This is a genomic window from Pseudoduganella sp. UC29_106 (assembly GCF_044055365.1).
Lineage (GTDB): Bacteria > Pseudomonadota > Gammaproteobacteria > Burkholderiales > Burkholderiaceae_D > Rugamonas.
Window position 1 is genome coordinate 5,219,380 of the sequence record NZ_CP171977.1, and the last position, 56,863, is coordinate 5,276,242.

General features: G+C 63.5%; 50 protein-coding genes and 8 pseudogenes (2 of these 58 running past the window's edge). 15 read left to right on the top strand and 43 right to left on the bottom strand.

Annotation, left to right across the window (positions count from 1 at the left end):
• From ACHMW6_RS26180 to ACHMW6_RS26205, 6 genes and pseudogenes are all read right to left on the bottom strand, one after another.
• A protein-coding gene (locus ACHMW6_RS26180; protein ID WP_395401243.1) for a hypothetical protein crosses the window boundary here: on the bottom strand, positions 1–206 show its start. Its footprint begins 442 nt before the window's first position; 206 of the gene's 648 nt are visible here — the first part of the coding sequence; it begins with the start codon at positions 204–206; its stop codon lies beyond the left edge, outside the window.
• Between the two features lie 125 nt (positions 207–331).
• Complete coding sequence (locus tag ACHMW6_RS26185) at positions 332–1,267, bottom strand: adenylate/guanylate cyclase domain-containing protein (RefSeq protein WP_395401245.1); 936 nt, start codon at positions 1,265–1,267, stop codon at positions 332–334.
• Positions 1,246–1,455: a hypothetical protein gene (locus tag ACHMW6_RS26190; RefSeq protein ID WP_395401247.1), complete on the bottom strand. Its 210-nt coding sequence runs from the start codon at positions 1,453–1,455 to the stop codon at positions 1,246–1,248. Before ACHMW6_RS26190 ends, ACHMW6_RS26185 begins: the two co-directional genes overlap by 22 nt.
• Positions 1,456–1,564: 109 nt before the next feature.
• Positions 1,565–1,981 (bottom strand): annotated as a pseudogene (locus tag ACHMW6_RS26195) (hypothetical protein); the annotation flags it as partial.
• Positions 1,878–2,585: pseudogene (locus tag ACHMW6_RS26200) on the bottom strand (CHASE2 domain-containing protein); the annotation flags it as partial. The pseudogenes ACHMW6_RS26200 and ACHMW6_RS26195, both read right to left, overlap by 104 nt.
• Positions 2,585–4,200 (bottom strand): annotated as a pseudogene (locus tag ACHMW6_RS26205) (GAF and HD-GYP domain-containing protein). The pseudogenes ACHMW6_RS26200 and ACHMW6_RS26205, both read right to left, overlap by 1 nt.
• A gap of 173 nt (positions 4,201–4,373) precedes the next feature.
• On the opposite strand from ACHMW6_RS26205, the gene ACHMW6_RS26210 reads away from it, so the two are divergent.
• Positions 4,374–5,267, top strand: coding sequence for an MBL fold metallo-hydrolase (locus ACHMW6_RS26210; RefSeq protein ID WP_395401249.1), 894 nt, complete (start codon positions 4,374–4,376; stop codon positions 5,265–5,267).
• Positions 5,268–5,275: 8 nt separating this feature from the next.
• Positions 5,276–7,627: a GspE/PulE family protein gene (locus tag ACHMW6_RS26215; RefSeq protein ID WP_395401251.1), complete on the top strand. Its 2,352-nt coding sequence runs from the start codon at positions 5,276–5,278 to the stop codon at positions 7,625–7,627.
• Here the strand turns inward: ACHMW6_RS26215 and ACHMW6_RS26220 are convergent.
• Positions 7,620–9,017, bottom strand: a complete 1,398-nt coding sequence (locus ACHMW6_RS26220) for a serine hydrolase (protein WP_395401253.1) — start codon at positions 9,015–9,017, stop codon at positions 7,620–7,622. The genes ACHMW6_RS26215 and ACHMW6_RS26220 overlap by 8 nt on opposite strands.
• A gap of 57 nt (positions 9,018–9,074) precedes the next feature.
• Between ACHMW6_RS26220 and ACHMW6_RS26225 the strand changes: the two genes are divergently transcribed.
• Genes ACHMW6_RS26225 through ACHMW6_RS26235 form a run of 3 tightly spaced genes read left to right on the top strand, consistent with a single transcriptional unit; the run spans position 9,075 to position 10,273 of the window.
• Complete coding sequence (locus ACHMW6_RS26225) at positions 9,075–9,383, top strand: YciI family protein (RefSeq protein ID WP_395401255.1); 309 nt, start codon at positions 9,075–9,077, stop codon at positions 9,381–9,383.
• A gap of 38 nt (positions 9,384–9,421) precedes the next feature.
• On the top strand, positions 9,422–9,868 hold the full coding sequence (locus ACHMW6_RS26230; protein WP_395401257.1) for a hypothetical protein: 447 nt from the start codon (positions 9,422–9,424) through the stop codon (positions 9,866–9,868).
• A gap of 3 nt (positions 9,869–9,871) precedes the next feature.
• Positions 9,872–10,273: a VOC family protein gene (locus ACHMW6_RS26235; protein ID WP_395401259.1), complete on the top strand. Its 402-nt coding sequence runs from the start codon at positions 9,872–9,874 to the stop codon at positions 10,271–10,273.
• 463 nt (positions 10,274–10,736) lie between these two features.
• On the opposite strand, the gene ACHMW6_RS26240 is transcribed toward ACHMW6_RS26235, so the two are convergent.
• The 9 genes and pseudogenes from ACHMW6_RS26240 to rpsF form a co-directional block, all read right to left on the bottom strand.
• Positions 10,737–11,147: a GNAT family N-acetyltransferase gene (locus tag ACHMW6_RS26240; protein WP_395401261.1), complete on the bottom strand. Its 411-nt coding sequence runs from the start codon at positions 11,145–11,147 to the stop codon at positions 10,737–10,739.
• Positions 11,135–11,584 carry a helix-turn-helix domain-containing protein gene (locus ACHMW6_RS26245; protein ID WP_395401263.1) on the bottom strand — a complete coding sequence of 150 codons (450 nt, stop codon included), beginning with the start codon at positions 11,582–11,584 and terminating at the stop codon, positions 11,135–11,137. The genes ACHMW6_RS26240 and ACHMW6_RS26245 overlap by 13 nt, the downstream gene beginning before the upstream one ends.
• A gap of 198 nt (positions 11,585–11,782) precedes the next feature.
• A pseudogene (locus ACHMW6_RS26250) lies at positions 11,783–12,795 on the bottom strand (anion permease).
• A gap of 13 nt (positions 12,796–12,808) precedes the next feature.
• On the bottom strand, positions 12,809–13,435 hold the full coding sequence (locus tag ACHMW6_RS26255) for a DUF47 domain-containing protein (RefSeq protein WP_395401265.1): 627 nt from the start codon (positions 13,433–13,435) through the stop codon (positions 12,809–12,811).
• Positions 13,436–13,507: 72 nt separating this feature from the next.
• On the bottom strand, positions 13,508–14,905 hold the full coding sequence (locus tag ACHMW6_RS26260) for a replicative DNA helicase (protein ID WP_395401267.1): 1,398 nt from the start codon (positions 14,903–14,905) through the stop codon (positions 13,508–13,510).
• Positions 14,906–14,990: 85 nt separating this feature from the next.
• A complete protein-coding gene (gene rplI, locus ACHMW6_RS26265; RefSeq protein ID WP_395401269.1) occupies positions 14,991–15,443 on the bottom strand; it encodes a 50S ribosomal protein L9 in 453 nt (150 codons plus the stop codon).
• 32 nt (positions 15,444–15,475) lie between these two features.
• Positions 15,476–15,766: a 30S ribosomal protein S18 gene (rpsR, locus tag ACHMW6_RS26270; protein ID WP_019922639.1), complete on the bottom strand. Its 291-nt coding sequence runs from the start codon at positions 15,764–15,766 to the stop codon at positions 15,476–15,478.
• Positions 15,767–15,798: 32 nt separating this feature from the next.
• Positions 15,799–16,089: a primosomal replication protein N gene (gene priB / locus ACHMW6_RS26275; protein ID WP_395408717.1), complete on the bottom strand. Its 291-nt coding sequence runs from the start codon at positions 16,087–16,089 to the stop codon at positions 15,799–15,801.
• Between the two features lie 20 nt (positions 16,090–16,109).
• On the bottom strand, positions 16,110–16,490 hold the full coding sequence (gene rpsF, locus ACHMW6_RS26280; RefSeq protein ID WP_130311009.1) for a 30S ribosomal protein S6: 381 nt from the start codon (positions 16,488–16,490) through the stop codon (positions 16,110–16,112).
• A 402-nt stretch (positions 16,491–16,892) separates the two neighbouring features.
• On the opposite strand from rpsF, the gene ACHMW6_RS26285 reads away from it, so the two are divergent.
• The 3 genes from ACHMW6_RS26285 to ACHMW6_RS26295 all read left to right on the top strand — a co-directional run bounded on the left by ACHMW6_RS26285 (position 16,893) and on the right by ACHMW6_RS26295 (position 19,567).
• Positions 16,893–17,804, top strand: coding sequence for a DUF4351 domain-containing protein (locus tag ACHMW6_RS26285; protein WP_395401272.1), 912 nt, complete (start codon positions 16,893–16,895; stop codon positions 17,802–17,804).
• Positions 17,805–18,242: 438 nt separating this feature from the next.
• Positions 18,243–18,944: a transcriptional repressor LexA gene (gene lexA / locus ACHMW6_RS26290; RefSeq protein ID WP_395401274.1), complete on the top strand. Its 702-nt coding sequence runs from the start codon at positions 18,243–18,245 to the stop codon at positions 18,942–18,944.
• Complete coding sequence (locus ACHMW6_RS26295; RefSeq protein ID WP_395401276.1) at positions 18,944–19,567, top strand: glutathione S-transferase family protein; 624 nt, start codon at positions 18,944–18,946, stop codon at positions 19,565–19,567. Before lexA ends, ACHMW6_RS26295 begins: the two co-directional genes overlap by 1 nt.
• 10 nt (positions 19,568–19,577) lie before the next feature.
• Here the strand turns inward: ACHMW6_RS26295 and ACHMW6_RS26300 are convergent, their stop codons facing one another.
• The 18 genes and pseudogenes from ACHMW6_RS26300 to ACHMW6_RS26385 all read right to left on the bottom strand — a co-directional run bounded on the left by ACHMW6_RS26300 (position 19,578) and on the right by ACHMW6_RS26385 (position 40,402).
• Complete coding sequence (locus ACHMW6_RS26300; protein WP_395401278.1) at positions 19,578–20,810, bottom strand: cystathionine gamma-synthase family protein; 1,233 nt, start codon at positions 20,808–20,810, stop codon at positions 19,578–19,580.
• Positions 20,810–22,333: an amidophosphoribosyltransferase gene (purF, locus tag ACHMW6_RS26305; RefSeq protein ID WP_395401280.1), complete on the bottom strand. Its 1,524-nt coding sequence runs from the start codon at positions 22,331–22,333 to the stop codon at positions 20,810–20,812. The genes ACHMW6_RS26300 and purF overlap by 1 nt, the downstream gene beginning before the upstream one ends.
• A 39-nt stretch (positions 22,334–22,372) precedes the next feature.
• Positions 22,373–22,861 carry a CvpA family protein gene (locus tag ACHMW6_RS26310; RefSeq protein WP_395401282.1) on the bottom strand — a complete coding sequence of 163 codons (489 nt, stop codon included), beginning with the start codon at positions 22,859–22,861 and terminating at the stop codon, positions 22,373–22,375.
• Between the two features lie 24 nt (positions 22,862–22,885).
• Positions 22,886–23,848 carry an SPOR domain-containing protein gene (locus tag ACHMW6_RS26315; RefSeq protein WP_395401284.1) on the bottom strand — a complete coding sequence of 321 codons (963 nt, stop codon included), beginning with the start codon at positions 23,846–23,848 and terminating at the stop codon, positions 22,886–22,888.
• Between the two features lie 11 nt (positions 23,849–23,859).
• Positions 23,860–25,149 (bottom strand): bifunctional tetrahydrofolate synthase/dihydrofolate synthase, encoded by a 1,290-nt coding sequence (gene folC / locus ACHMW6_RS26320; RefSeq protein ID WP_395401286.1) that lies wholly within the window; start codon positions 25,147–25,149, stop codon positions 23,860–23,862.
• Positions 25,150–25,255: 106 nt separating this feature from the next.
• Complete coding sequence (gene accD, locus ACHMW6_RS26325; protein ID WP_395401288.1) at positions 25,256–26,128, bottom strand: acetyl-CoA carboxylase, carboxyltransferase subunit beta; 873 nt, start codon at positions 26,126–26,128, stop codon at positions 25,256–25,258.
• Between the two features lie 88 nt (positions 26,129–26,216).
• Positions 26,217–27,020 carry a tryptophan synthase subunit alpha gene (gene trpA, locus ACHMW6_RS26330; RefSeq protein WP_395401290.1) on the bottom strand — a complete coding sequence of 268 codons (804 nt, stop codon included), beginning with the start codon at positions 27,018–27,020 and terminating at the stop codon, positions 26,217–26,219.
• 15 nt (positions 27,021–27,035) lie between these two features.
• Positions 27,036–28,277: a tryptophan synthase subunit beta gene (gene trpB / locus ACHMW6_RS26335; protein ID WP_395401292.1), complete on the bottom strand. Its 1,242-nt coding sequence runs from the start codon at positions 28,275–28,277 to the stop codon at positions 27,036–27,038.
• Positions 28,261–28,947, bottom strand: coding sequence for a phosphoribosylanthranilate isomerase (locus ACHMW6_RS26340; RefSeq protein ID WP_395401294.1), 687 nt, complete (start codon positions 28,945–28,947; stop codon positions 28,261–28,263). The genes trpB and ACHMW6_RS26340 overlap by 17 nt, the downstream gene beginning before the upstream one ends.
• A 7-nt stretch (positions 28,948–28,954) precedes the next feature.
• Positions 28,955–29,758, bottom strand: a complete 804-nt coding sequence (truA, locus tag ACHMW6_RS26345) for a tRNA pseudouridine(38-40) synthase TruA (RefSeq protein WP_395401296.1) — start codon at positions 29,756–29,758, stop codon at positions 28,955–28,957.
• A 36-nt stretch (positions 29,759–29,794) separates the two neighbouring features.
• Entirely contained in the window at positions 29,795–32,467 is a 2,673-nt protein-coding gene (locus ACHMW6_RS26350; RefSeq protein WP_395401298.1) for a FimV/HubP family polar landmark protein, read from the bottom strand.
• Between the two features lie 498 nt (positions 32,468–32,965).
• Positions 32,966–34,093, bottom strand: a complete 1,128-nt coding sequence (gene asd / locus ACHMW6_RS26355) for an aspartate-semialdehyde dehydrogenase (protein WP_395401300.1) — start codon at positions 34,091–34,093, stop codon at positions 32,966–32,968.
• Between the two features lie 144 nt (positions 34,094–34,237).
• Positions 34,238–35,303: pseudogene (gene leuB, locus ACHMW6_RS26360) on the bottom strand (3-isopropylmalate dehydrogenase); the annotation flags it as partial.
• 15 nt (positions 35,304–35,318) lie between these two features.
• A complete protein-coding gene (leuD, locus tag ACHMW6_RS26365) occupies positions 35,319–35,966 on the bottom strand; it encodes a 3-isopropylmalate dehydratase small subunit (protein WP_395401302.1) in 648 nt (215 codons plus the stop codon).
• 52 nt (positions 35,967–36,018) lie between these two features.
• Positions 36,019–36,150, bottom strand: coding sequence for an entericidin A/B family lipoprotein (locus ACHMW6_RS26370; protein WP_395401304.1), 132 nt, complete (start codon positions 36,148–36,150; stop codon positions 36,019–36,021).
• A gap of 14 nt (positions 36,151–36,164) precedes the next feature.
• A pseudogene (gene leuC / locus ACHMW6_RS26375) lies at positions 36,165–37,564 on the bottom strand (3-isopropylmalate dehydratase large subunit).
• A 168-nt stretch (positions 37,565–37,732) separates the two neighbouring features.
• Positions 37,733–39,581, bottom strand: a pseudogene (locus ACHMW6_RS26380) (chemotaxis protein CheA).
• The gene (locus ACHMW6_RS26385; protein WP_395401306.1) at positions 39,581–40,402 is read right to left on the bottom strand and encodes a protein phosphatase CheZ; all 822 of its coding nucleotides are present in this window, start codon (positions 40,400–40,402) and stop codon (positions 39,581–39,583) included. Before ACHMW6_RS26385 ends, ACHMW6_RS26380 begins: the two are co-directional and overlap by 1 nt.
• Before the next feature lie 300 nt (positions 40,403–40,702).
• Between ACHMW6_RS26385 and ACHMW6_RS26390 the strand changes: the two genes are divergently transcribed.
• The 6 genes and pseudogenes from ACHMW6_RS26390 (at position 40,703) to ACHMW6_RS26415 (ending at position 44,837) form a co-directional block, all read left to right on the top strand.
• Positions 40,703–41,173, top strand: a complete 471-nt coding sequence (locus ACHMW6_RS26390) for a universal stress protein (RefSeq protein ID WP_395401307.1) — start codon at positions 40,703–40,705, stop codon at positions 41,171–41,173.
• 73 nt (positions 41,174–41,246) lie between these two features.
• Complete coding sequence (locus tag ACHMW6_RS26395) at positions 41,247–41,891, top strand: response regulator (RefSeq protein WP_395401309.1); 645 nt, start codon at positions 41,247–41,249, stop codon at positions 41,889–41,891.
• Positions 41,892–42,078: 187 nt separating this feature from the next.
• On the top strand, positions 42,079–42,924 hold the full coding sequence (locus ACHMW6_RS26400; protein ID WP_395401311.1) for a Crp/Fnr family transcriptional regulator: 846 nt from the start codon (positions 42,079–42,081) through the stop codon (positions 42,922–42,924).
• Between the two features lie 109 nt (positions 42,925–43,033).
• Positions 43,034–43,228 (top strand): hemin uptake protein HemP, encoded by a 195-nt coding sequence (gene hemP, locus ACHMW6_RS26405; RefSeq protein ID WP_395401313.1) that lies wholly within the window; start codon positions 43,034–43,036, stop codon positions 43,226–43,228.
• A 66-nt stretch (positions 43,229–43,294) separates the two neighbouring features.
• Positions 43,295–43,625, top strand: a pseudogene (locus ACHMW6_RS26410) (hypothetical protein).
• A gap of 111 nt (positions 43,626–43,736) precedes the next feature.
• Entirely contained in the window at positions 43,737–44,837 is a 1,101-nt protein-coding gene (locus ACHMW6_RS26415) for a DUF2325 domain-containing protein (RefSeq protein WP_395408718.1), read from the top strand.
• A 107-nt stretch (positions 44,838–44,944) separates the two neighbouring features.
• On the opposite strand, the gene ACHMW6_RS26420 is transcribed toward ACHMW6_RS26415, so the two are convergent.
• The 6 genes from ACHMW6_RS26420 to ACHMW6_RS26445 all read right to left on the bottom strand — a co-directional run bounded on the left by ACHMW6_RS26420 (position 44,945) and on the right by ACHMW6_RS26445 (position 52,386).
• A complete protein-coding gene (locus ACHMW6_RS26420) occupies positions 44,945–47,710 on the bottom strand; it encodes a TonB-dependent receptor (protein ID WP_395401315.1) in 2,766 nt (921 codons plus the stop codon).
• A gap of 312 nt (positions 47,711–48,022) precedes the next feature.
• Positions 48,023–49,384, bottom strand: coding sequence for a sulfite reductase subunit alpha (locus tag ACHMW6_RS26425; RefSeq protein WP_395401317.1), 1,362 nt, complete (start codon positions 49,382–49,384; stop codon positions 48,023–48,025).
• Positions 49,381–50,298 (bottom strand): FAD:protein FMN transferase, encoded by a 918-nt coding sequence (locus ACHMW6_RS26430; RefSeq protein WP_395401319.1) that lies wholly within the window; start codon positions 50,296–50,298, stop codon positions 49,381–49,383. Before ACHMW6_RS26430 ends, ACHMW6_RS26425 begins: the two co-directional genes overlap by 4 nt.
• An 88-nt stretch (positions 50,299–50,386) precedes the next feature.
• A complete protein-coding gene (locus ACHMW6_RS26435; protein WP_395401321.1) occupies positions 50,387–51,205 on the bottom strand; it encodes a DUF4198 domain-containing protein in 819 nt (272 codons plus the stop codon).
• Positions 51,206–51,214: 9 nt separating this feature from the next.
• Positions 51,215–51,730, bottom strand: coding sequence for a DUF2271 domain-containing protein (locus tag ACHMW6_RS26440; protein ID WP_395401323.1), 516 nt, complete (start codon positions 51,728–51,730; stop codon positions 51,215–51,217).
• A gap of 8 nt (positions 51,731–51,738) precedes the next feature.
• Positions 51,739–52,386, bottom strand: coding sequence for a PepSY-associated TM helix domain-containing protein (locus ACHMW6_RS26445; RefSeq protein WP_395401325.1), 648 nt, complete (start codon positions 52,384–52,386; stop codon positions 51,739–51,741).
• A 198-nt stretch (positions 52,387–52,584) separates the two neighbouring features.
• On the opposite strand from ACHMW6_RS26445, the gene ACHMW6_RS26450 reads away from it, so the two are divergent.
• Positions 52,585–54,795: a catecholate siderophore receptor Fiu gene (locus tag ACHMW6_RS26450; protein WP_395408719.1), complete on the top strand. Its 2,211-nt coding sequence runs from the start codon at positions 52,585–52,587 to the stop codon at positions 54,793–54,795.
• A 315-nt stretch (positions 54,796–55,110) separates the two neighbouring features.
• Here the strand turns inward: ACHMW6_RS26450 and ACHMW6_RS26455 are convergent, their stop codons facing one another.
• The 3 genes from ACHMW6_RS26455 to ACHMW6_RS26465 all read right to left on the bottom strand — a co-directional run.
• The gene (locus ACHMW6_RS26455) at positions 55,111–55,434 is read right to left on the bottom strand and encodes a KGG domain-containing protein (protein WP_395401327.1); all 324 of its coding nucleotides are present in this window, start codon (positions 55,432–55,434) and stop codon (positions 55,111–55,113) included.
• Between the two features lie 171 nt (positions 55,435–55,605).
• Positions 55,606–56,262, bottom strand: a complete 657-nt coding sequence (pdeM, locus tag ACHMW6_RS26460; RefSeq protein ID WP_395401329.1) for a ligase-associated DNA damage response endonuclease PdeM — start codon at positions 56,260–56,262, stop codon at positions 55,606–55,608.
• On the bottom strand, positions 56,259–56,863 hold the 3' portion of the coding sequence (locus tag ACHMW6_RS26465; RefSeq protein WP_395401331.1) for a ligase-associated DNA damage response DEXH box helicase. It continues 1,921 nt past the right edge of the window; only the last 605 of its 2,526 coding nucleotides appear in the window; the start codon falls outside the window, past its right edge; its stop codon occupies positions 56,259–56,261. Before ACHMW6_RS26465 ends, pdeM begins: the two co-directional genes overlap by 4 nt.

The following is a 56,863-nucleotide window of genomic DNA, read 5'->3' on the forward strand; positions in this document are numbered from 1 at the left end:
ATGCGCAGCGTGACGTTGTTGCTGGGGGGGCCGGGCAGGTCGACGAGCCCGCGCTGCAAGGCGGACATATCGAAACTGAGTTGGGGATCGGCGGCGGGATATGCCTGTGCGGCTGCCCCGTCCGTCACGGGCGGACTGGCCGCGACGGTACTGCATGCCGAGGCTAGGGCCATCCCGGCTATATGGCACATGCGAAGCGACTTCATCTCGGCTCTCCCGGCAATGTTCTTCTTGCCTAGATTCAGAGCAATCTTCTTCTGACTCTCCAGCGTGTGCAGATTCGCTGATAGCTTTATTGTACGCTCGTCGCGGGCGCAAAGTTGAGGTGTTTTTACTTCGTTTCGAAGCTTGTGACGCCGTCCCAACGGTCGCCGGGCGGGTTGGCGCGATACCATATCATCCTTGTTACATACAGGGCGTAAAGCGGCCGGTCGTGTCCGGCGCGCAAGGCGTTCAGGGCCGTTTCCGCCTCATCCCAGCGCTGTGCCCGCACATGGGCCAGCGCTTCATCCCAGGCGCGCAGCTCGGCGCGGGTGGCGGCATCGATGTCGCGGTCGAGGCCGACCGGCTCGAAAATCGCCACCGGCTCGTTCTTGCCCTTCACACGCACCAGGTCCAGCTCGCGGTAGGCAAATTCGGGCGCGGCGGCGCGTGTGGCGGCGCCGACGGTGATGCCCACGCCATAGACTTTGGTGATCCCTTCCAGGCGCGAGGCCAGGTTCACGGCGTCGCCCATCACGGTATAGGCGCGGCGGATGCTGGAGCCCATATCGCCCACATGCATGAGGCCGGAATTCAGGCCGATGCCGATCTTCAGCTCCGGCCAGCCGCGCTGCTGGAAATCGGCGTTCAGGCGGGCCGCGCTTTCCTGCATCTTCAGCGCCGTGGCTACGCCGCGGCTGGCGTGGTCCGGGAACGCAACCGGCGCGCCCCAGAAGGCCATCACGGCGTCGCCGATATATTTATCCAGCGTGCCGCGGTGGCTGTCGCGGATGTCTTCGGACATCGCCGTCAAATAAAGATTGATGTACTCGCGCAGCTGCTTTGGCGTGAGCCCTTCCGAAATCGTGGTGAAGCCGCGCACATCGACGAACATCACGGTCAGATCGCGGCTTTCGCCATCCATATTGTACTTTTCCGGGTCTTCGGCCATCTCGGCCACCAGCTCGGGCGCCACATACTCGCCGAAGCGCGACACCAGCGCCCTGCCCCGCCGTACCTCGAAGAAATAACCCCAGGCCAGGTTCAGGATGAACAGGCCCAGCACCAGCAGCAGGATGGTGGCCAGATCAGCACAGCGTCATATTTGCTGTAGAAATGCAGGTTGAGCGCAGCGGCTCCCGCTGCCGCAGCGATCGACAGCAGGATGGACCAGGCCGGCGCCAGTACCGGCAGCGCCAGCGTGAGCGCCACGCCCAGCAGCAGGGCCTGGATTACTTCCAGCGCCGTGGCCACGTCCGGCCGCGACTTGAAACTGTCGTCCAGGATGGACTTGATCAGGTTGGCGGTGGATTTCCACCCCGGGATATTCGGCGCTGACCGGCGTGGCCCGCAAATCGTTGAGGCCCGGCGCCGTGGTGCCGACCAGCACGATCGCGCCCTCCAGCAGCTCGCTCCGGGCGCTGCCCTTCAGCACGTCCACCGCCGGGATGTAACGGAAGGCGCCGCCCTGCGGGCCGCCGCGTCCACGGAACTGCACCGTGGTCGTCAGCCCTTCGCCAACCGGAATGCGGATGCGGCCCTCCGGATGGAACAGCGCGATCCGCATCCAGGCCGCCGCTCTTGCGCTGGGCCTCGTCCAGCGTATCGACCGTGCCTTCCCACAGCGGCGCGATGGCGCGGGCGCGCAGCGCGGTTGCCACGGTAGCCAGGGACAAGGTCGGGTAATAGCCGTCGCCAATGCGCTGCAGCAGCGCGGAAGAGCGCACCACGCCATCGCGGTCCGGCAGCGCGGTGAAGATGCCGGCGCCGTGGGCCGCATCCTGCAGGCGGCCGATATTCGCTTCATAGCCGCTGATGCTGTAGGCGTCCAGCGTGCGGCCGTTGAGCGCGTCCACGGTGAAGGCGGGTTTGGGCAGCTCGCCCTTGCGCTGGCTGCCGGACACGCTATAACCCAGCACCACCGGCTGGCCTTCCATCGCCCGCGCGAACAGGCCGTCGTAATCCATCTGCGGCTGCAGCTGCTGCAGCTGGCGGCCCAGCCCCGGCACATCCTTCAGCTCACGCCGGGACAGGCGTTGCAGCACATCGAAGCCGGAACTGGTGTCCGGCTCGGGAAAGGAAATGTCGAAGCCTATCGCAGCGACCTGATAGTGTTCGGTAAGCTGCTGCACCAGTTGCGCGAGCTTGTCGCGGCTCCAGGGGAAGCGCCCTACTTCGGCCAGGCTGCGCTCATCGATATCGACGATCACCACGCGCGGATCCAGCTCCGGCTTTTCCATGCGCATGCGCAGGCCGGCGAAGAAAGTGTCCATCCTTTCGATGGACTCGGCATGCAGGTAGCCCGCCAGCTGCAAGGCGGCGGCCGCCGTCAGCACGAAGCCGAGCAGCCAGCGCGCGCCGTGGCGGGCGAGCAGCTTGCGCATCAGGGCGTGTAGCCAGGAATGCGCGACTCATCGATGGTGTCGATCTGGCGCGGGTCCATGTGCTTGCGGGCGAATTCCAGATAGACCTTTTTGCGGATAAAGATATCGAACAGGTCCGGATCGATATGGCCGTTCAGGCTGAATTTGCCGAGGATGTCCAGCGATTCGGACAGCGCCTTACCTTTCTTGTATGGGCGGTCGCGCGCCGTCAGCGCCTCGAAGATATCGGCAATCGCCATCACGCGCGCCGGCACGGACATGTCTTCCTTGCGCAGGCCCTTCGGATAACCCTTGCCGTCCATGCGCTCGTGGTGGCCGCCCGCGTATTCCGGCACGTTCTGCAGGTGCTTCGGCCAGGGCAGCGAATCCAGCATGCGCACCGTCATCACGATATGGTTGTTGATGATCTTGCGCTCTTCGTCGGTCAGGGTGCCGAAGCGGATGGTCAGGTTCAGCACTTCATCCGCGCTGAGGAAGGCCTGCTCCACGCCGTCCGGACCGACCCAGCGGCGCGCCGCGATCTGGTGCACGCGCTGCTGGTCTTCCGGCTTCATGCCTTCGCCGCCGATATTCGCGTGGCGCAGGAAGTCGCGCTCGTCGCGCAGCGTGGCCAGTTCCTTTGCAGGCGGTCGCGGATGGCGGCCGCGTCGCCTCCGGCCAGCTCGTTGCGCAGCGCGCGGATCTCCGCATCGCGCATCAGCACTTCATAGCGCGTGTCGATCAGGCCGATGCGGTCATAAATGGTTTGCAGCTTGGTCGCCTTGTCCACCACGTGCACCGGCGTGGTGATCTTGCCGCAGTCGTGCAGCAGGCCGGCCAGCCACAATTCCTTGCGGTCGGCGTCGGACATGCGGAAGGACGACATCGGCCCGTCCTGCGTGTCGTGCACGGCTTCGGCCAGCATCATCGTCAGGATGGGCACGAACTGGCAATGACGGCCCGTGTACGGCGACTTTTCGTCGATGCCGATGTTGATCAGGTTGACCAGGGCTTCCAGCAGTTCTTCCAGCTGGGCGATCAGGCGCTGGTTGGTCAGGGCCACGTCCGCCTGCGCCGCCAGGGCTTCGATGAAGCGCTGGTCAGTGGCGGAGAAGGCGACGATATCGCCGCTGACAGGATTCTTCGCGTTGATCAGTTGCAGGACACCCAGCAACTCGCCCTCATGGTCGTGCATCGGCACGGTGAGGAAGGATTGCGAGTGGTAGCCGAACTGATCGTCAAACTTGCGCATGCCGGAGAAGTTGAACTCCGTGGAGGCATACACGTCCTCGATATTGACGGACTTGATCGCGTGCGCCGACCACGCCGCCACCGATTCCATATTCTTTTCATCGCCGTCCCGGTACAGGGGAACGGGTGGGATATCGACCGCCTTGCCCTTGCTGCCGCCCAGGCGGATGCCCAGGCTGTCGTTCACGCTGATGTGGAAGCACAGGGCCCGGCGGTCTTCGCTCGGACGGTACAAGGTTGCGCCATCGGCGTGGGTCATGCCTTTCGCCACCAGCAGTATGCGTTCCAGCAGCAGATCGATGTCGCGGACATCGCCAAGGGCAACGCTTAATTCGGTCAGCTGCTCAAGGCGCTGCGCAATTTGGGTGGGGGTCAGGTCGTCCATAGCCCGAAAGTGTATCTCCTGAGCAAACGCTTGTATATTGCAACGCCGGGAATTGTGTGAAATCGGTCCGGAAGGTGTGAAAAAACGCTATCATCGCTGGGTGTTGCACTTGCTACATCACTCACCACAATTATCGGCAAGGCAATAAAAGAGCAAACTAGGGACTTTGATCAATGAAATTCAAATTCTGGGGGGTGCGTGGCTCCATCCCCTCGCCCGGCCCGCGCACTGTGCGTTACGGCGGCAACACCACGTGCATCGAAGTGCGCACCGATGATGACACCCTGATCATCATCGATGGCGGCACCGGTATTTTCTGCCTGGCGCAATCCCTGGTCGCCTCCGGCAAACGTCCGATCCACGCCAATATCTTCATCACGCACAGCCACTGGGACCATATCCACGGCCTGCCCTTCTTCTCGCCGCTGTTCATCAAGGGCAGCCGCGTGCGCCTGCATGGCGCCATCGATCCCGATACCGGCAAGGGTGTGGAGCACGTGATGGGCGTGCAGCTGCAGAACAGTTATTTCCCCGTCAGCGAAACGCAGATGGATGCGACCATCGAATACCAGACGCTGACCGTCGGCGTGCCGGTGCAGGTCGGCGACGCGACCGTGTCCAATGTGGTGATGAGCCACCCGGTCACGGACCTCGGTTACCGCATCGATTGCAACGGCAAGTCCATGTTCTTCACGGGCGACCATGAACCGCTGTTCAATATCTACCCGGCGAACCATCCCGAGCACGTAGCTTTCCAGGAGCATGTGGAGCAGCGCACGGCCGCCATCGATGACCTGATCCGCGGCACCGATGTCCTGGTCATCGATTGCTCTTACACGCGGGAGGAGTATCCTTCCAAAGTCGGCTGGGGCCACGGCACTTTCGATAGTGCGCTCGACATGGCCCTGCGCGCCGGCGCTAAAAAGCTTTACTGCACCCATCACGAACCAACCCGCAGCGACGACGAGCTGGAAGCCGTGTTCGCGGAAGTGATGGCGCGCTACGAATCCCAGCTCAACGGACTCCAGGTTTTCCTGGCCTATGAAGGACTGGAAGTAGCACTGTAAAAGCGACCATGAGCGATACCGACTTAGAAACCCCGCAACGCAACGACACCAGCCAGCGCCTGGCTTTCTTCCGCAAGCTGCAGGCTGTTACAACGAAGATTCACGCCACCAGCAATATCGATGAAATCATGCTCGACCTGGGCATGGAATTCTGCGACCTGCTGCACTGCGACCGCTTCACGCTGTATGCGATGGATTTCGAGAAGGATTACATCGTCTCCAAAGTAAAGACCGGGCTGACCACATTCCGCGACCTGAAGCTGGCGGTGGCGCCCAGCAGCATCGCGGGCTATGTCGCCCTCACCCACCAGACGCTGAACATCGCCGACGTCTATGACTCGACGGAACTGAAGCGCATCTCGCCCGACCTGCACTTCCAGAAAGGCGTGGACCAGCGCACCGGCTACCGCACGCGCGAAATGCTGGTGGCGCCGCTGATGGATGAAGGGAAGAACGAGCTGCTGGGCGTGGTCCAGTTCATCAACCATCGCGACGGCGGTCCTTTCCCGCCCATGGCGCTGGATGGCGTGCGCGAACTGTGCAAGACGCTGTCGGTCGCACTGTGCCAGCGCATGAAACCCGCGCCTCAAGTGCGCACGCGCTACGATGGCCTGGTGGCCGATGCCGTGCTGGCCGGTCCGGAACTGGAGCTGGCGGTGCGCTCGGCGCGCAAGAAGGATTTGCGCGTGGAGGATGTGCTGGTGGACGAGTTCCAGGTGCGCCTGCCCGCCATAGGTGCTTCGCTGGCCCGCTACTACCACGTCGCTTACGAGCCATTCAGGGCCGACCGCGTGAAGCCGATGGATCTGCTGAAGAACCTGAAGCGCCAGTATGTGGAGGAGTCGGGCTGGCTGCCGCTGGAAGAGAACAAGGAAGGCCTGACCGTGATGACGGTCGATCCCGAGCGCGTGATGCAGACGCGCATCGTCAACCAGATCTTCCCCCGTTCGAAAGTCGTGTATTGCGTGAGCACGGGGCGCGAGTTTGCGCAGACGGTGGAGCAGTTCTACGGCACGCCGGGCGATACGGCCAGCGTGGGCGAACTGCTGTCCGGCATGGAGGATGCGGACGAGGAACACGACGCCGAAGTGTCGGAAGCGGTCGAGAATGAGCTGGTCAAGCTGGTCAACAAGATCATCGTTGAAGCCTACCGCCAGGGCGTGTCCGATATCCACATCGAGCCCCTGCCCGGCAAGGGCAAGACCGGCATCCGCTTCCGCAAGGATGGCACGCTGGTGCCGTATATCGAGATCCCGGCCGCCTACCGCGCGGCCATGGTGGCGCGCATCAAGATCATGTGCGACCTCGATATCTCCGAGCGCCGCAAGCCGCAGGACGGCAAGATCAAGTTCAGGAAGTATGGCCCGCTGGATATCGAACTGCGTGTCGCCACCATTCCGTCCACCGGCGGCGTGGAAGACGTGGTGATGCGCATCCTGGCGGCCGGCGAACCGATCCCGCTGGACAAGCTGGGCGTGCTGCCCATGAACCTGGACCGCCTGCGCGCCACCGTCGAGAAGCCCTACGGCCTGTTCTTCGTCTGCGGCCCCACCGGTTCCGGCAAGACCACCACGCTGCATTCGGTGCTGAACTACCTGAACACGCCGGAGACCAAGATCTGGACTGCCGAAGATCCGGTCGAGATCACGCAGAAAGGCTTGCGCCAGGTACAGGTCAACCGCAAGGCCGGCCTGGATTTCGCGACCGTGATGCGGGCCTTCCTGCGCGCCGATCCGGATGTGATCATGGTTGGCGAAATGCGCGACAAGGAAACCGTGTCGATGGGCATCGAGGCTTCGCTGACGGGCCACCTGGTGTTCGCCACCCTGCACACCAACAGCGCGCCCGAGTCCATCGTGCGCCTGCTGGACATGGGCATGGACCCGTTCAATTTCGCCGACGCCCTGCTGGGCATCCTGGCGCAGCGCCTGGCCAAGCGGCTGTGCAACAGCTGCAAGGCGCCCTACCATCCGGGCGACGCGGAACTGGAGCTGCTGCTGTCCGAATACAGCGAGGAACTGCACCAGACGGAGGCTTTCATGAAGGACTCTCCCGCCGCCCGCGCCCGCATCGCGGCCGGCTGGCGCGAGCGCTACGCCGATGCGCAGGGAGAGTTCACGCTGTACCGCCCCGTCGGCTGCGACGAGTGCAACAAGGGCTACAAGGGCCGTGTGGGCCTGCACGAGCTGATGGTCGGCACCGACCGCGTGAAGAAGCTGCTGCAGGAGCACGCGCGCGTCGCCCAATTGCTGGCTGCCGCACTGGAAGACGGCATGCTGACGCTGAAGATGGACGGCATCGAGAAAGTCCTGCTCGGCATCACGGACGTGAAGGCGGTGCGCGCGGTCTGCATCAAATAGCCGGGCTCACCACCAGCCGCGGCGCCCCACTTACGTTCAGCCGGAACACATAAGTCGCGCGGTGCGGCACCTCCAGCGTGAGGTTGCCGCCTTTCGCTTCCAGCGGCTTGGCCTCCTCAGCGTGCGTAGCGGCTTCATCGAAACGCGCGCCGAGATCGATGTCATTCCAGTCTTCGGAGCCGATCTTGAAACTGTGCTGGCCCGCGTCCAGCTCCACTCGCGCTTCGAACACGCCGGGGCCGCGCGCCTGCAGGCGATGCTCCAGGCCCCAGCCATTCATGCTGCCGCGCAGGTAGAACGGCACGCTGGCAAAGGCCGCGGCGGGCGGAAGCCGGTGCTGGACAGGCGCCAGCGCCGGGATGTAGCGGCCTGCAATGAGGTCGGCGATATGCGCCGGGTCGGCTTGCGAGCGGTTTGCCAGCACGATGACGGCCAGGCGATCGTCCACATAGCGCGAGATATGCGACGTGAAGCCCTGCCACGCGCCGCTGTGCTGCACGAAGCGGTGCCCCTTGTAGTCGCCCACCATCCAGCCGAAGCCATAGGGCGCTGCGCCGCCGCCGCTCAGGCGCACCGGCGTCCAGCTGGCCTGCTTGATGGCAGCGCTCAGCGGCTTGTCCCCTTCCAGCGCGATCGACCAGCGCGCCAGGTCGCGGGCAGTCAGATACAGGCTGCCGTCCGCCGTCGTGTTCGCGGACGGCGACACCCACTCCTGGTTGCGCAGCACGCCATTCACCCTGTCATAACCGGCCGCGCGGTGCGGCACGATATCGCGCTCGCTGATGATGCGCGCCTGCATGCCGGCCGGGACGAAGATCCGTTCACGCAGCTGGTCGCCATAGAACTTGCCTGCCACGCGCGAGCATAAGACGCCCAGCACCTGATAGCCCAGGTTACTGTAGGCCCATTTCTCGCCGGGCTGCGATTGCAGCGGCACTTTTGCAATGGCGCGCCACAACTCGTCTTCCGTGAAATCCTTGCGCATGTCTTGCGATGGGTCCTCTTCCGCCAGTCCGGCCGTGTGCGTCAGCAAATGGCGCACGGTGATGCCGGACCATGCCGGCGGTGCATCGGGCAGGTAGCTCGCCACGGGCGCGTCCAGCGCCAGTTTGCCATCCTGCACCAGCAGCATCACCAGCGCAGCGGTGAACTGCTTGCCGACGGAGCCAGACTGGAAAATGGTCTGCGGCGTGGCGGCGACCTGGTGTTCGACATTGGCGAGGCCATAGCCGGCCTCCTTGACGATGCGACCTTCGCGCACCACGGCGATGCTCAAGCCCGGAATGTGCTGCCGCGCCATTTCCGCTTTTACCAGCTGGTCCAGCGCATCGGCGCGAACTGCGCCCGTCCACAACATGCCGATTACGGCCACCGCCTGCCAGCGCACCATTGAATCTCCTTATGGTTTCAAATAAGTTAATATTAAAGCGTCAACCAAGGAGGTGTCATGCTCTATTCACTCCTGATCTATGGCTCCGTCGCCGGGTGGACGGAGGAACAGCAGGCGGCAGTGCTGGATCGCCATGCCGCGCTGCGCGAGCGCCTTGCGCGCGAAGGCCGGCTCGGGCCTGTGATGCGTTTCGAAGCCGGCAAGGCGGATGATGATCTGCTGGGGCTTTACGTGGTCGATTGCGGCAACGACGATGAGGCGGCCAGCATCGCGCGCGCCCTGCATTTCGAAGGCGCGAGCTTTGATATCCGTCCCGTCACCGCTTACCTGGCGGGGAATCTGCCGCCCACGAAAACCGCGCGATGAGTTACCATAAGGCTAATAGTATTTAATTCTTAGTCATCATGGAACAGCTTCAGGGAGTGGCCACCGGGGTGCGCCACACCGCCAGTGTCGTCTCGCCCGGCAACGAACAACCAACAAGTACCGTCCATATCGCGCTGTTCCGCATTAACGGGCAAGCCGTGGAGATGCAGACTTCCAAAGCAATCGGCATCAATGAGGGCGACCAGTTGCTGGTGGTTGGCGCATCGCGCAACGGCGTGTTCAAGGCGCTGGCGCACAGGAATTACACGACGGGCGCGAGCCATGCCGAGAACTGGTGGTTCAGCGCGGCGGTGTCCCTGTTCATGTGCGGCGTGGGCGCCAACTTCATGCTCACCGCGGCGGGTGGACATGAAGCGGTGCCGGTCATGCTGTTCGGCGCGGTGGGCGTGGCCGCAGGTCTCTTCTTCCTGCGCCGCAGCTGGCGCACGCGCACGGCGGCGCGCATCGTCAACGCGGCGGGCTAGCTTATGATTTCGCACGTCTTTCTTGGGGTGGACGATTTCGAGCGCGCTTTCCGCTTTCACGCGGCCGTGATGGCGGCGCTGGGCAATGTGCCGCGCTTCCGCGACGATGCGCGTCCGTGGGCAGGGTGGCAGCCTGTTGGCGGCGGACGTCCCCTCTTCCTCATCGGGCGGCCGTTCGACGGCGGTCCTGCCGGCTGCGGCAATGGGCAGATGGTGGCGCTGCTGGCGCCATCGCGCGCGGCGGTCGACGCCGCCTATGCAGCGGCGCTGGCGCATGGAGGCTCGTGCGAAGGGCCGCCCGGCTTGCGGCCCGAATATCACGCCAACTACTACGGCGCCTACTTCCGCGACCCAGACGGCAACAAACTCTGCGTCTGCCACCACGACGCCCCGGCGGATCAATGATCCGCCCTACAGCCCCTTCGGGGCCTGACCGTCATCCGTCGACGGCCGCGGGCCAAACCATGACCCGTCGCGCCGCCGCGGGCCAAACCATGACCCGTCGCGCCGCCGCGGGCCAAACCATGGTCCGTCGTGCCGCCGGGGGGGCACTTCATATCCCGTCGCGCCGCACGGGCCGAACCATGACCCATCGTGCCGCCGCGGGGCCAAACCGGGATCCGTCGTGTCGCCGCGGGACCAAATCGCGATCCGTCGTGCCGCCGTGGTCCAAACCGGAATCCGTCGTGCCGCCGCGAGGGGCCAAACTGTGATCCGTCGGGCGGCGTAGGGCGGATCATTGATCCGCCGTTTATGCGGGCCGCAGCAGCTTGTACATGAACGTGGTCGAACCCAGCGTCCCATCCGGCATGGTCGCGTACTCGGGAATCACGCCACATTCCTGGTAGCCCAGCTTGCGGTACATCACCTACGCGCCATACCCGGTACAGGTATCCAGCACGATCAGCGTCCGCCCCTCCGCGCGCGCAATGGCTTCGGCATGCAGCATCAGCGACTGCGCAATCCCCTGCCTGCGCACGCGCGAATGCACCAGCATCTTCGAGATCTCCGCGCGGTGCCGTCCATTCGGCATGCCGCCCAGCACCAGCTGCACCGTGCCGCAAACAACGCCGGCGTCATCGCGCACGACAAGAAGCCGCCGTTCGCCACGCTCAACCGAGCCAACCAGGCCAAGCCAGAAGGCCCGGACTTCTTCGCGAGGACAAGGCAGCTCGAAGCCCACGCTCGCGCCATGCAGCACGCAGTCACGCAGCACATCGGCCAGTTCATCGGCGTGCGAGCGCAGGCCCGCCGCATCCAGTTCACTTATGGTTCGCATATCGCTATCAGGTAATGGGCCCCATGCGGGCCGGGACAGGAAAAGCGCGTGGCGCCGTACAAATTGAAGCGCAGCATATCGCCCTTGCGCAGGCGGTAGACGACACCGTCCAGCGTGTAATCGAGCTCGCCGGACAGCATCCACAAATGCTGCTCCAGCCCGCGCACCGGCGGCTGCGGATAATCGATCACCGCATGCGCCGGCAGCCGTCCCTCGATCAGCTCCACTGCGTAGCCGCGCGCCGGCGGCGACACCATGCGGCGCAGGAAGCCGGTTTCCGGATCGTGCCAGGTCGGCTGCTCCTCATGGCGGATCAGCTGCGCCGGCTGCACTTCCACTTCCGCAATCAGGCGCGACATCGGCATGCCGTACACCGCGCACAGCTTGCCCAGCAGCGCCGCCGTCGGACTCGATTCGCCGCGCTCCAGGCGCGACAAGGTGGCGCGGCTGATGCCGCTGGCCGCCGCCGAATTCTTCCAGCGACATGCCGCGCTCTTCGCGCAGCGCCGCCAGGCGCTGGATCAATCTGTCTTCAAATGAATTTCCCATATGAGAGAATTTATCTCACATCTGAGAAATTCGCAAGGACGAAAAAAGGGGGCCGCAGGCCCCCTTTCATCGCGCCGCAGCGCAAATCACATGATGTGCGTGCCGATCCACCACGCGATCGCCGCCACGAAGGCCGACGCCGGAATGGTGAAGATCCAGGCCCAGACGATATTGCCCGCCACGCCCCAGCGCACGGCCGACATCTTCTGCGCCGAGCCCACGCCGACGATGGCGCCGGTGATGGTGTGGGGTAGTGGAGACAGGCACGCCCCAGAAGGACGCCATCAGCAGCGTGATCGCGCCGCCGGTCTCCGCGCAGAAGCCGCCGACGGGCTTCAGCTTGGTGATGCGCTGGCCCATGGTCTTGACGATGCGCCAGCCGCCGAACAGCGTGCCGAAGGAGATCGCGCCGTAGCAGGACACGATGACCCACACCGGAGGCGCCGCGTCGCCCGCCGCCACGTGGCCGGAAGCAATCAGCAGCATCCAGATGATGCCCATGGTTTTCTGCGCATCGTTGCCGCCGTGGCCCAGCGAGTAACCGGCCGCGGAAGCCAGCTGCAGGCGGCGGAACCAGCCGTCGACCTTGCGCGGCGGCGTCTTCACGAACACCCAGGACACGATCAGCATGATGAAGGAGCCCAGCACAAAGCCCAGCAGCGGCGCCACGACGATGAAGGTCACGGTCTTGATCAGGCCTCCGGAGATCAGCGCGCCGGTGCCGGACTTGGCGACGGCCGAACCCACCAGGCCGCCGATCAGCGCATGCGAGGACGACGATGGAATGCCGTAATACCAGGTGATCACGTTCCACACGATGGCGCCGCACAGGGCGCCGAAGATCACATAATGGTCGACCACGGCCGGGTCGATGGTGCCCTTGCCGATCGTGGTCGCCACCTTGAGGCCGACCACGAAAATCGCAACGAAGTTGAAGAAGGCGGCCATGGCGACGGCAGTCTGCGGTTTTCAGCACGCCGGTGGACACCACCGTCGCAATTGCATTCGCTGCATCATGGAAGCCATTCATGAAGTCAAACACCAACGCCAGGAAAATCAACAGACCCAGGGCGTAGATGCTGATTTGTAGAGTGTGCATGGATTTCTTTTTCTTATGCGTTTTCGACGATGATGCCTTCGATGATGTTGGCTACATCTTCGCAACGGTCGGTCACGGTCTCCAGGATTTCGTAAATGGCTTTCATCTTGATCAGGTTGCGCACGTCCGGTTCATCGCGGAACAGCTTGGACATCGCGGCGCGCATCACGTGGTCGGCGTCCGACTCCAGGCGGTCGATCTCTTCGCAGATGGTCACGATCTGGCGCGCATTGTCCATATTCGACAGCAGGGCCACGGCATCCTTGACCTTCTCGGTGCAGGCCAGCACCAGTTCGGCCAGGCGCTTGGCTTCCGGGGTCACCGAATGCAGGTCGTACAGCGACACGGTCTGACCAGCATCTTCCATCAGGTCCAGGATGTCGTCCATGCGGGTGATCAGCTTATGGATGTCGTCACGGTCCAGGGGCGTGATGAAGGTCTTGTGCAGCAGGTCCACCGTGGTGTAGGTGATCTTGTCTGCCTGCTTTTCGATGCTTTCGATCGCATGCACGCGATTTTCCAGATCGTCGAAGTTGGTCATCAGGCCGACCATTTCTTTGGCGCCCTTCACGCACAGTTCCGCGTGCTGGTTGAACAAGTCAAAGAACTTGCCCTCCGAGGGCATCAAACGTCCAAACATTATTTTTCTCCGTTAGTGATTCATTCGGGCCGCCGCCGCAGCAACAACCAACAGCAGCAGCCCCGTGGTAACTCAGTCGCCCTGGTAGATCGACAGGTTACCGGTGTAATTGCCAAACTTGGTGTACGCGCCGATCCAGGTCAGGCGCACCGCGCCGATCGGACCGTTACGCTGTTTGCCGATAATGATTTCGGCGGTGCCTTTATCCGGCGAGTCCGGGTTATAGACTTCGTCGCGATACAGGAAAATGATGACGTCCGCGTCCTGCTCGATAGCGCCGGATTCGCGCAGGTCGGACATCACGGGACGTTTATTGGGGCGTTGTTCCAGCGATCGGTTCAGCTGGGACAGGGCAATGACGGGGCAATGCAGCTCTTTAGCCAGGCCCTTCAGGGATCGCGAAATTTCCGAAATTTCGGCGGAACGGTTGTCGCCCGGCTGGCTGCCCTGCATCAGCTGCAGGTAGTCGACCACGATCAGGCCCAGCTTGCCACATTGGCGGGCCAGGCGGCGCGCACGTGCGCGCATCTCGATCGGGTTCAGCGCCGGGGTTTCATCGATGAACACCTGGGCGTCGTTCATCTTTTGGATGGCGTGCGTCAGGCGCGGCCAGTCCTCGTCGATCAGCTTGCCGGTACGCAGGCGGTGCTGATCCAGCAGGCCCACGGAACCCAGCATACGCATGGCCAGCTGCACGCCGCCCATCTCCATCGAGAACACGGCCACCGGCAGGCCCGCTTCCACGGCCACGTTCTCGGCGATATTCATCGAGAAGGCGGTCTTGCCCATGGAAGGACGGCCGGCCACCACGACCATGTCGCCCGGTTGCAGGCCGGAGGTCATCTTGTCGAGGTCAGTCCAGCCAGTCGGCACGCCGGTAATTTCAGAGCCGGAATCGCGCGAGTACAGTTCGTCGATACGCTCGACCACCTGGGTCAGCAGCGGCTGCACCGGCAGCCAGCCGGCGGCGCCGCGCGCGCCCTGTTCGGCGATGGCGAAGATCTTCGCCTCGGCTTCGTCCAGGATCTGCTTGACTTCCGCGCCCTGCGGATTGAAGGCCTTGCCGGACACTTCGTCGGCCACGGTGATCAGCTTGCGCAGCACGCCGCGGTCGCGCACGATCTCGGCGTAGCGGCGGATATTGGCAGCGGACGGCGTGTTCTGCGCCATCGCGTTCAGGTAGGCCATGCCGCCCACCTCTTCCGCCTTGCCCAGCGTGGTCAGCGATTCGAACACGGTGATCACGTCGGCCGGCTTGCCCGAGTTGATCAGGCGGACCATCTGCTCGAAGATGATGCGGTGGTCGTAGCGGTAGAAATCTTCCGCGCGCATGAAGTCCGCAATACGGTCCCATGCCGCGTTGTCGCGCAGCAGGCCGCCGATGACAGATTGCTCTGCCTCGATGGAGTGCGGCGGGATGCGGATGGAATCGACTTGCGGGTCGGCGGGTGCTGAATTCATGGCGCGCATTATACCTGCTTAAAGGTACGGGGAAACGACGAGCAACAAAAAAGCCGGGCTTGCGCCCGGCTTCTCTTATGCAGGTGACAACAGCTTAAGCAGCTTCGCCCACTACAGCAACGGTCACTTCCACCAGCACGTCGGTGTGCAGGGAAACGGCAACCGGGAACTCGCCAACGGTCTTCAGCGGGCCGGTCGGCATGCGCACGGCAGCTTTTTCCACAGCGAAGCCAGCCTTGGTCAGGGCTTCAGCGATGTCGAAGTTGGTCACGGAACCGAACAGACGGCCATCCACGCCAGCTTTCTGGGACACGGTCACGGTCATGCCGTTCAGCTTTTCGCCCTGGCCTTGAGCAGCAGCCAGCTTGGCGGCAGCAGCTTTTTCCAGTTCAGCGCGCTTGGCTTCGAATTCAGCCACAGCAGCCTGGGTCGCACGGCGAGCCAGCTTTTGCGGGATCAGGAAGTTACGTGCGTAACCGTCCTTGACCTTCACCACGTCGCCCAGGTTGCCGACGTTAACAACTTTTTCCAACAGAATGATTTGCATATTTTTCTCCAGGATCTCTGATCTGACGCGAATTAAGCGTGGTGCAGATCGGTGTACGGCAGCAGGGCCAGGTAGCGGGCGCGCTTGATGGCGGTGTCAACTTGGCGCTGGTAGTGCGCCTTGGTGCCGGTCAGGCGTGCTGGCATGATCTTGCCGTTTTCCTGGACGAAATCCTTCAGGGTGTCCACGTCCTTGTAGTCCACTTGCTCAACGCCAGCGGCGGTGAAGCGGCAGAACTTCTTGCGCTTGAACAGAGGGTTTTGCTGCTTGCGCTTTTCTTTCAGCTTGAGCTTGTTTTTGTCGAACTTTTTACCGAATGCCATTTTAGGCTCCTGTATCTAAAAATTGCACCGCGCTAGACGGTACGAAAATCAATGATGTGAAATACCAGGGTTCTGCTATTGCGGTTTTTCTTGGCCAGGAATCCAGTGAACTCATAGATGCCGCCGAGGGTCGCCTCACTGAACCGCTTCGAAATATCGCCCGCGGCAATCGCGGGAATCTCGAATTCGGCCAGCCTGGCAATGCCTGCCTCCATTTGCTGCGAACTGTGCTGCAGTACTGCATTCACAATCGGCAGACCGGCCGGGGTGTAGCGGACGCTGTCCCGTTCGGTAATGAGGGCAATAACCCGGAGCTGGTTCAGACCTTCTTCCTGATCAGTACTTAGGCCGCTGCAGGCGCTGCTGGTGCTTCGGCGCGATGGCTCTTGGCCGCGTCTTCACGCTGTACCGACTTCATCATCGGCGAAGGAGCGGTTTCCGCTTTCTTCATCTTGACGGTCAGGTGACGCAGCACGGCATCATTGAATTTGAATGCGGTTTCCAGTTCGACCAGGGTCTCGTTGTCGCACTCGATGTTCATGCAGATGTAGTGTGCCTTGGCCAGTTTCTGGATCGAGTACGCCATTTGACGGCGGCCCCAATCTTCCACGCGGTGCACGTTACCGCCGCGCGAGGTCACGCTGGTCTTGTAACGTTCGATCATCGCGGGCACTTGCTCGCTTTGGTCCGGATGGACGATAAATACGATTTCGTAGTGACGCATGTAAACTCCCTTAAGGACTGTGAAAATAGCCCACCCTGGCGTCAAGACAGGTGTGGGAAGAGGTAAGCCCGCAAATATAGCACTTTTCCGGCGCGAGCTCAAGCACCTCCCTGCTTCAGCTCAAGCTGCCTCGGCCGCAAGGCTGCCATGCTTGCCGCATGGACGACTACGACTCTCCATGGAAGCAAACCGTCACCGGCTGGCTGCCCGACTTCCTGGCACTGTTCTTCCCCGCCATCCACGCGGCCGTGGACTGGTCTGCCGAATATTGCTTTCTTGACCAGGAACTCCAGTCCGCCGCCCTGGATGCCGCGCACCGTGCCTGGCGGGCAGACAAGCTCGTCCGCGCGACGCGACGCCAGCCCACCCCTGCCGCGACCGCGGCCGGAGACGGCCAAGCCAGTGCCCGCGCCGGCGTCACTCCATTTCCACATCGAAATCCAGTGCCGCCGCGACGCAGCCTTTGCCGAACGCATGTTCACTTACAACTCCCGCCTGCGCGATGCCCTACATGCGCCGGTATCGAGCCTCGCCTTGCTGACAGACCCCAGCCCCACCTGGCGCCCCTCCAGCTTCAGTTACGACCAACTCGGATACCACGTCGCTACAAGCTTCCCGGCAGTCAAGCTGCTCGACTACCGCAACGACATCCCGGCCCTGACCGCCAGCGCCAATCCCGTCGCCCTCATCGCCGCAGCTCACCTGTACACGCAACAAACCCGACGGAACTCCGAGCGCCGTTTCGCACTCAAATCGGAATTGGTGGAAAAGCTGTTTGCCCGCAACTGGCCGCTGGACCGCACGCTGGAGCTGTACCGGCTGATCGACTGGCTCATGCGCCTGCCGCCACCGCTGCAGGCGACTATTTTCCAGCAATGCACTGATCACATCAGGAGGCGTCAAATGCCATTCGAAAACTCTTTAATCAATTACTGGAAAAGCGAGGCCCGCCGCGAGGGCCACGCCGAAGGGCTGGCCATCGGCATCGTTGAAGGGCGCGTTGAAGGGCGCGTCGAAGGCCGCGCCGAAGGTTGGGTCGAAGGCACATTCGAGGGACGCGTCGAGGGCCAGCGGCGGATGTTGCTGGGGATGCTGGCACACCGTTTTGGCCACCTGCCGACCGAAACGTATGAGCGAGTCGCCGCCGCGAGCCAGCAGCAGCTAGACGCCTGGAGCCTCGCCCTGCTGGAGGCTGGAAGCCTCGGCGAGCTGTTCGGCAGGCCGGCGCCACAGGATGCCGGCCAGGAAACCAAGGCCGCAAGCCACCCACACCGCCGAAGCCGTGACGTCAAAGGCAGTCACGGGAAACTTTAGCCAGTAGGGCACGATCAGCAGGCCGCGCAGCAGGCAGACGGCGGCGATGGTCCCCTGCGCCTGCGGCGCGAACGGCAGCCAGCGCAGCCAGCCGGCGCCGGCGAGCGCATACAGGCCGCACACGAGCATCGCTACGCCAATCCCGACCGTGCCCGCCGGCGCGAGCGCGGTGCCGCGGCGGGCAGAAGCGACAACGGATGCCGGCGCCTGCAGGAAGGCATACCACTCCGCCCCAAGCAGCGGCGCGAGCAGATGAATCAGCGCGCCGAACAAAGCGATACCTGCAGCAAGCAAGAAAGCGTAGCGTCCCATCCCGGCCTCCGTAAATTGTCATTTCAACATTTCACCCAAATTTTTCTCGAGTTGCAACAATTTTGCTTGCAATTCGTTCCACACTGTACAAAAATACAGACTGTCTATATCCACAGCACACGTACCATGATCAAGCTCACAGCACGCCAGGAACAAATTCTCAATCTGATCAGGGACGCAATCGACAACACCGGCTTCCCGCCGACCCGCGCTGAAATCGCCGCCGAGCTGGGCTTCAAGTCCGCCAATGCGGCCGAAGAACATCTGAAAGCCCTGCAGCGCAAGGGCGCCATCGAAATCACCGCCGGCACCTCGCGCGGTATCCGCCTGACCGGCAACTTCGGCGCGCCGGCGTCGGGCGCAGGCAGCATGTCCAGCCAGGGCAGCTCCCGTCGCGCAGCCGCAACGGGCGACGACGAACTGCCGCAGATCACCGCCGGCATGCTGATGCAATTGCCGCTGATAGGCCGCGTGGCTGCGGGTTCGCCTATCCTGGCCCAGGAAAACCTGGAGACGACCTACAACGTGGACCCCAACCTGTTTTCCGCCAAGCCGGACTTCCTGCTGAAAGTGCGCGGCGAATCGATGCGCGACATCGGCATCATGGACGGCGACCTGCTGGCCGTGAAAAAGGCGGACAGCGCCCGCAACGGCCAGATCGTGGTCGCGCGCATCGGCAGCGAAGTCACCGTGAAGCGCTACCGCAAGACCGGCTCCACCGTCGAACTGCTGCCTGAGAATCCGGACTTCAAGGTCATCACCGTCACGCCGGAAGACGACTTCGCCCTGGAAGGCCTGGCCGTCGGGCTGATGAGGACCTGGCACTGATGATCCAGCTGTTCGGGAATTGCGAGTCGGGCCACAGCTACAAGGTCAAGCTGCTGCTGGAACTGGCCGGCGTGCCGCACGGGTACGAGGAAATCGACCTGCGCCTGGCGCGCGCCGATCGCCCGGAGCCCTTCCGCAGCCTGGCGCGCTACTGCGAAGTGCCGCTGCTGGTCCACGACGGCAAGCCCTATGTACAGTCGAACGCCATCCTTTTGCATTTGGCCGAGCACCTGCAAGACTGGGGCGGGGAAACGAAGGAACGTCTTGAGCGCTGCCGCGAATGGCTGTTCTGGGAAGCGAACCGCATCGGCTTTTCGATGGCGCACCTGCGCTACGGCCAGAAGTTCGACGACGAAGGCGCCTACGCCGGCACCGTGCTGCCCTGGTTCCGCAAGCGCTTCGATGCCGACATCGTGCGCCTGGACGAAGAACTATCCGACGGCCGCCAATTCCTGCTGGACGATACGCCCAGCATCGCCGACTGCTCGATCTGCGGCTACCTGTACTGGCCCGAGCAGGCCAGCGTCGAATACCCGCCGCGCGTCCAGGCCTGGCTGGACCGCATCGCCGCCCTCCCCGGCTGGCGCCACCCCTACCACATGCCCGGCGCCGATCCCTGGTAATAAACCGGGGTCAGGCGTCTAGGGCGGAGCGGAAGTCGTCGAGGAGGTCGGCGGTGTCTTCGATGCCGACCGATACGCGGATCAGCGAGTCGGCAATGCCCATCGATGCGCGGCGCTCGGGGCCCATCTCGAAGAAGATGGTGTGCGACACGGGAATCACCAGCGTGCGCGTGTCGCCCAGATTCGAGGTCGCGATAGCCAGCTTCAGGCGGTTCAGGTAATCGAAGCAGTCGATGCCCTCCTTCAGCTCAAACGACAGCAGCGAACCGTAATCCTTGAACAGCTCCGTGGAGATGCCGTGCTGCGGGTGCGACTTCAGCCCCGGATAGTAGACGGCGGCCACGCGCTCGTCGGCAGCCAGCATCCCGGCCAGCGCGCGCGCATTGGCGCAGGTGCGCTCCATGCGCAGCGCCAGCGTTTCGGCGCCGACGGCGATATGGTGGGCCGCTTCCGGACCGAGCGATGCGCCGAAATCGCGCAAGCCCTTGGCGCGGATCTGCACCAGGCCCCACATATGGGACGGGTTCTTCTTGTAGTTGTCGAAGATGTTGGCGAACCTGGTCCAGTCGTAGGCGCCGGTATCGGTCAGCGCGCCGCCCAGCGCGTTGCCGTGGCCGCCGATGGACTTGGTCAGCGCATTCACCACCAGGCCCGCGCCCACCGATTTCGGCTGGAACAGGTAGGGCGAAGTCATCGTATTGTCCACGATGTAGAGGATGCCGCGCTCGGCGCACAGCTCGCCGATGCGTTTCAGGTCCGCCACCTGGGTGCGCGGGTTGGCGATCGTTTCAACGAAGACCACGCGCGTTTCCGGCTTCAGCACCGCGGCCACATTGGCCACGTCGGTCGCGTCCACGAAGTCCACGCCCACGCCCTGCCCCGCCACGGTCTGCCACAGCGAGTTGGTATTCCCGAACAGGAAAGACGACGACACCACATGGTCGCCGGCACGCAGCAGCGCCTGGAACACGGCGCCGATGGCGCCCATGCCGGTCGCGAAGCAGATCGTGCCCACGCCGCCTTCCATCTTGTTGACCTTGTCCTCCAGTGCGGACACGGTCGGATTGCCCTGGCGGCCGTAGCGGAAGCCCGGCTCCTTGCCCTGGAAGACGGACGCCAGCTGGCGCGCGTCCGCATAGCCGAAGGTGACCGAGGTGTGGATAGGCTTGTGCAGCGAGCCGTGCTCGATGCCTTTCTGGCGGTCGTTGTGCAGGATGGTGGTGGTGAAGCCGTAGTTTTTCATTACGATTCCGTGTTCGCGGTGTTCAGGTTCAGCTGGGTACGCGCGGCATCTTCGGCCTTGGCTGCCTTGGGGCTGTTGCGCGACTGTTCCAGGCGGTCCAGGTACTCGGGCGACACGTCGCCGGTGATGTACTTGCCGTCGAAGCAGGATGCTTCGAACTGAGTCAGCGCCGGATTCACGTCCGAGATCGAACGCTTCAGGTCTTCCAGGTCCTGGTAGACCAGCGCGTCGGCGGTGATCTCTTCGCAGATTTCCTGCAGCGTGCGGCCATGGGCGATCAGTTCGTCGCGGGTCGGCATGTCGATGCCGTACACGTTCGGGTACAGCACCGGCGGCGCAGCCGAAGCGAAGATCACTTTCTTGGCGCCCGCTTCGCGCGCCATCTGCACGATTTCGCGCGAGGTGGTGCCGCGCACGATGGAGTCGTCCACCAGCAGCACGACCTTGTCCTTGAACTCGTCGCCGATCGCGTTCAGCTTCTGGCGCACCGATTTCCTGCGCAGGCCCTGGCCCGGCATGATGAAAGTGCGGCCGATGTAGCGGTTCTTGATGAAGCCTTCGCGGTAATCCACGCCCAGGCGCATGGCCAGCTGGATGGCGGCAGGACGGGACGAATCCGGAATCGGCATCACCACATCCACGTCGTCGGCCAGGCCTTCGCGCTTGATCTTGTCGGCCAGGTATTCGCCCATCTTCAGGCGCGTGTTGTACACGGAAGCACCGTCGATCACGGAGTCCGGACGGGCCAGGTACACGTATTCGAACACGCAAGGGTTCAGGGCCGGCGAATCGGCGCAGATCTCGGCATGCAGCTTGTTGTCCATGTCGATGAAGATCGCTTCGCCCGGCTGCACGTCGCGCACGAAGCGGAAGCCCATGCCCTCCAGCGCCACGGATTCGGAGGCGATCAGGTATTCCTTGCCCTGCGGGGTTTCATTCTCGCCCAGGCACAGGGGACGGATGCCGTTCGGATCGCGGAAGGCCAGCATGCCCACGCCTGCGATCTGGGCCACAGCCGCGTAGCCGCCGCGCACGCGGCGGTTCACTTCGCGCACGGCCTTGAACAGGGTCGCCGGTTCCAGCGTGAAGCCGGTGGAGAAGCGCGTAATCTCGTGGGCCAGCACGTTCAGCAGCACTTCGGAATCCGAGTCCGTGTTGATGTGGCGGCGGTCGTTCTTGAACATCTCTTCCTTGAGCTGTTCCCAGTTGGTCAGGTTGCCGTTGTGGGCCAGCGTGATGCCGAACGGCGCGTTGACGTAGAACGGCTGCGCTTCCTCTTCGCTGGACGAGCCGGCGGTCGGGTAGCGGCAATGGCCGATGCCCGAGTTACCCATCAGCGAACGCATATTGCGGGTACGGAAAACGTCGCGCACCAGGCCATTCGCCTTGTGCATGGAGAAGGTGTTGCTCTGGTTGGTCGCAATGCCTGCCGCATCCTGTCCGCGGTGCTGCAGAAGCAGCAGCGCGTCATACAGCAATTGGTTGACAGGTTGGTGGGAAACGACGCCGACGATGCCACACATGGTGTGCTCCTAAACTTGGTATTGCGGATTTAAAGAATTCTAAAAATGCACGTGCTGCGCCAGCGCAGCGGGCAGGAATGGTTTGACGGTGCGCACGCCGGATTCCGCCCAAGGACTCAACAGCGATTGCGTCCAGAAGTCCTGCTTCGGAATCGAGGTCATACCGCACAATATGACGCCGGCCAGCACAAACACAATGCCCCGGCCAATGCCGAACAGCGCACCGAGGCCGCGGTCGGCCAGCGTCAGTCCGCCGGCTTCGATCACGGCGTCGATCGCCATGCCCAGTAATCCCATCAGCAGGCGCACGCCGATAAACAATGCGATAAAGGCAAGGATCAGGCGCAGCGGCTCGCCCGGCACCGCCGAGGGCAGCATCTGCGCCAGGTCGGCCGCATAGGCGTTGGCGGTGATGAAGGCGACAATCCAGCTGGCCAGCGCCAGCAGTTCTTTCACCAGCCCGCGTATCAGCCCGATGATGATGGATGCGGCCAGCACGAAGATCACGATGTAGTCGAAAATCGTCACGTCTTGCCGGTCCGTTCAGTCAAATCAGGCGGGAATGACGCTGCCGTCCAGGCCAATCTTGCCCAGTTTGGCGCGGGCCTTGTCCGCTTCTTCCTTGCTGGAGAATGGACCCAGCCTGACGCGGGTGCGCTCTCCCGATGCGGTGGAGACTTTCTGCACATAGGACTTGATGCCGGCCGATTTCAGCTTGCCCTGCACTTCATCCACCTTGTCCTGGGTCGCGAATGCGCCGACCTGGATCACAAATTTGCTTGCCGATTCGGCAGGTTTGCCTTCCAGCAGAGCCAGGGCGCGCGCCTCGTCGTTCTGCGGCGCGGCCTTGGCGGGTTCCGGCTTCTTCGGTTCCGCCTTGGGTTCAGGCTTGTGTTCCTGCTTCGGCTCGGGCTTCGTTTCCTTTGCGTCCGGCTTCTTCGGCTCCGGCTTGTGCTCGGCAGCCTTGGCGATGTGCGTATCGGCCGCTTTTGGCGTCTTCGGCACTTCAACGAATTCTTCGCCCTTGTCCAGCGTGGACGACGGGGTGTGAGCAGCAGGCGCCTTGACGGCCGCGACGGCCGGCGCAGTAACCGGCGTGGGAGCGGGCTGCTTCGGCGCGGGCGCTTCGGCCACGGCTGCCGGTGCTGGCGCGCTGGCGACGGCGGACGGCGCCGGTGCAGCGCTCAGCGGCTCTTGCGGCTTGTCTTTCGAGGGGATCTGGATAGCGATGTCCGAAGCAAGCGGCTTGGGCTCGGAATCGAGCACCATGGGCAAGCCCACGGCAACGGCCAGGGCCAGCGCGATGGCGCCGACGAGGCGGCGGCGTGCGCGCTTTTTCTCCGGCAGCACGGGATCTTCCTTGGCGCGGCTGCGCGTGGCGCCGCCGCCGGCATTGGATGCGCGCTTGGATTTGGCCCGCTCGGTCGCGGCCTTGTCGTCCTGTGCGCGGTAGTAGCCGCTGTCTTCGCCAGAGGCTTCCTGCTTGTTTTTACTGAAAGAAGAGAACAAGCCCATGCGTGAATTAATCAGTGGAGTGAGGATTTTTTCGCTGCCATGATACCGGCAACGGTAAGGAATGATCCAAAGACCACAATTCTATCATTCTCCCCTGCCCGGCTCATCGCATTTGCGAATGCCGCGCCCGGGTCGGCGAAAATATTGACGGTTTTTTCATGCATTTCGGGCTCGATCGCCTGCACTTTGGCCGCTAGCTCCGATGCGGAGGCGGCGCGCGGCGACGGCAGGTCGGTCAGGCACCAGTGGTCGACCTGGCCGGCCATGGCCTTGATCACGCCATCGATATCCTTGTCGTGCATGGAGCCGAAAACGGCGAAGGTATAGGGGTGGAAGCCCATATTGCCGAGGTTCTGGCCCAGTGCGGATGCGGCGTGCGGGTTGTGCGCGACATCGTAGATCACGGTCGGACGGCCCGGCAGCACCTGGAAGCGGCCCGGCAGTTCCACCGTCACCAGGCCGTGACGCACGTCCTGCGCGCCCACCGGCAATTCGAGCTTGAGCGCTTCCAGCGCAGCCAGCGCGGCGGACGCGTTCAGCAGCTGGTTGGCGCCGCGCAGGCTCGGATAAGCCAGCGCATTGCGGCGCTGGGAGCGGCCGCCATAGTTCCACTGCTGCTTGTCACCCGAATAATTGAAGTCGCGGCCCATCAGCCACAGGTCGGCGTCGATCTCGCGCGCGTGGTCGATCAGCGACTGCGGCGGCATCGGGTCGCTGCAGATGGCAGCCTTGCCGGTGCGGAAAATGCCGGCCTTCTCGAAGCCGATCAGCTCGCGCGTGCCGCCCAGGTAGTCGACGTGGTCGATATCCACGCTGGTCACGATCGACACGTCGGCATCGATGACGTTGACCGCATCCAGGCGGCCGCCCAGGCCCACTTCCAGGATGGCCACATCCAGCCCCGCATGAGCCATCAGGTGCATGATGGCCAGTGTGGTGAATTCAAAATAGGTCAGCGAAATATCGCCGCGCGCCGCTTCCACCGCATTGAACGCGTCCACCAGCGCTTCGTTGCTGGCCATGTCGCCGTTAATGCGCGCGCGCTCGTTGAAGTCCAGGAAGTGCGGCTTGATGTACAGGCCCACCTTGTAGCCCGCGCGCAGCAGGATGGATTCCAGCATGGCGCAGGTGGAACCCTTGCCGTTGGTGCCCGCCACCATGATGACCGGGCATTTGAACGCCAGCTGCATGCGTTCCTTCACCGCGCGCACGCGGTCCAGGCCCATATTGATGACGGTTTCGGCATGGCGCGATTCCAGCAACGCAAGCCATTCAGGAAGGGTATTCGGGAGAGCGGACATAGACATCGGGAGGGAAACGACTCAGCGCGGACCAATGGCCCGCGCCCAGGATACGCCGCAAAGCGTAGGGCGGATCATTGATCCGCCGTGCATGCACACCAGTGTATCAGGCCAGCACTTCGACAGCCTGATTCTGCAGCAAAGCCAGCAGGCGCGCGATTTCTTCGCGCATCTTGCGACGGTCAACGATCATGTCGACGGCGCCCTTCTGCACCAGGAACTCGGCGCGCTGGAAGCCTTCCGGCAGCTTCTCGCGCACGGTATTCTCGATCACGCGCGGGCCGGCAAAGCCGATCAGGGCTTTCGGCTCGGCCATCACCACGTCGCCCATGAAGGCGAACGATGCGGACACGCCGCCCATGGTCGGGTCGGTCAGTACGGAAATGAAGGGCAGCTTCTTCTCCGCCAGCTTGGTCAGCATCGCGGTGGTTTTCGCCATCTGCATCAGCGACAGCAGGCCTTCCTGCATGCGCGCACCGCCGGTGGCGGTAATGCAAATGAACGGCACTTTCTGTTCCAGCGCCACCTGGGCCGCGCGGGCGAAACGCTCGCCGACGACGGAACCCATGGAGCCGCCCATGAATTCGAATTCGAAGCAGGCCACGACAACCGGCAGGCTCATGATCGAGCCGCCCATGGCGATCAGCGCATCGGTTTCGCCGGTGGCTTCCATCGCCTGCTTCAGGCGATCGGGGTACTTCTTGCTGTCCTTGAACTTCAGGGTATCGACCGGCAGGGTGTCCTGGCCGATTTCATAACGGCCGCCGGCGTCCAGCAGTGCGTCCAGGCGCTCGCGGGCGCGGATACGCATATGGTGGTCGCACTTCGGGCAGACGTGGAGATTCGACTCCAGATCGGTACGGTACAGAACCGCCTCGCAGGATGGGCACTTGACCCACAGGCCTTCGGGCATGGTCTTGCGAGCGGCAGCGTCCGAGCGCTGGATGCGCGGGGGCAGCAATTTTTCCAACCAGCTCATAATTTCTCCTCATGCACTAACTCAGGCCGGCAGTGTAGCCGTTTCTGCCCGCCCTGTCGAACAAAACGGGCAGAATATTGCTTTAAAATCAAGCTTTTCCGTCAAGCGCCGCACGGATGCCCGAAACGAACGATCGTACGGCGTTTGACGCTTCCGCCGCGGCATTGGCCTCGATTTCCTGGATGATGCGGCTGCCGATCACCACCGCGTCCGCCACTTCGGCCACCGCCCTGGCGGTGGCGCCGTCGCGGATGCCGAAGCCGACGCCGATCGGCAACTGCACATGCTTGCGGATGGCGGCGATACGCTGGGCTACCTCGGCGGTATCGATATGGCCTGCGCCCGTTACGCCTTTCAGCGAGACATAGTAGCTGAAACCGCCGCCCACGCGCGCCACTTGCTGCACGCGCTGCTCGGTCGAGGTGGGCGCCAGCAGGAAGATCAGGTCCAGCCCGGCCGCGCGCATCTTGCCGGCGAACTCTTCGCACTCTTCCGGCGGATAGTCGACCACGATGGCGCCGTCCGCACCCGCGCTGCGGCTGGCGTCGATGAAGCCTTCCGCGCCGATGCGCTCGATCGGGTTGGCATAGCCCATCAGGACGACGGGCGTGTGGCTGTTGGTCTTGCGGAATTCGCGCACGAATTCGAAGCAGTCGCGGATGCCCACGCCCTTGGCCAACGCACGCTCACAAGCGCGCTGGATCACGGGGCCTTCGGCCATCGGGTCCGAGAAGGGCACGCCCAGTTCGATGATGTCGGCGCCGCCCTCGACCAGGGCGTGCATCAGGGGCACGGTCTGCTCGGGACCGGGGTCGCCGGCGGTGATGAAGGTGACGAGGGCTTTGCGGTTCTGTTCTTTCAGCTGGGCGAAAGTGGCTGGAATACGGGACATGTTCTCAGCCTCCCTTCAGAACTGCAGGCCGGCGCGCTGGGCGACGGTGTGCATATCCTTGTCGCCGCGACCCGACAGGTTGGCCAGGATGATCTTATCCTTGGGCAGGGTGGCCGCCAGCTTCACCGCATAAGCGATGGCGTGCGAGGATTCCAGCGCCGGAATGATGCCTTCGATATGGCAGCAGTCGTGGAAGGCCTGCAGCGCCTCCTCATCGGTGATGGACACATACTCGGCGCGGCCGGAATCCTTCAGGTAGGAGTGCTCGGGCCCTACGCCCGGATAATCCAGGCCCGCGGACACAGAGTGCGTTTCGATGATCTGGCCGTTATCGTCCTGCAGCAGGTAGGTGCGGTTGCCGTGCAGGACACCCGGATAGCCCTTGGTCAGCGAGGCGGCATGATGGCCGGTATCCAGCCCCTCCCCTGCTGCTTCCACGCCGATCAGGCGCGTATTGGCCTGGTCGATATAGGGATAGAAGATGCCCATGGCATTGGAGCCGCCGCCGATGCAGGCGACCACATAGTCCGGCTGGCGGCCGGTCATTTCCGGCATCTGCACCAGGCATTCCTCGCCGATCACGGACTGGAAATCGCGCACCAGCATCGGGTACGGGTGCGGCCCGGCCACGGTGCCGATGATGTAGAAAGTGTTTTCGATATTGGTGACCCAGTCGCGCATCGCTTCGTTCAGCGCGTCCTTCAGGGTCTTCGAACCGGATTCCACCGGCACCACGGTGGCGCCGAGCAGTTTCATGCGGTACACGTTCTGCGCCTGGCGCTTCACGTCTTCGCTGCCCATATACACCACGCATTCGAGACCGAAGCGCGCGCAGATGGTGGCGGTAGCCACGCCGTGCTGGCCCGCGCCCGTTTCAGCGATGATGCGCTTCTTGCCCATGCGCTTGGCCAGCAGGGCCTGGCCGATCACGTTATTGATCTTGTGCGCGCCCGTGTGGTTCAGGTCTTCGCGCTTCAGGAAAATCTGGGCGCCGCCCGCAATTTCGGACCAGCGCTTGGCGTGGTAGATCGGCGAGGGACGGCCGACGAAGTGTTTCAGCTCGTAGCGGAACTCTTCGAGGAAGATCTCGTCCTTGCTGTATTTGGCGTAGGCTTCGCGCAGCTCGGACAGCGCGTAGCTCAGGGTTTCGGCGACGAAGGAGCCGCCGTAGGGGCCGAAGTGGCCGGTGGCATCCGGCAGGTGATAGCTGGTGGCGTGGAACAGGTGCGCCGGTGGCGTGTCAACAGGGGTTTTCATTGTGCGATCTTTCAATAGTGGCATCGGCTGCCCGCACACCGCGGATGAAGTCCGCGATCAGGCGGGCGTCCTTGATGCCCTTGGCGCGCTCGACGCCACTACTGACGTCAACCGCGTAAGGGCGAACGCTGGCAACCGCGCCAGTCACGTTTGCAACGCTCAAGCCACCACTCAAAACGGCCCGATGCGCGAGATCTTTTGGAATGAGAGACCAATCGAATACCTTTCCTGCGCCGCCATAGGCATCCACATAAGTGTCGAGCAAGAGGCCCGAGAACAGCCTGCTGGATGCGCGGCATAATGCCTCGTATTCTAACAGCTCGGCTGGCGTGGTGTCCGGTTTCACGCGGAAGGCGCGCATGAAGGCGCGGTTGGCCGCTTGCGCCGCCTGCGCGCATTGTTCGGCCGTTTCGTCACCGTGGAATTGCAGGAGCGACACGGGCGCCACGGCCACCGTTGCGGCCACCTCCTCGGCGCTGGCGTTGACAAAGAGGCCAGTCGCGGTGACGAAGGGCGGCAGCAGCGCAATCAGCTCGGCGGCGCGCTGCGGGGTCACATAGCGCGGGCTCTTGGGGTAGAACACGAAGCCGACCGCGTCGGTGCCGGCGGCTACCGCCGCTTGAACGTCTTCTTCACGGGTCAGGCCGCAGATTTTGATGCGGGTGCGCATAGATTCCTCAGAAGGCAGGCAGGATGCGGGGCTCTTCGTACGGCAGGCCCCATTTGGGATCGTACTCGATCTTCGCCAGATACAGGCCATCCGGCATGAAGGTCGGCGCGGCAACGGTGCGATCGCGGCCTTCCAGCAGGCGGCCGAGCCAGTCCGTCTCCTCGCGGCCCTGGCCGACATAGATCAGCGAGCCGACCAGGTTGCGCACCATATGGTGCAGGAAGGCGTTGGCGCGCAAGGTGAACAGGATCATGTCGCCGTGACGCTCGATGTCGATCTCGTACATTTCCTTCACCGGCGTCTTCGCCTGGCACATGGAGGCGCGGAAGGCGGTGAAGTCGTGGGTGCCGATCAGCGGCTTGACCGCTTCGCGCATGCGCTCCACGTCCAGCGGACGGTGAGTGAAGCCGGCGCGGCCCGCCAGCAGGGGCGATCGCACCTGGTGATTGAACAGCAGGTAGTGGTAAGTGCGGGAACGGGCGCTGAAGCGGGCGTGGAATTCATCTTCCTGCGTCGGCGCGTCCGGCAGGTATTTCGCCCAGCGCACGCCGATGGAGTCCGGCAGGAAGGCGTTGATACCGCGCACCCAGGCATGCGGTTCGCGCGTCAGGTCCGTGTCGAAGTGGACCACCTGGCCCATGGCGTGCACGCCGGCGTCGGTGCGGCCGGCACAGATGGTGCCGACGCGGACGCAGGCGAACTTCTCGATGGCCTCTTCCAGCTTGTTCTGCACGGTCTGGCCGTGCGGCTGGATCTGGTAGCCGAGCCAGTCGGCTCCGTTGTACTGGACCCCTAATGCGATGCGTTTCAATTGATATCCCCGTTCTGCGAGCGGGGATTATAACGTTTAGCCCAGCTGGGCGCGCATCGTCGAGGCACGGGCGATCTGCTCGTCGCTGCCGCCGCGGATCACTTCATCCAGCAGTTCGCGGGCGCCTTCCTTGTCGCCGATCTCCTGGTAGGCGATGGCCAGGTCCAGCTTGGTGTCCATCTCCATGTGCAGGGCCGACATTTCCACCTCGGCTTGCGGCTTCACCAGTTCGGTGCCCAGGTCCAGGTCGATGCCGGACAGGTCGAATTCCGGAGCGGCTTCGGCAAGTGCCGGTGCGGCAGGGGCCAGCGCCGGTTCCGTGTCCGGCAGATCGAAATCGGCCGGTGCAAAGTCGGACGCGCTCAGCGGGGTTTCATCGGCCGGCACGGCAGGCGCCGGGCTGCCCGGCAGCGTGAAGTCCATCAGGTCCAGGCCGGCCAGCGGGTCGGCGTCAACCGCCTTGGCTTCGGCTTCGGCGGCGGGCTTCACTTCGCCCGGCAGGTCGAGGTTGAAGTCCATGCCCAGGTCGTCCGCCAGCGACGGTGCGGCGGCGGCAGCCACCGGCTCGGCCTCCGGCAGCGGCGCCAGTTCAGGCACGGCGGTCAGGTCGGTGTCGGCAGCAGCGGCCTTGGCCGGAGCGGCGTCGAAGTCCAGGTCGAAGGCCAGGTCAGGCACGTCGTTGGACGCCTGCACCGGTTCGGCGGCCGGTGCGGCTTCCGCGGCCGGGGTGCTCGGCTCGAAGCTCAGGCCGCCGAGGTCGAAGTCGAGGGTGTTGGTATCGGCCTTGGCGGCCTGCTTCGCTTCTTCCTCGCGGGCCATGTCGCCCAGGGACGGCAGCGCGGTGGCGTCGCGGTCCAGGTCGAAGTCCATCACATTGCTGTCGGCAGCCGCGGTCGGCGCCACGGCTTCCTGGCTCAGGTCCAGGTCCAGGCTCGGCTCTTCGGCGGTGGCCGGATTGCGCTGGGTGGCGTCGGCGAACAGCGAAGCGAAATCGTTCACGTCTTCGCTGGTTCCCGCTACCGCACCCGCGCCGACGGCAGCGCCGGCGGCGGCCATGCCGAAGCCGGAAGCGGCCGGCTGCGCAGCGCTTGCGTACAGCGGATTATCGGCATCGATGCTCTGGCCCAGCGCGGTGGCTTGCGCCCACTCGTCGCCCTGGCCCTTGGTCATCGCATACATTTCGCTGGCCTGGGTTTCGAAGGCGCGCGTGTCCTTGCGGCTGGCGTAGATTTCCATCAGCTTCAGGCGCACTACGTGGCGTTCCGGATTGTTGCGCAGGGCTTCCTTCAGGATCTCTTCCGCCTGGGCGTCGCGGCCATAGGCGATGTAGACATCCGCTTCAGCGACCGGGTCGACTTCGTTCGTGTCGAGCTGGCTGGCCGACGGGGCGAAGTTGGAATTGAACACACTGTTGCTGGTATCGACGCTCTGGCCGCCGGTTTCGGCGAACATCGGCGCAGCGGTGGTGCCAGGGTCGCCCAGCAGGCTGCTTTCGGTCTTCGGTATCGCCAGTTCCTGCTGCTTGCGGCGGCGCGCCAGCACCAGGGCGGCGCCGCCCAGCAGCGCGGCCACGGCCACGCCGACGATCTGCAGGTTGTCCATGATGAAGTCGACGATGCCCGGCTCCTGCACCGGCGCCGGCGGCGGGGTGACGACCGGCTTCTTCGGCTTGGCCGGCGCCGGGGTCTCCGGCTTGGCGACGGCCGGCGCGTTGGCGGCCGTCGCACCGGCCGGCGGCGTCACCGTCTTGCCGGTTACATCCAGCTCGGGCACGGAGGCCTTGTTCTGGGCTTCAGCGGCGGCCTTGTTCTTCACGGCCATCAGCTTTTCCAGGTCGCCGACGTTCTTTTCCAGTTCCTTCACGCGGGCGGCGGCATCGTCGGCCGCGCGCTGCTTGGCGATCTTGTCTTCCACGGCGGCCGTCTGGCCGGCCTTGCCCGCAGCTTCGCCCGCCTTGGACAGTTTCAGCTGGTCCTTCGATTCGGTGACGGCGGTCGGGTGCTCTTCCACGCGGGCCGTGATCTTGCCCGCAGCGCTCTGCTGCTGTTCCGGCGCCTTGGCGGCCGTGCTGGACGCCACCTGGCCGGCCAGCTTGGCGCGGTAGGCGTTGAAGTCGGCCGCATGGGCCACCACCACGCCGTGGGCGTCGCCCTGCGAGCCGGCGGAGGAACGCACCGCGTCCGCATCCGGCACGGAGAGGATGGTGCCCGACTTCAGGCGGTTCATATTGTTGCCGCTGAAAGCTTCCGGATTGGCGCGGTACAGCGCGACCAGCATCATGTCCAGCGAGATATCGCCCGGCTTCATGCGGCCGGCGATCTTGCCCAGCGTGTCGCCGCGCTTCACTTCGTATTCGGTCGTCGTGCCTGCATTGCCCGAAGGGCTGGCCGGACGTGACGGGCGTGCGGCGGATTCGACCGGCGCAGCGGCGGCGCGCGCTGCGGGCGCAGGCGCTGCCGGCGCAGGCGCAGCGGCGCGCGGCGCGGCGCCCTGGGCGGCGCGGTTCTCGACCGGCGCCGCCACTTGCGGCGCATTGGCCGAGCGCATATCGGCCGGGTCGAGCAGGAAGGTGTATTCGCGCACCAGGCGGCCGTTGGTCCAGGTCAGCTCCAGCAGCATGTCCACGAAGGGCTCGTTGATCGGCTGCGACGAGGAGACGCGGATGAACTGGCGGGCGCCGCGCGCTTCCACTTCGAAGCGCAGGCCCATCAGGGGTGGGATTGAAATCGATATTGGCGGCGCGGAAGGCGTCCGGCGAGGCCAGCTTGGCCACCAGCTCCGACGCCTCTTCCGCCGTGACGGAGGTCAGTTCAATTTCCGCCCGCAGCGGCTGGCCCAGTGAGGACAGCACAGTAAGCTTGCCAAGTCCGGCAGCATATGCCGTGGGTGTCATTAGAACCACGCTGCTGAGAACAGCGCTGGTCAGGGTTTTCAACGCGAATGAAGCGACCTTGGAAGTCTTTTGAACTGGCATAGTTGGGCGACGAAAATGGTTAACAGTGGAAAATAGTCACTTTCCCAGAGGTGCCCAACATAACATCATGCCTCGGGGCATGCAAGCGTTCTCCCTCTATGAAAGCTTATTCTGTTTCCTCTATGCCGAAAATAATCTTTGATTCAAAGAAAAAGGCCAGATTTCCCTTTGAAATCCGGCCTTTAGAAAATATTACTTATCTTATTTATTAATCACCAGCTGTTATCGCCTTATTATTTATCGAGGACGATACGCAGCATGCGGCGCAGTGGTTCCGCAGCGCCCCACAGCAGTTGGTCGCCGACGGTAAATGCCGACAGATATTCGCCGCCCATCGACATTTTGCGCACGCGGCCGACCGGAATGGTCAGGCTGCCGGTAACGGCGGCCGGGGTCAGGTCCTTCATCGACGCTTCGCGCGTATTCGGCACGAACTTCACCCACTGGTTGTCCTTGGCGATGATGTCGTTGATCTCGTCCAGCGGCACGTCTTTCTTCAGCTTGATGGTCAGCGCCTGGCTGTGGCAGCGCATCGCACCGATACGCACGCACAGGCCGTCGACCGGGATCGCGGCCGAACCGAAACCTTCGCCGCGGCCCAGGATCTTGTTGGTCTCGGCGCCGCCCTTCCACTCTTCCTTCGACTGGCCGTTGCCCAGGTCCTTGTCGATCCACGGGATCAGGTTGCCGGCCAGCGGCACGCCGAACTGCTTGGTTTCTTCGGCGGACAGGCCGTGCTGGGTTGCCAGCACCTGGCGGTCGATTTCCAGGATGGCGGAGGCCGGGTTGTCCAGCAGCGCCTTGACGGAGCTGTTGATGGTGCCGAACTGGGTCAGCAGCTCGCGCATGTGCTGCGCGCCGCCGCCCGATGCCGCCTGGTAAGTCATGGACGTCATCCACTCCACCAGATCCTGCTTGAACAGGCCGCCCAGGCCCATCAGCATGCAGGACACGGTGCAGTTACCGCCGACGAAGTTCTTCACGCCCTTGGTCATCGCATCCTTGATCACGTTCAGGTTGATCGGATCGAGCACGATCACGGCATCCTTTTCCATGCGCAGGGTCGATGCGGCATCGATCCAGTAGCCGTTCCAGCCCGCTGCGCGCAGCTTCGGGAACACGGCCGAGGTGTAGTCGCCGCCCTGGCAGGAGATGATGATCTCGCAGCGTTTCAGTTCGTCGATGTTGGTGGCGTCCTTCAGCGTGGTTTCATTCTTCGCCATCGCCGGAGCGGCGCCGCCGGTGTTCGAAGTGGTGAAGAAAACCGGCTCGATATGGGCGAAATCGCCCTCTTCCTGCATGCGCTGCATCAGGACCGAACCGACCATGCCGCGCCAACCAACCAGACCTACGAGTTTCATTTTGCTTTCCTTAGGATGTGAATTCATTTAAAACCCAGGCAGACCCTGGTGGCGGCCACGCTGTGGCAGCCACCTGTTCCGGGCCGCGTGCCGGGTGGCTGCCACGCCGTGGCTGCCACCAGCTTCTGCCCCGGGTTTTCTCGAGAGCGCCGCCACGACGGCGTCGCCCATCTGCTCCGTACCGACCTTGGTCGTGCCGTCCTCATAAATATCCGGCGTGCGCAGGCCCTGCGCCAGCACCTTCTTGACGGCGTTCTCGATGCGGTCGGCCTGTTGCGCGCGGTCCAGCGAATAGCGCAGCATCATGGCGGCCGACAGGATCGTGGCCAGCGGGTTGGCAACGCCTTTGCCCGCGATATCGGGAGCCGAGCCGTGCGAAGGTTCGTACAGGCCCTTGTTGTTCGCGTCCAGCGAGGCCGATGGCAGCATGCCGATCGAGCCGGTCAGCATCGCCGCCGCGTCGGACAGGATGTCGCCGAACATATTGCCGGTCACGATCACGTCGAATTTCTTCGGCGCGCGCACCAGCTGCATGGCGGCGTTGTCCACGTACATATGGTCCAGCGCCACATCGGGATATTCCTTGTGCACATCGGTCACGATGTCCTTCCAGAACTGGAAGGTTTCCAGCACATTGGCCTTGTCCACCGAAGTCAGGCGCTTGCCGCGCTTTTGCGCCGCCTGGAAAGCCACGTGGGCGATGCGGCGGATTTCGCCTTCCGCATAGCGCATGGTGTCGAAGCCTTCGCGCTGGCCCTTGAAGGGACCGTCCGGGCATTCGCGCACGCCGCGCGGCTGGCCGAAGTAGATGTCGCCGGTCAGTTCGCGCACGATCAGGATGTCCAGGCCCGATACCACTTCCGGCTTCAGCGTCGAGGCGCCCGCCAGTTCCGGGGTACAGGATGGCCGGGCGCAGGTTGCCGAACAGGCCCAGGTTCTTGCGCAGGCCGAGAATGGCCTGCTCAGGGCGCAGCGGACGGTCCAGCGAGTCGTACTTCCAGTCGCCAACCGCGCCGAACAGCACGGCGTCGGCTTCCTTGGCCAGCTTCAGCGTGGCTTCCGGCAGCGGGTGGCCGCTGGCTTCATAGCCGGCGCCGCCCACCGGGGCGGTTTCCATTTCAAATTTCTCGTCCAGCGCATTCAGGACCTTGACGGCCTGGCTGACGATTTCCGGGCCGATGCCATCGCCCGGCAGGATTGCGATTTTCATGTTCTTCTATCGAGGTTAAATGACGTTTGCCAGCCAGGGCTGGGTTGCCAGATGACGCTCTTCGTAGGCGCGGATAGCGTCGGCGTGACGCAGGGTCAGGCCGATATCGTCGAGTCCATTCATCAGGCAATACTTGCGGAAGGCATCGACCTCGAAGGGGTAGGAGACGCTGCCGTTGCTGGTGGTAACCCGCTGGTTCTCAAGGTCGACCACCAGGCGGTAACCGGGGAAAGCCTTGACTTCATTGAACAGATGATCGATCTGTGCTTCGGTCAGCACGACAGGGAGAATGCCGTTCTTGAAGCAGTTATTGTAAAAGATATCAGCAAAGCTGGGGGCCAGGATGGCGCGGAAGCCGTACTGGTCGAGCGCCCACGGCGCATGTTCGCGCGAGGAGCCGCAGCCGAAATTCTTGCGGGTCAGGAGAATCGAGGCGCCCTGGTAGCGCGGCTGGTTCAGCACGAAGTCCGGATTCAGGGGACGCTTGCTGTTGTCCTTGCCCGGCTCGCCGTGGTCCAGGTAGCGCCACTCGTCGAACAGATTGGGGCCGAAGCCGGTGCGGTGGATGGACTTCAGGAACTGCTTCGGAATGATGGCGTCGGTATCGACGTTGGCACGATCCAGCGGTGCTACCAAACCTTCATAGACGGTAAATTTTTCCATGATCTTTTCTCAGTGCCCGGTGCGCGCCGCGGAGCGCGCAGACCGGGCGTTCTTAATGCCCACCCGCGCTCGTGACAACTTGCCCGGCCTTCTGGACGTCGCGTCCGATGCCGGAAATGGTGTTGCAGCCAGTCAGGGCCAGGGTGACAAGGATCAGAGCGGTGATGGTTTTCATTTTGGACATTCCCTATTTTTTTATTAGCGCATGGAGCGCACATCGACGAAATGGCCGGCGATACCGGCTGCCGCTGCCATGGCGGGGACACCAGATGGGTGCGGCCGCCCTGGCCCTGACGGCCTTCGAAGTTACGGTTGGAGGTGGAGGCGCAGCGCTCGCCAGGGTCCAGGCGGTCGGCATTCATGGCCAGGCACATGGAGCAGCCAGGCTCGCGCCATTCAAAGCCGGCGGCCTTGAAGACCGCGTCCAGCCCTTCGCGCTCGGCCTGCTCTTTCACCAGGCCGGAGCCCGGCACCACCAGCGCCAGCTTCACGTTCGAGGCGCGCTGCTTGCCGCGTACCACGGCGGCCGCTGCGCGCAGGTCTTCGATGCGCGAGTTGGTGCAGGAACCGATGAAGACCTTGTCGATGCGGATGTCTTCCATTGGCGTGTTAGGGTTCAGGCCCATGTAGACCAGCGCTTTCTCCATCGCGTCACGCTTGACCGGGTCCTTTTCGTTTTCCGGATCGGGCACGCGGCCGTCGATCGAAGTCACCTGCTCGGGCGAAGTGCCCCAGGTCACTTGCGGACGGATGTCGGCGGCATTCAGCGTCACCACCAGGTCGAACCGGGCGCCCGGATCGGAATGCAGGGTGCGCCAGTAGCCCACGGCCTGCTCCCATTGCGGTCCAACGGGCGAGAACGGACGGCCCTTGACGTAGTTGATGGTCGTATCGTCCACCGCCACCATGCCGGCGCGCGCGCCCGCTTCGATGGCCATATTACAGACGGTCATGCGGCCTTCCATCGACAGCGAGCGGATGGTGGAGCCGCCGAATTCGATGGCGTAGCCGGTGCCGCCGGCGGTGCCGATCTTGCCGATCACGGCCAGCACGATGTCCTTGGCGGTCACGCCGGCCGGCAGGGCGCCGTCCACCTGCACCAGCATGGACTTGGACTTCTTGGCCAGCAGGGTTTGCGTGGCCAGCACGTGCTCCACTTCGGAGGTGCCGATGCCGTGCGCCAGCGCGCCGAAGGCGCCGTGGGTCGAGGTGTGCGAGTCGCCGCAGACGACGGTCATGCCCGGCAGGGTGGCGCCCTGCTCCGGGCCGATCACGTGCACGATGCCCTGGCGCTTGTCGTTCATGCTGAAGTAGGTCAGACCGTAGGACTTGGTGTTCTTGTCCAGGGTCTCGACCTGCAGGCGCGAGACCGGGTCTTCGATGCCGTGCGAGCGGTCGGTGGTCGGCACATTGTGGTCGGCCACGGCCAGGTTGGCGGAAATGCGCCATGGCTGGCGGCCGGCGTCGCGCAGGCCGTCGAAGGCTTGCGGGCTGGTTACTTCGTGCACCAGGTGGCGGTCAATATAGAGAAGCGCGGTGCCGTCTTCCTCGGTCCGCACGACGTGGGATTCCCAGAGTTTGTCGTAAAGCGTTTTCATGCTGCTGCCTGATTAGGTGATCCTATTTGATTATGCCATATTTTGTGCATTGCAAAACCAAGCCCGGTTTCCGCCTTGTGGGCGCGTGCCTGAACGGCTAAAAATGTAAAAAGCCTGCGACCCTTTTTGTGAGGGCTGCAGGCTTCGATGTGTTCCTTGCGCGGTGTTTTATGCCGCCATGCGTACACTGCTCCTGCAACCATCCATCAGGAAGGATAGGCCGATCACTAGCACTAGTTCGCCTTCGGCCGAACGTGCGGTACCGGTAATGCCCTCCACGGACAGTGCGGTCATCGGTTTGATGACCAGGTCGGCGGTGCCGTCAACGGCTTCCACCGACAGAATATAAGGCTGCGGCGCATTGATGACGATGCCCACGCGCTCCGAGCACAGCTCGTAGCCCAGCGCACCAGCCAGCGAACGCACCGGCAGCGGACGGCCCTGGTCTTTCAGCACCGGCGCGCCGCCCACTTCCATGAAGGTTTCCGGCAGTTCCACCACGCGCTGTACCACGGCCATTGGCAGCGCCAGCAGCGCGCCAGAGGTAGATACTAGCATGGTCGGGACGATGGACAGCTCGATCGGGAGGCGAATGGCAAATTTGGTGCCCTTGCCCAGCGCCGATTCGATATGGATCGCGCCGCGGTTTTTCTCCACGGCGGTCTTCACCACGTCCATGCCGACGCCGCGGCCGGACACGGAGGAAGCCACTTCCTTGGTCGAGAAGCCGGGCAGGAATACCAGCTGGTAGGACTCGTCGTCGGTCAGGCTGGCGCTCGGCGAAATCAGGCCCTTCTCCGCCGCCTTCTTGCGCAGCGCGACCGGGTCCATGCCCTTGCCGTCGTCCTGCAGCACGATCATGACGGAGTTCGCTTCCTGCCAGGCCTTCAGCGAAATATAGGCTTTCGCCGGCTTGCCCACAGCCTGGCGCGCATCGGGCGCTTCCACGCCATGGTCCAGCGCGTTGCGCAGCATGTGCACCAGCGGGTCGTACAGGCTGTCCACCACCACGCGGTCCACTTCCGTTTCCGCGCCCTCGATGGTCAGCTCGACTTCCTTGCCGAGGTCTTTCGCCAGCTCGCGCACCAGGCGCGGGAATTTCTGGAACAGGCGTCCCACCGGCTGCATGCGGGTCGCCAGCGTGGCGCGCTGCAGTTCGGTGGAGTAGCGCGAGGCGCGTTCCAGCGTTTCGGTCAGGGCCGACATCAGCGTGGCGGCCTGGCCTTCGAACTTGAACTGTTGCAGGCGCTCCAGCAGCACGGCAGCCTGGTTGGCGGCCTGCACGGATTCGCCGGCCACTTCCAGCAGCGCGTCCAGCTTGACGGCGTCGATACGGATGGATTCTTCCTTGGCCGGGGCGCTGGTCGGGCGCTCGGCGCTCGGCGCAGGGGTGCGCACTTCAGCGGCGGCGGCCGGGACTGCGGCAGGCGCTGCGGACTCGCCGGCGGCCGGACGCTGATAGGAACCAGGCGGCATCACGGCTTCGTACATGCCTTCCCAGTCCAGGCCATCGGCGGACGACGCGGCGGATGCTGCGGCAGGGGCGGACGAAGCGGCGGCGGGTGTTGCAACGGCGGGAGCCGGAGCGGCGGCGGGAGCAGCAGCCTTGGCGGCCGGCTTGGCGGACGTTGCCTTGCCCTCGATCGCATCCTTCAGGATCGCTTCCAGGTCGCCCGGCATGTCGGGCAGGCTGTCGGGAGCGGCGCCGTTATTCAGTTCGGCCAGCTGGTCGGCCACGAAGCCGGACGCCTGCAGCGCCGCTTCGATCGACAGCGGGGTCACGGGTGCGGCGCCGGTGCGCAGCGCGTCGAACAGGTTTTCGGTCAGGTGGCAGGCGGAAACCAGCGCGCCCAGGTTCATGAAGCCCGCACCACCCTTGATGGTATGGAAGGAGCGGAAAACGGCGTTCAGCGTTTCTTTGTTGTCGGGGTCACGTTCGAGGCGCAGCAGGTGCTCTTCCACGTTTAACGGCCAAGTCCATCGCCTCGACAACGAACTCCTTGAGCATATCGTCCATTAGAATCCCAGATCGGCAAGCAGGTCGTCCACACTGTCCTGACTCAGGGCCACCGACGGAGCGGATGGACCGGACATCAGCGACACCTCTTTCTGCGCAATCTTCTCGCGCACTTCGGCCGGGGCGTTATCCTTCAGCAGCTGGGCCAGTTCGTTTTCGACCGTCTTGGTGATGTTGACCACTTTCTTGATCAGCTGGCCAGTGATGTCCTGGAAGTCCTGGGCCATCATGATTTCCAGCAGGCGCGCCTTCTCCGCTTCGGTGGCTTCGGAGACGGCCTGGGCAAAGGCGCGCGAATCGCCGGCCAGGGTCTTGAATTCATCGATGCTGAGCTTGCCGGCGAACAGGTCGGCCCAGCGGTCTTCCATTTCCTTGGATTTCTTCGACAGCACATCCTGGGCCGGCATGCCATCGTCCAGGGTATTCAGCACCTTGTTGGCGGCCTGCTCGGTCAGCGAAGCGACATATTCCAGGCGGTCCTGCGCGTCCATGATCTGGGTCGAGGCTTCCGTCAGCGCCTTGTCGTAGCCCAGTTCGCGCAGCGAATCGTGCAGCAGGCGCACGATGCCGCCCAGGCGCTCGAACATCGAGCCATCATGCGCGTCGCCTTCGGCGCCCTGGACATCGTTGGATGCGGCTACAGCGGGCGCGGCGGCGGGGGCCGGCGCATCGGCGCTGCGGGCAGAGGCGATTTCGTCGAACAGATTCTCCAGCTCATCTTCCGCGGAAGCGGCTGGGGCCGGAGCCAGGGCTGGCGCCGGGGTAGGCAGCCGCAGCGTTCCGCTGAGCGGACACTTCCTCGAATAATGCGTCGAAATCATCAGCGGCGTCAGTCATAATCCCTGCTTCTCCATGTCTAAAAAATTGCTGCCGTTGATCCTCGGCAATATCAGCACTTACGCGAGTGTATCAGGGGCGCGCCCCTTAGTTCAATCTCTCCCTTTGCATTCCCATTCACTGCGCGCCGACTGTTGTATTTGGGAATGCCCGAAAAATGCACTATTTACATCTCTTTTGCGGCAGAGCGCAGCATTTATTGACAAATATCAAGTCTTTACAACAGAACAATAGGTGAAAACGGGGCTACAATGAGGGATAGGACCCCCATAAGAGGAGGCTGTATGTACCGGAAAATCCTGATCACCACCGACGGTTCGGCTATCTCCAGCAAGACCGCCTGTGCGGGAACCAATTTCGCACAGCAGATGGGCGCCGAAGTGCTGGCTCTGTTTGTGGCCCCGGAATACCAGTATCCGATCTATGTGGAAATCATCCCGCCCAGCTATCCCAGCGAGGAAGAGTACCGGGCGGCGATGCAGCGGGCAGGGAACGAGCACGTCCAGCCCATCCTGGAATCCTGCGCCAGGAAAGGGGTGCGGGCGGAAGGGATGACGGCGTTCGCGGAAAGCGCGGCGCTGAAGATCGTCGACGTGGCTGAGAAGAATGGCTGCGACCTCATTTTCATGGGTTCGCACGGCCGCAGCGGCTGGGGCCAGTTGCTTCTTGGGAGCGTAACGAATAAAGTGCTGTCCCACTCGAAGATCCCGGTGCTGGTGCACCGCTTGATCAAGGACCCGACGCCCGTCGAATAAAGCGTCCGGCCGGCCTGGCGCCGGAACGGCGCGCCCCAATTGTTAATTATTTCACAAAGTTATCAAAAATCCCATGATTCGAATTGTCATCGCCGACGACCACACCATCATGCGCGAGGGCCTGAAGCGCATTCTCGACGGGGCGCCGGATATCGACATAGTTGGGGAAGCCGTCGACGGCTTCGAAGTGCTGGGCCATGTGCGCCAGGGCGGCTTCGACCTGCTGCTGCTGGACCTCTCCATGCCCGGCCGCAGCGGCGTGGACCTGATCCGCCAGATCAAGAGCGAGGCGCCCAAGCTGGCCATTCTCATCCTCACCATGCATGAAGAGGAACAGTATGCGGTGCGCGCCATCCGTGCCGGCGCCCAGGGCTATCTGACCAAGGAAAGCGCGGGCACCCAGCTGGTGGGGGCGATCCGCAAGGTGGCCTCCGGCCGTCCTTATATCAGTACCGAGGTGGCCGAGCAGCTGGCCCTGAATATCATGCAGCCGAACGAGACGCTGCTGCACAAGCAGCTGTCCGACCGCGAGTTCGAAGTTTTTTCCTTGCTGGTGGGCGGCAAGTCCATCACCGAGATTGCCAACGGCCTGCACCTGAGCGTAAAGACCGTCAGCACGCACAAGACGCGCATCATGCAGAAGATGGGCATGGCTTCCTTGTCGGAACTGGTTCAGTACGCTGTCGCGCACAAGCTGCTCTCCCCTTTCAAGACCTGACCTTCGCTGATTAGGAAAATTCCTACATCAGCGCGCCGGCTCCTACGCCCATATTCAGCGCTTTGCTGATATGAAGACAACACCTGTGTTGGCATACTGAAACCATCACGCTTGAGTTGCCGGAAATATATGAGCTTTCTGGCAATATAATAAAACACGCAAGCGACGTCCTGACCAGGAGATGAGTATGCTTTCGACGCAATCGTCTGACATTCGTGCCAGCGCGGCCCCCACTTCAACGGAGGCGGGTCGCCAGCGCCAGGGCCGGCTGTGGTCCAATTTGAAAGAGGTCTGCGAACTGCTCCACATCCCGGTCTGCTCCATCAATGTCGACGAACTGCTGTTCCAGCATGTCCAGTTCAAGACGGGCCAGCGCATCCACACCATCGGCCAGCCCTTCGACATGCTGTATGTCGTGAATTCCGGATTCCTGAAAACCGTGCTGATCGATGAATTCGGCAATGAGCAGGTATTGGCCTTCCCGATGAAGGGCGACCTGCTGGGCGTGGATGGCATCCACACCCGCCACTATTCATCGGAAGCCGTCGCGCTGTCGGACTGCGACCTCATCCTGCTCCCCTTCAAGAAACTGACCGCCCTGGGCCGCATCCACCTGGAGCTGGAAAACATGCTGTATGGCGTGATGAGCCGCGAGCTGGTGCGCGAGCAAGCCATGATCGGCATGCTGGGCGCACTGAGCGCCGAAGCCCGCGTGGCGCGCTTCCTCGTGTCGCTGTCCGAACGCTTTGCCCAGATGGGCTATTCCAGCAAGCTGTTCAACCTGCGCATGACGCGCCACGAAATCGGCTCCTACCTTGGCCTGACCCTGGAGACGGTCAGCCGCACGCTGTCGGCCTTCAATGAAATCGGCCTGATCAGCGTGGACCAGCGCACCATCGGCATCAAGGACCCGGAAGCGCTGAAATGCCTGCGCCGCCTGCCGCCCTCGCGCGCCCGCGGCAAAGTGCCTGGCCGTGGCAAGGCCGCTGCCGTGGCGGCCGAAGCGCCCGCCCCGCTGCTCGCCGCCCTCTGAATATCCGAACCCAGCTTGGGCCCGCTTCGGCGGGTCTTTTTTTATTGACAATCGGTTTTGTGCTGCGCATAATGCAAATGCGAATGATTCTTATTTAAGGATAACAACAATGCACAGCACCGACTCTTCCGCCCTGCCCCTCCTGAAACCCGCCGCCACGCCCCGCGCCACTGTCACGCCGGCCGTGCCGCGCTATACGACTGCCGGCCTGATGCAGGACCAGCGAGAAATCGAAATCGAACATGCGGGCCGCATTTACCGCCTGCGCATCACCCAGCTGAACAAGCTGATCCTGACCGCCTGATTTCCCCCGCCAGCCAGCCGCCCCCAACGCGGTAGCCAGCCCCACCCAGCCTTTGATGGAGCGACCATGGCTATCGACGCAAACGACCCGATCTTCCACACCCCCGATGTACCGGGCCAGCACCCGGAACTGATGCTGTCCGCCGTGCTGCACCTGATGTCGCACTACACGGCCAACGCGGCCGACAATGGCGGCTGCGTCAAGCTGGCGTCCGTGATCGAACGTCACCTGAAGGCGCTGGCCGCCCTGCCCGGCCTGGCGCCGGTTCTGAGCGCGACCTGCCAACAGCTTTCCGAACAATGGGCAGCCGTAGTCGAGCGCTCGCTGCCGCCGGTCCAGCCGGGCTTTTTCGAGCCGCATCATGGGGCGCAGCCGCCCTGCCCCGCAACCGGCCTGACGGGAGGCCGCCATGTGCGATCAACATGCGGCGCAACTGTCCGTTGCGCCTGCGCCGCGCCGGCGCCGCATCTGGGAACTGGGGCACGGCTGCCTGTGTCCGCTGGTTGGTGTGGGCTTGCCCTTGCCTGTGCTGCGCAAGCTGGTGACCAAGGTGGCCAGCGCCGGGCGGCCAGGCGGCACGCTGCTGGCGGACGATTATGAAGTCCACGTCGGCACGGTCAGCGAATGCGGCACGCGCAACCGGCTCTCGGAAGCGGTGCAGAAGGAACTGGAGCGGCGCTACGCGGCCGTGCTGCAGCGCTTCCGCGCCGCCAAGGATGCGGCGCAGCTGGAGTCGCTGTGGCGCGCGGCCGTTTCGGGCGGCGACGTATCCGGCGCTTTCTTCGCGGGACTCACCCATCCCCATTGCACGCAGGCGCTGGAAGAGCAGATGTGCCGCGACCTGCACATGATCCAGCACCAGGCTGGCGCAGTGGCGCGCGCGGAAATCCATCGACTGAACACGCTCGCCGGGGAAAACGCGGCGCTGGCGCGCGAGGTGGCGCGGCTGCAGGCGCGCAGCGCCGCTGCGCAGCAGGAACGAGCCGCCGAGCAGGAGCGGCATAACGCGGCCCTGATGCAGATGCGCGCTCAGGTGATCGGACGCGATAGTGTTTGCGCCGCGCTGCGGCAGGAGCTGGAGGAATTGCGCGCGTCCATTCCGGGGCTGGCGTCGCGCGAGCGCATGGCACGGCAGCTGGAGATGGTCGAGGAACGCGAACGTTCACAGCGTCAGCAGATTGCGGATTTGCGACGGGTGCTGGGCGATGCCGAGGCTGCGCTGGTGGACAGCACGCTAGGTGGCGCTGGCGGACACGCGGCGGCGGGCGACGCCGGCGCGCCGCAGCAGGTCGTCCTGCACGGCCGCCTGGCCGAGCGCCACGTACTGTGCGTCGGTGGCCGCAGCGGCAATGTGGCCGGCTACCGCGCCTTGCTGGAGCAGGCTGGCGCGCGCTTCAGCCATCACGACGGCGGCCTCGAACACAATGCCAACCAGCTCGAATCGAGCCTGGCCTCGGCCGATCTCGTGATCTGCCAGACCGGCTGCATCAGCCACGCCGCCTACTGGCGCGTGAAGGATTACTGCAAGCGGCACGGCAAGCGCTGCGTGTTTGTCGACAAGCCCAGTCTCTCAACCCTGCAGAACAAGCTCGAAGAGCTGGCGCAATAAAGCAAAACGCCCCCGACGCTTGCGCGCCGAGGGCGTTTTTAGAACCAAAGGCAAGAGCAGGTGTCTGCCACGATGTGGCAGACACCAGGTTCACGCCGTGGGTTTTATCAGAACGTGTACGAACCGCTCATGTAGAACGTGCGGCCCAGCGGATCTGCATAACGCGGGTCGAAGCCAACCTGGTGGCCCGAGGAGTTACGCAGCGACAGCGGCGGATCGCGGTCCAGCAGGTTCTTGATGCCGGCGCGCAGGGCAACGGCCTTGGACACATTCCACTTGCCCTGCCAGTCCCAGGTCAGGTGCGACGGCACGCGCAAGCGGATCGATTCCAGCTTGTTGGTAGTCAGGTTCAGCACGCTCGCTTCCGCATCGGTGTAGCCGTTGCGGTAGTTGGCGATCAGCGAGTTGCTGAAGGCGCCAGTGTCGAGGGTGTTGGTCCAACGCACAACGTGGCGGAACGACACGGCATTGTTGGTGCCGAAGAAGTTCAGGCTGTTGGTCCACTGGTCGCTGGTGCCCGGCTTGGTGTAGTCGGACTTCAGCAGGTAAGTGCCCTGCAGGTTCGAGGTCAGGTTGCCGAAGCCGAACTTCTGGCGGCCGGTCAGGTCCCAGTCGATACCCTGGTTGTGGGTCTGGCCGATGTTGATGGCCAGCTGCTTGATTGCCCAGTAGGTGGTGCCGGTGGCAGGCTGGGTGAAGGTGGTGAACAGGTCGCGGAAGCGCGCCGGGTCAGCAAAGATCTGCTGCTCGGACACGGACGACACGGCGTCACGGATCTTCACGTCCCACAGGTCGGCGCCGAAGGAGAAGGCATTGCTTGGCTCGACACGGAAGCCGATGGTGAACTGCTTGGACTTCTCAGGCTTCAGTTCCGAGTTGCCGCCCTGGTACACGTTGTACTGCTGCTTGCCGGACTGGCACAGCGAGTCGTTGCCCAGCACGGTCGGGCAGTTGTAGCTGGAAGCGGTGAAGCCGGCAGCCACCAGCGGCTGGCCGATGTCCAGCATCGACGGCGCCTTGAAGCCGGTGCCGTAGGAACCGCGGATCAGGGTAGTCGAAGTCGGCTGCCAGCGCGCGGACACCTTGTAGGTGGTTGCGGACTCGCGGTTGCCCATCTTGGTGCCGGTCACGCCGTTGTCGATGGCGGAGAAGCCGTCGTAACGCACAGCGGCGGACAGTTCCACCTTCTTGATGACCGGAGCGGCCAGTTCGGTGAACACGCCGTAAGTGTCACGCTTCATGTCGTAGGTAGCCGGCGAGCTCAGGTTGTAGATCACGCCGGTCGACGCTGCGACGGACGGGGTCTGCTCGTAGTGGTACTGGCGGAAGTCGCCGCCCACTGCGATGCTGGCCTTGCCGCCCGGCAGATCGAACAGTTCGCGGGAACCGTGCGCGTCGATGCCCTTCAGGGTGGTCGAAGCGGTACGGATGGAACCGTGGAAGATCGCGTTCTGCACCTGCTGCTTGGATGCGTCGGTCAGCGAGCCGTAGGCGTTGAACGGGTTGATCACGTTGCTGTTGATCAGGTCGCGGAATTCCTTGTTCAGCGTGTAGCCGTTCTCGTAGCGCTCATTGATCTTGTTGCGGGACCAGGTCAGGCCGGTGTTGAACGACCAGGCGCCGATATCGCCTTCCGCGCCCATGACGAAGTGCTGCGAGTCGGTGATGGTGTTGCTGTCGCGGGTGCCGAAGTCCAGGGCGCGGAAGTTGGCCGTGATGGTCTTCACGTCCGCCTGCTGGGCCGGAGTCAGGTAAGGCTGCACGTAGTCCTTATAGTACTGGGACGAGGTCGCGATCGCGATCGGCGCGGTGTTCGGCGCGATGCGGGCGGTCAGGTCCAGGCGGGACAGCGCGGTTTCAGCGAACAGGTTGACGTTGTCGGTCAGCTTGTAGGTGGCCTTGCCGAAGAAGCTGTCGCGCTTGTTTTCAGGCACGATGTCGACATATGGTGCGGTGTTGAAGCCGCAGTTCTTGGCCAGCGCGGTGTTGGCAGCCTGCAGGTAGTTCATCGGCGCGCAGTTGCCGCCGTGGGTATTGGCGTACGGGTTGAAGGCCACCGACTTGTCGGTCACGGAGTCCTTGAACGCCACCTGCACGTTGGCTGGAATCGCCGAAGTGCTGGTGCGGTCCATCACGTACTTGGTGCCATTCCAGGAGAACGGCAGGTAGGAGGTGGCAGCGAAGTCGCGCTCCGATGCGACCAGGCGGGTACGCTCGTCGTGGCGGTAGGCAGCCACGATGGAGTAGCGGTCTTCTTCCAGGTTGCCGAAGCCCAGGGTCAGGTTGGCGTAGGTCTTGCGAGCGGAGTCGCTGGCGCCTGGCTGCTCGTAGCCGGCTTCGATCGACGGGGCCTTGACGTTGCTCTTCAGGATGAAGTTGATCACGCCGGCGATGGCGTCCGAACCGTACAGGGCGGAAGCGCCGTCGGTCAGGATTTCCACGCGCTCAACGGCGCTCAGCGGAATGGCGTTCAGGTTGACGGCGGAACCGGAGCCCTGCGGCGCCACGCGGCGGCCGTTCAGCAGCACCAGGGTGTATTCTTCGCCGATGTCGTGGATGGATGCGGAAACGCGGCCACCGGAGTTGGTGCCCGAAGCGATTGCGTCGATGGTGAAGCCCTGCATTGCCGGCAGGTTCTGGACCAGGTCAGCGACGGTGGTGGCGCCGGTCTTGGCGATCTGCTCGGCGGACAGGCGCTGCACTGGCAGTGCGCCTTCCACGGCGATACGCTTGATTGCAGAACCGGTGATCTCCACGCGCTGCATTGCCTGCTGTTCCTGGGCGAATGCCTGGCCAGCAAACAGCATCGAACCGGCCAGCGCGGTCAGCGCCAGGCGAACGGAGGTCACACCGATCTTTTCTTGGAAAACCATTCATTACTCCTGAGTTAATAAACATCAATGAGCAATGGGAATTCCTGCGGCCGCGCACAATGCTTTGTTACCAACCCGGGACTGCTTTGGGAGATGACAACAACGCCATACGCCTAAACAAACGGAGACTAAAAGCTGGGGCGACGAGACTCTATTGCTCATCGAGCAAGCATTATGCAATCCGTCATGCACCGTTTTGAAGCGCAAATATTACAAAGCTGAAATATTCATATATTGTTCGTTACATTGTGTGAGATTCCGACTTTTATTTGAGTATTCCTTGAGCAGCCGTTGTATATGAACAACAAATACTCAATAAACATCGCGGCGATAGCGGCCAGTTCTTGCCATCTCAACCATGAATGTGCTTGTAAAAATTTGTTGCAGAGCTTGATCCACACCTGCCGCCATGCCCTCCAGGCTGCCGCACACATAGATAGCGGCCCCCTCTTCCACCCAGGCGCGCAGCGTGGCCGCCTCGCGCAGCAGCAGATCCTGCACATAGACGCGGCCGGCCGTGTCGCGCGAGAAGGCGCGGTCCAGCCTGAGCATGCCGGCTGCTTCCAGTGCGGCCAGCTCATCGGCGTAATGGCTGTCGTGCGCGGCATTGCGCTCGCCGAACAGCAGCCAGTTGCGCGCCTGCCCGGTCTGGACGCGGGCACGCAGATGGCCGCGCAGGCCCGCTATGCCGCTGCCATTGCCGATCAGGATCAGCGGACGCTGGGCGTTGTCCTCCAGCCGGAAGCGGCGGTGTTCGCGCAGGCGCAGTTGCACTTTGCCGCCAAGGGGCGCAGCCTGCGTCAGCCAGCCCGAGGCCAGCCCGCTGCTGCCGTCCGCATGGCGGTGCAGGCGCACCAGCAGGTGCACGCGGCCATCCTGCGGCACGGAAGCGATCGAGTATTCGCGGGGGCGTTCGGGCTCGCCCGGCGCGGCCACCTGCACCAGGTCGCCGGACTGCCAGACCGGCAGCGCGCCTTGCGCCGGCTCCAGCTCCAGGTGGTACAGCGGTGCGCCGGCGCTGCCCGGATTGAGCAGCCTGCGCTCGGCCAGGCGCCAGTCGGCAAACTCGGGCGCGCCCCAGTCGGGCGCATCGCTGGTGCCCACCAGGTGGCTCAGCTGGCGGCGCCAGTGCGCGATGGAGTCGGCATTGCTGCGGTCCACTTCCACGCGCGCGAACAGTGCCCGCGCGCCCTGGCCGTGCAGCCAGGCATCCAGCGCGCGGCCGAAGCCACAGAAGGACGCGTAGGCGCTGTCGCCCAGCGCCAGCACGGCGTAATGCAGGTGCTGCAGTTCGAGGCCGGTGCGCGTCATCAGGCGCTGGGCGAAACTGGCAGCGGCATCGGGCGCATCGCCCTCGCCATAAGTGGAGGTCAGGAACAGGATACGCTCGGTGCTGCGCAGGTCCGCATGTTCCAGCTCGTCAAATTCGCAGATGCGGTTGGCGACGCCCGCCACGCGCAGCGTTTCGCTGGTCTGGCGCGCCAGCTGTTCTGCATTGCCGGTCTGGCTGGCGTAGGCCACGATCCAGGCATTCGCCCCACCGCCGGCACGGGCGGCACGGGCAACGGCGCGCGCGCGGCGATGGCGCAGCCAGGGCACAAGGCAGACCAGCCCATAGCTGGCGAGACAGGCGGCGGTCAGGACGAGGCGTGTGGGGTCGTTGGTCAGGATCATTCGTCGTCAAGCATGGCAAGGAAGCGGCTGCTCATCGCTTCGCGCAAGGCAGCGCCCTCGCGCAGCAGGAAGCGGGCAGCCAGCCCGTGTTGTTCGGCCAGCCGCAGGCCGGCCTCCTCGCCCAGCACGGTGAGCGCGGTGGACCAGGCATCTGCCGCCATCGCCTGTTCATGGACAACGGTAACGGAAGCCACATCATTCGTGATCGGCGCGCCGCTGCGCGGATCGATGGTATGCGGGAAGCGCTGTTCGCCACGCAGGAAGAAGCGGCGGTAGTCGCCCGAGGTCGCGACAGACAGCCCATGCAGCGCCACGGCGATTTCATCGATGCCCGCGGCCGGCGTTTCCAGCGACACCCACCACGGCTGGCCGTCCGGCTTCACGCCTGCGCCGCGCAGCTCCCCGCCTACTTCCACGAGGTAGTCGCGCACGCCCTGCCCTTCCAGCCACAAGGCCAGCGCGTCCACGCCATAGCCTTTCGCGACAGCAGAAAGGTCGAGCTGTATGCCGCCCGGCTGGAAGGCGCGCCGGCGCGCCGGGTCGAGTTCCACGCGGCGCGCGGCAATGCGCTCGCGCGCCAGCGCCACTTCACTTCGTGATGGCGGCGTGAAGCCCGCCTCGTCGTAGCGCGCCGTGGGGCCGAAACCCCACAGGTTCACCAGCTCTCCCGCACAGGGATCGCAGGCGCCGCCGGTGGCGCGCGCCACGGCCAGCGCGTAATTCAGCACATGGAAAAAAGCTTCGGGCAGCGTATGCCAGGTGCAGGCGCCGGTGCGGTTGAAACGGCCCAGGTCCGACTCCGCTTCCCAATGGCTGATCTCCGCCACGATGGCATCGAGCTGCCGCTGCAAACCACCTTGCAGCTGGCGCGCTTCGGCGAGCTGTACCACGCGCGCCGACCAGGTCGTGCCCATGCTCTCGCCGCGGAAATCGAAGATGCGCCCTCCGCCAGCGGCGCTTCGGCCGAGATGACGGGTGGGAGCAAAACGCGGCGAGCCATGCTTATTGCGGCAGCACTTCCACGGTGGCCGCGTAAGTCACGCGGCGCGGCGGCATTTGCGGCGGCTGGCCCGGCTGGGCAGGCGCCATCGCCGGCCAGCTGCTGCTTACCAGGTACATTCCCGCTGCAGGAGCGGTGAAGGTGACTTCGCCTTTGGCGTCCGTGGTCTGGCGGATCTCGCCCAGCGTGCCGCGATAGCGCACGCCGCCCGGGATCAGGCTGAAGGCCTGGTTGGCGGCCGGCTTGCCATCCAACAGAAAGCGCCAGGTGGCCTTCTCGCCCGCGCGCATATCGTTCGGGTGGGTCACTGGCACCAGTTCCAGGCCGACGCCGGTCGGCTTGAACACGGCATCGTCGGTCTGGTTGGCGCTGGCGAAGGTCTCCAGGCGGCTGGCGGTGCGCGACACTTTCAGCTCTTCCGCATTGGCCGGCACTTCCTTCGCCATCGCCTCCTCGCTGCCGCGCCAGCGCTTGGTCTCGCCATTGACCTTCCAGCTCGCCATCACGGTTTGCGACACCAGCGCCACCTTGTAGGTGCCCGGCTTCGTCAGCTTCACGTCGAAGGTCGAGCGCATCTTGCCGGTGCTGGCATTCTCCAGCGGCACGCTGGCGCCATCGGGCCCGGTGACGGTGATGCCATCCAGCTTGACCGGCAGGTGATCGATCTCGAACAGGCCTTCCGAGACAGCGGCGTCCACGGTGATCCATGGTTCCTTCGCTTCCACATAGGTGGAGGACGGCAGCAGCCAGGGCTTGTGCGCGTGGGCGCTGAAGGCGGCGCCGGCCAGGACCAGGGCAATCAGGGTTTTGCTCGGTTTCATGGCTTCTCCTTATGGCTTCACTTGCACGACGACATCGCCCACTTCTTCCTTGCCCTTGGCGGCCACATTCTGCGCGGCTTTCACGGGCAGCGTCAGCGGCACCTTCACGGCTTCACGCCCGCCCGCTTCGCGCGCCACTTCCACCACCACGTTGTACTGGCCGGCCGGCAGCTTGTTCAGTGCTTCCTTCGCCACCGGGAAGGTCAGCGTGTGCTCGCCCGGACCGCGGGTTGCACCGCTCACGCCGTCCATCGGCATCGCCACGTCGCGCCCCGACTTGCGCCACCACTGGCGCATATCCTTCAGCCACTTGGTGCCCGCGTTGTCCTTCTTTTTGACGTCGTACAGCACCGCCAGGTTGCTCACCACTTTCTGGTCGGCGTTTTCCAGCCAGGCGGCGATGTAGGGGCGGTGGTACTCGGCCACGTTCAGTTGCGGGATGTCGAGCTTCAGGGCCAGGTCGGCGGCCATCGCATTGGCGCTGGCCAGCGGCAGGGCAAGAGCGATGGAATAACGTAGTTTCATGGTTGTCCTTAATGAATGAACAGCAGAGCGATAACAAAGGGGATCAGCATGCCCAGCCCGACCATCGGCCAGGTGAATGGGCGCTTGGCCGCATGGAATTTGAGGATCAGCAGGCCGGTAAGGCAGAACACCAGGCAGGAGGCCGCGAAGATATCGATGAACCAGTTCCACGCGGCGCCCGTGTTGCGGCCCTTGTGGACGTCGTTCAGCCAGGAGATCCAGCCGCGGTCCGTGTTCTCGAATTCCGCCGCGCCATCTTCCAGGCCGATGCGCACCCAGGCATCGCCGCCCGCTTTTGGCAGCGGCAGATAGACTTCGTCGGCGGCCCATTCGGCAATGCGCCCCCCCGCCTTCAGCGACCAGGTTTCGAGCAGCCAGCGTTCCGCCGCTTCCGGCAGGGGCGCCTTGTCGCCGTCATGGCTGGCGGCGAAGGCCTTCAGCGTATCGAGCAGCGGCGCCGGGGCCGTGGCCTGCTTGCGGATGACGGAGGGTCTGGCTTCGATCTGGCTGGCGTGGTTCAGCGTGATGCCCGTGACGGCGAAGAGAAACATGCCCAGCAGGCACAGCGCGGAGCTGATCCAGTGCCACTGGTGCAGGTTCTTCAACCACACGGCGCGCGACGCTGCCTGGGCTTGCGTGATGTCTTGACCGCTCAATGCTTTTCGCTTTCAAAAATGGTGTGGCAGACATCATATCACTTGCAAATGCAATTGAGAACTATTATCATTTGAGTTTCCAATCCATCAGCCAGCCTTCTCCCCGTTCGACCGGGGGCGCCAGCCCACCCACGTCAATCCGGAGAGAAGACTTGAACAGATATTCGCAGCCGCAAGCACAGCGCGGCCACCCAACCCCTGCTCACGCAATCCCTGATCGCCATGGCCGCCATCGGCCTGCCGGCCGCCGTCCAGGCACAGGCACAGGCACAGGCGCAGGCGCAGGAAAAAACCATGGCCGAAGTGCAGGTGCAGGCCGGCGCCGAGGCGCCCTACAAGGCGGAGAAGGTGTCGTCGCCCAAGCTAACCCAGCCGCTGGTCGACACGCCGCAGACCGTGAGCGTGATCAGGAAGGAAGTGATGCTGGAACAAGGCGCCTCCACCATCATGGAAGCGCTGCGCAACACGCCGGGCATCACGCTGCAACTGGGCGAGAACGGCAATACCAGCGCCGGCGACACTTTCCAGCTGCGCGGTTTCAGCGCCCAGAGTGCGCTGTTCGTCGACGGCATCCGCGACCTCGGCGCCATCACGCGCGACACTTTCAATATCGAGCAGATCGAAATTTCCAAGGGGCCGGCCGGCGCCGACATCGGCCGCGGCGCGGCTGGCGGCTATATCAACCTCGTCAGCAAACTGCCGACGCGCGATGAAGCGCTGTGGGCCACAGCCAGCTACAACAGCGGCGGCACCAGGCGCGCCACCGCTGACCTGGACCGCAACTTCGGCAGCAGCGGCGCCTTCCGCCTGAACGCCATGGTGCAGGATGGCGGCCAGCCGGGCCGCAAGGTCATCGACAACCAGAGCCACGCCATCGCTCCGTCCATCGCCTGGGGCCTGGGCACGCCTACCCGCCTCTACCTGTTCTCGCAGCATGTGCGGCAGGACAATACGCCGGATGGCGGCATCCCGAGCGTGGGCCTGGAAGGCTTTTATAACGCCAACTCCGCCCTACGCAGCGCAGCGCGCGTGGACCGCGGCACCTGGTACGGCCTGAACAGCGATTACGAAAAGGCCGATGCGGATATGGTGACCGCGAAAATCGAGCACGAACTGGCGCCCAACACCACGCTGACCAACACCACGCGCTGGGGCAAGTCGAAAATGGACCGCATCCTGACGGGCATCAATACCCTGACGGCCGTGGGTGCGCCGGAGACCTGGACCGCGAGCCGCTCGCGCCAGAGCGTGTTGCAGGAAAACCGCATCCGCGCCAACACCACCAATATTGTCAGCGAGATCAGCGCGCACACCCTGTCCGGCGGCCTGGAACTGCTGAGCGAAGAGCAGCTGTCGCCGTCGCGCACGGGCCTGGGCAGTCCCGTCGCTCCCGCGACCACGCTGGTCGCCAACCTCTACCACCCAAACCCGAACGATCCGCTCAGCGCCTACAACCCGCAGCTGAACGGCGCCTTTACCCAGGGCAAGACCGACACCGTTGCCGCCTACCTGTTTGATACCTGGAAGCTCAGCGAGCAGTGGCAGCTAAACGGCGGCGTGCGCGCCGAACACTACAGCACCGAATCGAATGCCGCTACGCTGACCGGCACCAACCTGATCAGCAGTCACCTGGAGGATTCAGACAATCTGTTCAGCTTCAAGGCAGGCGTTCTGTACAAGCCTGCCGAGAACAGCAGCGTCTACCTGGCCTGGGCCAACTCGAAGACGCCGCCGGGCAGCGCCAACTTCTCGCTGAGCTCAGCAGCAGGCAATATCAATGGTCCCGGCATGGACCCGCAAAAGACGAGCAATGTGGAACTGGGCACGAAGTGGGATGTGCTGGCGAAGAAACTGGCCCTGACTGCCGCGCTCTACCGCACCGAGAACAAGAATGAAATCTCGCAGCTGGATGCCGCCACCAACACCTGGTCGCAGCTGGGCAAGCGACGCGTGCAGGGCCTGGAGCTGGGCGCGGTCGGCCAGATCACGAGCGCCTGGCAAGTCACTGCCGGCCTGGCCACGATGGATACGGAAATCAAGCAAGGGACGACGGGCAATAACGCTGCCGGGGCCGCCACGCGCTGGTCGCCCAAGCTGAGCGCCACACTCTGGACCAGCTACGCGGCCAGCGACAGGCTGACCATCGCCGGTGGCGCACGCTATCTGTCCAGGCAGAAGCGCGTGATCGATCCGAGCCTCGATATTTCGCTGCAGAACCTGCCCGCGATTCCGTCCTATGCGGTGGCCGATGCGATGGTGAGCTATCAGCTGGCAAAGAATGCGGATATGCAGTTGAACGTCTACAACCTGTTCGACAAGGTCTACATCAACACACTCAACAATAGCGGCGCGCGTGCATCGCTCGGTGCGCCGCGTTCGGCGCAGCTGAGCGTTCGCCTGATGTTCTGATCCCCGGAGGGAGGCGGGCCGGACGGTCCGCCTGGAATTGCTGGGTCCTCTTTTACACGCCAGAGCTGGCTTCCGGGCCTGGTGCGCCGCCTTCGCTGCCGAGTTCGCTTCCCCCTTGGCGCGAACCCTGACCCGTGGTGGTGCTTTGTCTATTGCCCGGGAGTGGACGGTCAGCCCTGCGTACCTGGCCTTCCGGAATAGCAGTGTTGCTGATCTCCGGATGCCCAGTATCCACCAGCACAAACGTTTGCTGGCTGTCGGTATCCTTGCTAGCTTTGTCAGGCCGAGTCATGTGGCCTCCCCTTGCGATGAAGCTTAACGATTCTCGTCGTCTTGCGGACCGGCCTGGTTGCCTGCATTGGCATTGCTGGCCTGGTTAGCCTGTTCGGCTTTGTTTGCATTGCCGCGTGAACCACTCTGGCGATTGCCATCGTTCTTGTGGCTCATGCTGCCTGCACGGCGTGCTTCCTCGGAGGTAAACTCGTGTGCCGTACCTTTTTCGTGTGCTGCGCGGCCGCCTTCGGAAGCGATCTCACGCTGACGCTGCGGGTCCATCGATGCAAAGCCGCGGGCGCTTTGTTTATTGCCTGCGTTGCCTTCTTTGCCGCTACGGTTACCGCCTTGGTTTGATGAAGCCATGATTCTTCTCCCTGAACATGATTCCGTTGAAAAGACCCCTCACCCGACCGCTTAACCGACCAGCGACGATCAATTTTTCAGATCGCGATCGGGCAAGAAGGAGCGCTCATGTTAGTGCAAGCACTGTACAGGTAATATAGGACGTTCATGGTCACAAATGTAGGATATCGCCTACCGAATTTCGATTGGGAAAATCAATTCATCGGCCACGACGTACACCTGATCGGTAGCGTGCGGAATTAAAGCGTGCCCGCCAGTAAAGGCGCCAAACGAAGGCAATATCGCGCGGCGCGCACCGATGACAAAGCAGGGAAGGCGCAGCGACTCCCGTGCGGTACGCAAGTGATAGACCGGATGCACGTGACCCGCGATCACAAATTTTTTCGACTCCAGATGGGGATGATGGCAGAGGGCATACGGACCTTGCTCGTACGGCTCATCGAGCAGGGTCACGTGCAGCAACTCGGATGGATCACCGGCATGCCAGTCATGGTTGCCGCGAACCAGCAGCAATTCCAGCTCAGCATGACGTTCGCGCCAGCGCAGCATGGCCTGCACTGTGGCCTGTGCCTGCGCAGTCTTCGCGTGTAAAAAGTCGCCGAGGAAGACGATGCGCGCAATGTCGAGACGTGCGAGCAAGCCATCCAGCACCGAAAGATTCTCGTTTGTTGTGCCGCGCGGCACCGGCACGCCCAGCGCACGGAAACTGGCGGCCTTGCCGAAGTGAATGTCGGCCACCATCAACATGCGCTCGCGCGGCCAGTACAGGGCTTTCTGCGGCAACAGCAGCACGCGTTCTCCGGCAACTTCCGTTTCGCAGGCATTCATGGTCCGGCGGCCTTTTCCAGTTCGCGCAGCATGCGCGCCACGCGGTCGGAAAGCTTTTCCGTGGTCAGCTTTTCGCGGAAGCGCTCGACCATCAGCGCGAAGCCGAAGGGCGTGGCGCGTCTCACCTCATGGAAACGGATGGTGCGTTGCTGCAGCACTTCCAGCGTGGCGCGCAAGCGCTTCAGCTCCAGTTCCTGCTCCAGCACTTCGCGCTGCGCCTGGCTCAGCAGCAGATTGCCCGCGTCGTGCTTGCGGAAGACTTCGAAGAACAGCGAGGACGAAGCCTGCAGCTGCCGGTTGCTCTTCGGCTGGCCTGGATAGCCCTGGAAGATCAGGCCGGCGATGCGCGCGATCTCGCGGAAGCGCCGCTGCGAAAGTTCGCCGGCGTTCAGGCTGTGCAGCACGTCCTCAAGCAATTGCCCGGTATGAAATAGCGCGCCGTCGCCGAACAGTTCGCGCCACGGCAGCGCTTCCGGCGCCAACAGCTCAAGGCCGTAATCGTTGACGGCAATCGAGAAAGTAGCCGGCTGCATGCGGCCGATACGGTAGGCCAGCAGCGAGGCGAGGCCGATGTGCACGGAGCGCCCGGCAAAGGGATAGA

Bases quoted from the DNA above. Each gene is read 5' to 3' on its own strand.
- rplI (WP_395401269.1), bottom strand. From the start codon at position 15,443: ATGCAAATCATTCTGTTGGAAAAAGTTGTTAACGTCGGCAACCTGGGC.
- ACHMW6_RS26260 (WP_395401267.1), bottom strand. From the start codon at position 14,905: ATGCGCGCCATGAATTCAGCACCCGCCGACCCGCAAGTCGATTCCATC.
- purF (WP_395401280.1), bottom strand. From the start codon at position 22,333: ATGTGTGGCATCGTCGGCGTCGTTTCCCACCAACCTGTCAACCAATTG.
- ACHMW6_RS26255 (WP_395401265.1), bottom strand. From the start codon at position 13,435: ATGTTTGGACGTTTGATGCCCTCGGAGGGCAAGTTCTTTGACTTGTTC.
- hemP (WP_395401313.1), top strand. From the start codon at position 43,034: ATGCACAGCACCGACTCTTCCGCCCTGCCCCTCCTGAAACCCGCCGCC.
- lexA (WP_395401274.1), top strand. From the start codon at position 18,243: ATGATCAAGCTCACAGCACGCCAGGAACAAATTCTCAATCTGATCAGG.
- trpA (WP_395401290.1), bottom strand. From the start codon at position 27,020: ATGTCCCGTATTCCAGCCACTTTCGCCCAGCTGAAAGAACAGAACCGC.
- ACHMW6_RS26440 (WP_395401323.1), bottom strand. From the start codon at position 51,730: ATGAAACTACGTTATTCCATCGCTCTTGCCCTGCCGCTGGCCAGCGCC.
- ACHMW6_RS26235 (WP_395401259.1), top strand. From the start codon at position 9,872: ATGATTTCGCACGTCTTTCTTGGGGTGGACGATTTCGAGCGCGCTTTC.
- pdeM (WP_395401329.1), bottom strand. From the start codon at position 56,262: ATGAATGCCTGCGAAACGGAAGTTGCCGGAGAACGCGTGCTGCTGTTG.
- ACHMW6_RS26390 (WP_395401307.1), top strand. From the start codon at position 40,703: ATGTACCGGAAAATCCTGATCACCACCGACGGTTCGGCTATCTCCAGC.
- ACHMW6_RS26315 (WP_395401284.1), bottom strand. From the start codon at position 23,848: ATGGGCTTGTTCTCTTCTTTCAGTAAAAACAAGCAGGAAGCCTCTGGC.
- ACHMW6_RS26385 (WP_395401306.1), bottom strand. From the start codon at position 40,402: ATGATTTCGACGCATTATTCGAGGAAGTGTCCGCTCAGCGGAACGCTG.
- ACHMW6_RS26215 (WP_395401251.1), top strand. From the start codon at position 5,276: ATGAGCGATACCGACTTAGAAACCCCGCAACGCAACGACACCAGCCAG.
- asd (WP_395401300.1), bottom strand. From the start codon at position 34,093: ATGAAACTCGTAGGTCTGGTTGGTTGGCGCGGCATGGTCGGTTCGGTC.
- accD (WP_395401288.1), bottom strand. From the start codon at position 26,128: ATGAGCTGGTTGGAAAAATTGCTGCCCCCGCGCATCCAGCGCTCGGAC.
- rpsR (WP_019922639.1), bottom strand. From the start codon at position 15,766: ATGGCATTCGGTAAAAAGTTCGACAAAAACAAGCTCAAGCTGAAAGAA.
- ACHMW6_RS26210 (WP_395401249.1), top strand. From the start codon at position 4,374: ATGAAATTCAAATTCTGGGGGGTGCGTGGCTCCATCCCCTCGCCCGGC.
- ACHMW6_RS26350 (WP_395401298.1), bottom strand. From the start codon at position 32,467: ATGGGCCTGCGCTTCGAAGTGGAAGCGCGCGGCGCCCGCCAGTTCATC.
- trpB (WP_395401292.1), bottom strand. From the start codon at position 28,277: ATGAAAACCCCTGTTGACACGCCACCGGCGCACCTGTTCCACGCCACC.
- ACHMW6_RS26340 (WP_395401294.1), bottom strand. From the start codon at position 28,947: ATGCGCACCCGCATCAAAATCTGCGGCCTGACCCGTGAAGAAGACGTT.
- ACHMW6_RS26240 (WP_395401261.1), bottom strand. From the start codon at position 11,147: ATGCGAACCATAAGTGAACTGGATGCGGCGGGCCTGCGCTCGCACGCC.
- ACHMW6_RS26295 (WP_395401276.1), top strand. From the start codon at position 18,944: ATGATCCAGCTGTTCGGGAATTGCGAGTCGGGCCACAGCTACAAGGTC.
- ACHMW6_RS26420 (WP_395401315.1), bottom strand. From the start codon at position 47,710: ATGGTTTTCCAAGAAAAGATCGGTGTGACCTCCGTTCGCCTGGCGCTG.
- ACHMW6_RS26430 (WP_395401319.1), bottom strand. From the start codon at position 50,298: ATGGGCACGACCTGGTCGGCGCGCGTGGTACAGCTCGCCGAAGCGCGC.
- ACHMW6_RS26220 (WP_395401253.1), bottom strand. From the start codon at position 9,017: ATGGTGCGCTGGCAGGCGGTGGCCGTAATCGGCATGTTGTGGACGGGC.
- leuD (WP_395401302.1), bottom strand. From the start codon at position 35,966: ATGGAAAAATTTACCGTCTATGAAGGTTTGGTAGCACCGCTGGATCGT.
- folC (WP_395401286.1), bottom strand. From the start codon at position 25,149: ATGTCCGCTCTCCCGAATACCCTTCCTGAATGGCTTGCGTTGCTGGAA.
- ACHMW6_RS26425 (WP_395401317.1), bottom strand. From the start codon at position 49,384: ATGATCCTGACCAACGACCCCACACGCCTCGTCCTGACCGCCGCCTGT.
- ACHMW6_RS26225 (WP_395401255.1), top strand. From the start codon at position 9,075: ATGCTCTATTCACTCCTGATCTATGGCTCCGTCGCCGGGTGGACGGAG.
- ACHMW6_RS26395 (WP_395401309.1), top strand. From the start codon at position 41,247: ATGATTCGAATTGTCATCGCCGACGACCACACCATCATGCGCGAGGGC.
- ACHMW6_RS26230 (WP_395401257.1), top strand. From the start codon at position 9,422: ATGGAACAGCTTCAGGGAGTGGCCACCGGGGTGCGCCACACCGCCAGT.
- ACHMW6_RS26435 (WP_395401321.1), bottom strand. From the start codon at position 51,205: ATGAAACCGAGCAAAACCCTGATTGCCCTGGTCCTGGCCGGCGCCGCC.
- rpsF (WP_130311009.1), bottom strand. From the start codon at position 16,490: ATGCGTCACTACGAAATCGTATTTATCGTCCATCCGGACCAAAGCGAG.
- ACHMW6_RS26370 (WP_395401304.1), bottom strand. From the start codon at position 36,150: ATGTCCAAAATGAAAACCATCACCGCTCTGATCCTTGTCACCCTGGCC.
- ACHMW6_RS26455 (WP_395401327.1), bottom strand. From the start codon at position 55,434: ATGGCTTCATCAAACCAAGGCGGTAACCGTAGCGGCAAAGAAGGCAAC.
- ACHMW6_RS26300 (WP_395401278.1), bottom strand. From the start codon at position 20,810: ATGAAAAACTACGGCTTCACCACCACCATCCTGCACAACGACCGCCAG.
- ACHMW6_RS26400 (WP_395401311.1), top strand. From the start codon at position 42,079: ATGCTTTCGACGCAATCGTCTGACATTCGTGCCAGCGCGGCCCCCACT.